Below are 55,507 nucleotides of genomic sequence, written 5' to 3'. Positions count from 1 at the left end.
GGTTACGGACTGCCGGACTTCGCAGAGGAACTCAACTACGGGGTCGATCTATCAACCATCTGAGGGTGGTATCAGGTTGGTGGGGTGAAGGTGCCCCATCAACCATTAAATCCGTATACCCAAAAAAACAATAAATTAATTATTGAGGAATAATCATCAAACTAGCGTGAAAATCAGGGGTTTTTCCATTGATCGAATGGCTATAGGGTTTATGCCTGACCGAAATGGTCATTTTCTTGAAACCATGGAGGATTACCGCATGAAGCCTTTGTTCGCCTTTTCCACCGCAGTGGTTTTAATCTCCGTAATGGCCATGCCTGCCATGGCAGAGCCGGTGACCTATGAAATTGATCCCACGCACACCTTTCCACGCTTCTCCTATAGCCATTTTGGTCTGTCCACCCAGACCAGCCAATTCAATCAGACGCGCGGGACGGTGACTCTGGATAAGAGCGCAAGTACAGGGCAGGTGGATATCATCATCGACATGACGTCAGTGGAAACCGGGTATGCCACTTTCAACGAACATATCCAGGGGGAGGACTTCTTCGATACCGCCAGCCATCCCGAAGCCAGATTTCAGTCCAGCCAGGTCAATTTTCAGGACGGCCGTCCGGTATCCGTCGAAGGCCATCTGACCCTGAAAGGGATCACTCAGCCGGTAACCCTGGAGGTGAATCACTTTGCCGCCATGGTCCATCCCATGCTGGAAAGACCGGCCATCGGTGCCCACGCCCATACCGTGGTCAAGCGTAGCGATTTCAATGCAGACAAGTTTGTGCCCTATGTGGGGGATGAAATCACCATCAGCATCTCCATGGAGGCTGTGGTGCCCGAATAAGCAGGGCAGGGCGCATAAGCCGATGGACCACGGCCGGACATCGCCCGGTCGTGGCCATCAAAACACATCGGTTCGACAATCAGCGCCGTGTGGCCGGTCACACGGCAACAGGTGTCTGACACTGTCAGACATTGAGATACCGATGGATCAGTTCGTCACTCAAGTCTTTCATCTCGCCCTGGGCCTGCACGCAACCCTTTTCCATCAGGAAGAACTCGTCGGCAAAGCGCCGGGCAAAGGGGAGTTTCTGTTCCACCAGTAGCACGGAGATCTCCATCTCGCTCTGCAGCTTGCGGATCACCTCGCCGATCTGGCGCACGATGTTGGGCTGGATACCCTCGCCGGGTTCATCCAGGATCAGCAACTTGGGGTCCAGAACCAGGGCTCGACCGATGGCCAATTGCTGCTGCTGACCACCGGACAGATCCCCGCCGCGGCGGTGGCGCATTTCCTTGAGCACCGGAAAAAGATCATAGATATAAGCCGGCACCTGGCGCAGTCGGTCCCTGCGGGAGGTGAGCGGAAGCCGAAGGTTTTCTTCCACTGTGAGCAAGGGGAAGATCTCCCGTCCCTGGGGGACGTAGCCGATCCCGGCGCGGGCCCGGGCCTCGACACTCAGGTGGTCGATCCTCTGGTCACCAAGATGTATTTCTCCCTCGCGTATCGGCAACAAACCCATGATGCATTTGAGCAGGGTGGTCTTTCCCACCCCGTTGCGCCCCATGATGCAGGCGACCCGCCCCGGGGTGGTGGACAGGGACAAATCCCACAGGATGTGGCTCTGGCCGTAATACTGATTCAGGCCCTGGATACGAATCATGTTTCTTCTCCCAGATAGACCTCGATGACCCTGGGGTCGCTGGATACCCGGTCCATGCTGCCTTCCGCCAGCACTGATCCCTGGTGCAGAACCGTTACCCGTCGGGCGATGGAACGGACAAAGGCCATGTCGTGTTCCACCACGATTACGGTATGTCGCCCCGCCAGGGATGTCAGCAACTCGGCCGTGCGCTCCGTTTCCTCGGCGGTCATGCCTGCCACCGGCTCATCCACCAGCAGCACCATGGGGTTTTGCATCAGCAGCATGCCGATTTCCAGCCACTGTTTCTGGCCATGGGAAAGCGTCCCGGCCTGTCGATCCCGCTGTGTGCCCAGACCGATGAGTTGAAGTACCTCATCCATCCGGTCCCTTTGATCCGGACGTAACCGAAATCCCAGGCTGGCCCAGGTGGATTTGTCCGAGGCCAGCGACAGTTCCAGGTTTTCGAATACGCCAAGGGCTTCAAAGACCGTGGGTTTCTGGAATTTTCGCCCGATGCCGCCCCGGGCAATCTGGTACTCGGACAGTTTTTGCAGATCGATGCGCTGACCGAAATAGATCTGTCCCTCGTCGGCCCGGGTCTTGCCGGTGATCGCATCCATCATGGTGGTCTTGCCGGCCCCGTTGGGCCCGATGATGCAGCGCAGTTCACCGGCATCCACCGCCAGGTTCAGGCGGTTGAGGGCACGAAAACCGTCAAAACTGACCGAAACATCTTCCAGGTAGAGAATGGGTCCGTGGGACAGATCCACCGGCTGCTCGAAATCCGGCGGTGGCAGCATGAAATCGAAGACCTGATCCCGGCGCATCAGCGCCCGCGTATCCTTGAGCAGGCTCATTGTTCATCCCCCTTGGGCTTGCGTGATGTCCATTGCCCCAGGGTGCGGAAAATGCCGGCAATCCCCCGGGGCAGAAACAAGGTGACCAGAACAAAAAGGGTACCCAACGCGAACAGCCAGACCTCCGGATACACCGTGGTGAACCAGGTCTTGGCACCGTTGACCGAAAAGGCGCCGATGATGGCACCAAACAGGGAGCCCCTCCCCCCGACGGCCACCCACAGTACCGCCTCGATGGAAGCGATGGGGGAGAACTCGCCGGGATTGATGATGCCCACCTGGGGCACATACAGGGCGCCGGCGATGCCCGCCAGCATGGCGGAAAAGACGAACAGCCACAGCTTGTAGGACTCCACCTGATAGCCGGCAAACCGGGTACGGCTCTCAGCATCCCGGATCGCCACCAGTACACGGCCGAAACGGGAGGTGATGATGAACCGGCACATCAGGTAGGCCCCGATCAGGCAGACTCCGCTGATGACGAACAGGGTGACCCGGGTCTGACGGGCGGTGATGTCAAAGCCAAGGATGTCCTTGAAATCCGTCAGTCCGTTATTGCCGCCAAAGCCCATCTCGTTGCGAAAGAAGGCCAGCATCAAGGCGAAGACCAGTGCCTGGGTGATGATGGCGAAGTACACCCCGGAAACCCGGGAACGAAACGCCATCCAGCCGAAAACCAGAGCCAGCAGGCCGGGAACCAGCATCACCATCAGCAGGGCAAACCAGAACTGATCGAACCCCTGCCAGTACCAGGGCAGGCTGTCGTAGTTCATGAAGACCATGAAGTCCGGCAGTTCCGGATGCCCGTATACGCCACGGTCGCCGATCTGGCGGGTCAGGTACATGCCCATGACGTAGCCCCCCAGCCCGAAGAAGGCCCCGTGCCCCAGGGACAGGATGCCCGCATACCCCCAGATCAGATCGATGGCCAGGGCCAGCAGGGCAAAGCACAGGAACTTGCCCAACAGGGTCACGGTGAAGGTGGACACGTGCAGGGGCGAGTCCGCAGGCAGCAGCAGGTTGCCGATGGGCACATAGATGATCAGGGCCGTCAGCAAGGCCAGGATGATAAGACCGCCGCGGTCACTCAGAAGAAGTCGGGTGAGCATGGGTCAGGCCTCCGCGCTGCGGCCTTTTTGGGGGAACAGACCCCGAGGCCGGTACTGGATGAACAGGATGATGAAGATGAGCACGAAGATCTTGGCCAGCACCGCACCGGCAAAAGGCTCCATGAACTTGGTCATGACCCCGAGCCCCAGCGCGCCCACGAAGGTGCCCCAGATGTTGCCCACGCCACCGAAGACCACCACCATGAAGGAATCCACAATGTAGGACTGCCCCATGTTGGGACCCACGTTGGTGAGCTGGGCCAGGGCCACTCCGGCCACGCCGGCAATCCCGGCCCCCAGGCCGAAGGTCATGGCGTCCACCCAGCTGGCCCGGACCCCCAGGGAGCGGGCCATGGCCCGGTTCTGGGACACCGCCCGCACCTTCAGCCCCAGGGTGGTGCGCTTGAGAATGAGCAGCAGGGCCAGGAACACCAGCAGGGCGAAAATGAGGATGTAGATGCGATTCCAGGTGAGTGACAACACCGGATTCACCGCCAGGGAACCGCTGATCCACTCCGGCGAGGCCACGGCCTGGTTCAGCGGAGAAAACAGGCTTCTTACCGCCTGTTGCAGGATCAGGCTCAGTCCGAAAGTGGCCAGCAGGGTCTCAAGGGGACGGCCGTAGAGGAACTGGATGATGCCCCGTTCCATGGCCACGCCCACCAGACCGGAAATGAGGAAGGCGGCGGGAATGGCCAGCAGCAGGGCAGTGGTCAGGTTGCCCGGCATCAGGGTCTGCAGGAACCAGGTGGTATAGGCGCCGATCATGATCAGCTCGCCATGGGCCATGTTGATCACCCCCATGACACCGAAGGTGATGGCCAGCCCCAGGGCGGCCAGCAACAGCACCGAGCCCAGGCTCAGGCCGAAAAACAGGTTTTCCGTAAAACGGTAAAAGGCGATCCGGGTCTGAATGGCTTCCAGGGTTTCCACCGCGTGCTGACGCACGATGGGGTCCGGGTCCTGCTCGGCCACGGCGCCGACCGTGGATCGGACCACCGCCAGCAGGGAGCCTCGCAGACGTTCCAGGGACTCCAGGCGTACCTGCGCGTCCTCGTGGCGCAGCAATCCCACTGCCTGGGTGATCTCCAGGGCATCGATGACCCGGGGATGCTCTTCCACCAGCAGGCGGGATTCGATCAGCGCCATCTGCTCCGGTCCCAGTGATCCGCGCATCAGGCGCTCGCTGGCCAGTATCCGTCGCTGGGGCAAGGCATGGTTCATGTCCGCCATGGCGGCGAGATCCCGCAGCAGGTTGCGCATGGGATTGTTGATGGGCACCGCCCGGGCACCGGACGGGACACCGTCGGCGAGGACTTCGCCGGTCACTGCCTGTTCCACCCGCCCCGGGGCATCCTCCCCCCGCTGCAGGATGATCAGGGCTGGTGTTTCAGGCGTGGACCAGGTGGTCAGCAGGCGACCCTCCAGCAGGGCATTGAGGATCATCCCGGCCCTGGGGTGTCCCCCTTCGACCAGTGCCTCCGCCATCTCCCGGCGTTCCCTGAGATTGCCGGTGGCCAGACGATCCACCTGTTCGGCAAACACGGCCTCCGGGTCCGGCGCAGGCGGCTCGATTTCCGCGGACATGTCCTGGATGTCCACCAACGGCAATGCCATGTCCGACGGCTCCTCCTCAACGGAGGATTCTGCCCAGAGTACCCCCGGGACGATGAACGCCCCGAGCATCACCCAGGCTGATAGCGATTCCAGTAGTCGTTTCATCATGACACTCAGACCCATGGAGAGAGGGAGTTCCGGCCCCGGACACGCAGCCACCCGCCCATGGCTTTCGGGCATGGATGGAACGGCTCAAGGGAACGTCCGGGGTTCCGGAGGAACCCCGCCGGAGATTCCGGCGGGGCAGGGTGTGGCCTTACTGCTGCGCCTGACTGCCCAGGCAGGTCTGGGTCTTCACATTGAAGTTTCCGCAGCGAACCGGATCGGTCCAGTCGGCAATCAGGTCACGGCTGCCTTCCAGATAGCGGGACCAGGCCTCGCCGGGCACCATCTCGGTTTCGCTCACCACCAGGAACTGGCCATCGGCCTGAATCTCGCCGATCAGCACCGGCTTGGTGATGTGGTGGTTGGGCAGCATGGTGGCGGTACCGCCGGTCAGATTGGGGACCTCAATCCCCACCAGGGTATCGATCACCGTGTCCACGTTGGTGGTTCCCGCCTGCTCCACTGCCTTGACCCACATGTTGAAACCGATGTAGTGGGCTTCCATGGGATCGTTGGTCACCCTGCGGGTATTCCCGATGTAGTCATGCCAGGACTGGATGAAGGCCTCGTTTTCCGGCGTTTCCACGCTCATGAAGTAGTTCCAGGCCGCCATGTGACCCACCAGTGGCCCGGTGTCCATGCCGGAGAGCTCTTCCTCCCCCACGGAGAAGGCAATCACCGGAATCTCGGTGGCGGAAACCCCCTGGTTGGCCAGTTCCCGATAGAAGGGCACGTTGGCATCCCCGTTGATGGTGGAGATCACGGCCGTCGCCTTACCGGCGGAACCGAAGCGCTTGATCTCCGCCACGATACTCTGCCAGTCGGAATGCCCGAAGGGGGTGTAGTTGATCATGATGTCGCTTTCCGCCACACCCTTTTCCTTCAGAAAGGCTTCAAGAATGCGGTTGGTGGTCCGGGGGTAGACGTAATCGGTCCCCGCCAGCACCCAGCGCTCGATGCCGTATTCATTCATCAAAAACTCCACCGCCGGAATGGCCTGCTGATTGGGAGCGGCGCCGGTATAGAAGATGTTGCGGGACGACTCCTCACCCTCGTACTGGACCGGGTAGAACAGGATACCGTTGAGTTCTTCCACCACCGGCAGGACTGCCTTGCGGGACACGGAGGTCCAGCAACCGAAGATCACATCCACCTTGTCCTGTTCCAGGAGTTGCCGGGTCCGCTCCGCGAACAGGGGCCAGTTGGAGGCTGGATCCACCACCACGGCTTCCAGAGGACGCCCCAGCAGGCCACCCTTGGCGTTTTGCTGCCTGACCAGCATCTCCACTGTGTCCTTGAGGGTGGTTTCGGAAATGGCCATGGTACCGGAGAGGGAATGCAGCACACCCACGCGGATGGGGTTTTCCGCCGCCAATGCAGACAGGCCGGTGCCGGATAGCGCCAGGGCGGCACCCAGCGCGGTCATGCCTTTGAGGAACGTTCTCTTTTTCATCATGGACTCCTTGGAGAGGATCAGTTCAGTGTTGCAAGGCGGCCGGGTCAGGCCATGGTTCCATCTTTTGAAATCGGGCCACGGCGTGCCTGCCGGGCCGTTTGCAGGGCACTCAGGGTGATCTTGTGCACCTCCTGCTGGCTGGTCTCGATATGGCACCTCAACAGACGCTGGGCTTCCTGGACATGGCCCGCCGTCAGGCTCTCAAGAATGGCGGCATGCTCCTGGTAGGTGGCCTCCACCCGGGAGGGCTGGGTGAAATCCAGACGCCGCACGATGCGCAGTCGCTCCGTGAGGTCCTGATGGATGCGACACAGTTCGCCGATCCCCGTGGCCGCCACCAGCCCCGCATGAAACGCCTCGTCCAGAGCGGCCACCACGGAGAATTCACGCTCCCGGGACTCCCTGGGGCAACACCAGGTGGCCATGAGGGTATTCAGAACGGGATGTTCCGGCTTGGTGCCCAGTCGGGCCAGGGCACCTTCCTCCAGCAGAATGCGCACTTGGTAGAGTTCATCGAACACATCAAAATCCAGGGGACACACCTGCCATCCGGCTCGGGGCAGCACGGCCACATACCCTTCCCGCTGAAGACGGAACAGGGCTTCGCGGACCGGTGTGCGACTGGCACCCATGCGGGCGGCGACCTCCTTCTCACTGAAGCGCTCGCCCGGCGGCAGGATGAAATCGAACAACTCAGCCTTGAGGCGGGCGTAAATGTCGTCCGCCCGGTTTGCCGCGGCGCCTCCCGCCGCTGACACGCCGTTCATGACCGCACTTCCAGATTCGTGTCGATCACCACCAGAGGATCCCCGGTACTCACCGGTCCTCCGATCTCGCAATGCAGACTGGCAATGACACCGGCCACCGGGGCATGGACGGTAAATTCCATCTTCATCGCCTCCAGGATCAGGATGGGCTGATCCGGCTCCACCCGCTGACCGGGCTCCACCAGATGCCGCCACAGGCTGCCGGTGATCTCCGCCACCACCAGTTCATGACTCTCGGCCAGTTGAAGCTCCTGACGCCCCGTACTGGCCGGGACCTCAGGCTCGGTAATGATGTCCTCCGCAGACCACAGGGCCACCTCATGGGCAAAGGCCTCGTCCTGACGGCTGCGGAAGGCCTCGATGCTGTCCCGGTTTTCCGCCAGGAACTGCTCGTACTCACCTAGATCGAACAGGGTTTCCTGGATATCGATCTGATGGCGACCGTAGCGGAAGTCTTCCCGCAGGCGTGTCAGTTCCGCCTCGCTCACCGGATAAAAACGGACCTGGTCAAAAAACCTCAGCAGCCAAGGCTTGCCTTCGGTGAACTGGCGATTCTTCAGGTGGGTGTTCCAGATGGGCAGGGTGCGCCCCACCAGCTGGTAGCCGCCGGGGGAGTCCATGCCGTAGATGCACATGTACACACCGCCGATGCCCACCGTGCCTTCCGCGGTAAAGGTGCGGGCCGGGTTGTACTTGGAGGTACGCAGACGATGGCGTGGGTCCACCGGCACGGCACAGGGTGCTCCCAGGTAGACATCGCCCAGCCCCAGCACCAGGTAGGACGCGTCATAGATGGCGTCCCGTACCTGGTCCACGGAATCCAGCCCGTTGATGCGGCGGATGAACTCGGCATTGCGGGGCAGCCAGGGGGCGGTATCGCGCACCGACTGACGGTACCGGTCCACCGCATCCAGGGTGGCACTGTCCTCGAAGGCCAGGGGCAGATGCACGATCCGGGTGGGAACCTGCATGGAACTGATGGGGGGCAGAGCATCCTCGGTGTCCTGCAGCACCCGCACCAGCCGGTCAGGATCGATCACCCGGCTGTCATAGCGGACCTGCAGGGACCTGACCCCGGGAGACAGTTCGTCGATGCCGGGCACTGCCTGGGTATGCAATGCCTCCATCAGGGCATGGATGCGGAAGCGCACTCGCAGATCCAGGACATTGGGGCCATATTCCAGCAGCACATAGCTGTCGCCGGCCTGTCGATAGACCACCCCGGGAAGTCCCGGCGCCTCGGGGCGGCGGGCCAGAATAGGGCTTCCCAGGGGGCAGTGGGGCGGGGTATTCAGGTCCAGTTCCGGTTGCGGGGCCAGGGTGTCCAGCAGTCGCAAGCGGACCTGGTCCAGGCGCTGGGCCGTGGCGGCATCCAGGGGGATGAAACGGACCTTGTCGCCGGGCTTGAGCTGCCCCATTTTCCACAACTCCGCCTTGACAATGGTGGCGGGGCAGACGAAACCGCCCAGGCTGGGGCCGTCCTTGCCCAGGATCACCGGCATGTCGCCGGTGAAATTGATGGCGCCGATGGCATATTCGGTATCGTGGATATTGGAAGGATGCAGGCCGGCTTCGCCGCCGTCCGAGCGGGTCCACTGGGGCTTGGGCCCGATCAGTCGGATGCCCAATCGGTTGGAGTTGTAATGGACTTCCCAGTCGGTGGCAAAAAACATCTCCACCGATTCGGGCGTGAAAAAGTCCGGGGCGCCATGGGGGCCGTAGAGAACCCCGATGGACCAATGATCCGTATAGTCGGGGATCAGGGCCTCCGGGATCATTCGATCCACTTCCGCATGGGCCTGTCGTCCCAGGGGCAGCATGTCGCCGGCGGCCAGAGTCCGCCCCCCATGTCCACCGAATTGGCCCAGGGCGAAGGTGGCCCGGCTACCCAGGTACACCGGCACATCGAAGCCGCCGGCCACCGCCAGGTAGGTGCGACAGCCGTTCAGGGTACGCCCCATGTCCAGACGCTGGCCGGCCCGCACCGCCACGCTCTGCCAACGGGGAAGGGGGGATCCGTCCAGGGTGGCCTGGCAGGGAGCGCCCGTGAGGGCGATGACCGTATCGGCATGAAAGCGCAACCGGGCACCCACCAGGGTACATTCCAGGGCGGCGGCATCGGCAGGATTACCCACCAGGCGGTTGGCCAGATCGAAGGCATAATCGTCCATGGGTCCGGAAGGGGGCACACCGATGTGCCAGTAGCCCATGCGGCCGGGATTATCCTGAATCGTGCTGTAGGTGCCCGGTGAAAGCACTTCCACGCAGCGGGCATCAAATCCAAACCCGTTCAATGCCCGGGTGGTGAGCCTGGCCTGGGTGAACATGTCCGAATCCACCACTTGGCGCAGGTAATCCAGATTACAGGCGATGCCACCCAGCCGTGTTTCCGCCAGGGCGGCGGCCATCCGGCCACGGGCCTCCTCCCGGTCACGGCCACGCACGATCAGCTTGGCGATCAAGGGGTCATAGTGACTGGAGATCTCGGACCCGGATTCCACATAGGTGTCCACCCGGGTGTCGGACGGGAAATGCACCTCGCTCAGGGTACCGGGGCAGGGGAGGAAATCCCGGGCGGGGTCTTCCGCATAGATGCGCACTTCCATGGCGGCCCCCTGGGGCTGCACGGTCTGCGTCAGGTCCGGAGGGTGTCCGGCGGCGGTCATCAGCATCCATTCCACAAGATCGATCCCGGTGACCATTTCGGTCACCGGATGCTCCACCTGCAGACGACTGTTCACCTCCAGGAAATAGAAGGCATCCCGGGCCGGTTCATAGAGGAATTCCACGGTGCCGGCGCTGCGATAATTCACCGACTCCCCCAGGTCCCGAGCCGCTTCCAGCAACCGCCGGCGGGTATCCTCCGGCAAATTCGGCGCGGGAGTTTCCTCGATCACCTTCTGATTGCGGCGCTGCAGGGAACAGTCCCGCTCCCCCAAGGCCATCACCGTGCCCCGGCCATCACCGAAGATCTGTACTTCCACATGTCTGGATTCGGCCACGAATCGTTCCAGGAACACGCCGCCGTCACTGAAAAAGCTCTCGCCCAGGCGCTGCACCGAGGCAAAGGCCTCCCGCAGTCGGGTCTCGTTCTCGCAATGACTCAGGCCGATGCCGCCGCCGCCCGCCGTGGTCTTGAGCATCACCGGATAACCGATCCGCTCTGCCTCGACGCAGGCCTCTTCCATATCCGACAACAGCCCGGTTCCCGGTGTCATGGGAACACCGGCGGCCACCGCCAGGGCCCGGGCGGTATGCTTGAGACCGAACTGATGGATCTGTTCAGGGGTTGGCCCCACGAAGGCGATGCCCGCCGCTTCACAGGCGGCCGCAAAGGCCGCGTTCTCGCTGAGAAAACCATAACCGGGGATGACTGCGTCGGCGCCGGTGCGTCGGGCGATATCAAGGATCCGGTCGGCCTGCAGATAGCTTTCCGCCGCCGTCTGCCCCCCCAGGGGGATGGCCTCGTCCGCCAGCAGCACATGCCGGGCATGACGATCCGGCTCCGAATAGATGGCGACACTGGCAATCCCCAGACGCCGCAGGGTGCGAAGAATGCGCACGGCGATCTCGCCGCGGTTGGCAATCAGGACCTTGTTGAACATGGAAGTCATCTCATGACACCTCGGATGGATTTGCCTGAGCGGCACGGAAGGCCCGCCAGCCGCCGAAATCGGTGATGTCCCGGGCGCTGCCGCCCAGGGCATGTCCCTCGCAGATGAAGCCCTTGACCAGGCGTCCATCCGCCAACTGCAGGGAACCGATCCCCAGCGGGGACGGTACCTCGCCCATGAGCCCTCCCAGGGCCGCCGAATCCAGCGCCCACAGTTCCACCTCGATGCCCTGGCCCACCGATTCCCCCGGGCATCGCATCAGCCCCGGCTTGGGCGGCGTGGTGTCCGCCAGGGCGAAGAGACGGTATTCGGACGAGGTCCGGGTGGTTTCCAGGTAACGTGCGCCCCGGCTGGTAAGCTGGTGATTGAGGGGCTGTCCACGCAGATGGGCGCCCACCACGGCCACGACATGGACACCCGGGGGCAGGGAGGCGGGTTGCGAAGATCGATCGGTCCCGGCCGGGAAATCGGAAATGCCCCGTGTCCAGGGCTGCAGGGCGTACCAGCGCTCGGCCATGGAGGCCAGTGAAGCCTCCATCCAGGCCGGGGCGAGGAGGGTGACGCCGAAGGGCAGACCGTCTTCACGCCGCCCCGCCGGAAGCGCCAGGGCGCACAGATCCGCCAGGTTGACGAAATTGGTGTACCTGCCAAGCTGGGCATTCTTTCCAACGGGATCCGCGGCCACCTCTTCAAGCCGGGGCAGGGTGGGTGCGGTGGGCACCAGCAGGGCATCCACACGGGAAAGGGTGTCGCGGATCCGGGCCAGCAGGGCCTGACGGCGATACTCGGCACGGAAACAGTCGGCTGCAGTGAAGTCCCGACCGGCGGAAATGATCCCTCTGACCACTGGATTGACCGCCTCGGGATGGGATTCCATGAATTCGCCCACCGCCACCCAGCGTTCAGCAATCCATGGGCCGTCATAAAGCAGGGCGGCCAGTTCATGGAACGGTGTCATGTCCAATGGTTCCAGCAGGAAACCGCCCTTGCGCAGCCGATCCAGAGTGCGCTCCCAGGCATCGGCCTGTCGGGCATCTCCATGCCATTCCGGCGCCATGGGGATGCCCAGACGCTCGCCAAGGGCGGAGGGCACGGCGGCGGGAATCGTGCGGGACCAGGGGTCCAGGGCGTCAGGGCCGGATGCCACCGCCAGGACCTGCATGGCGTCATCCACGTTCAGGGCGAAGATGGAGACGCAGTCCAGCGACGCGCAGGCTGGAACCACTCCCCGGGTGCTGATCACCCCACGGGTAGGCTTGAGTCCCACCACGTTGTTGAAACCGGCGGGGACACGTCCTGAACCGGCCGTATCGGTACCCAGACTGAAGGCCACCAGACCGCGGGCCACCACCACGGCGGAGCCTGAGCTGGAACCACCCGATATATGGTCAGGATCAAAGGCATTCGGCACGGCGCCATAAGGTGAGCGGGTTCCTACCAGGCCGGTGGCAAACTGATCCAGATTGGTCTTGCCGATGAGAACGGCCCCGGCAGCTCTTAGCCTGGCCACCACCGTGGCATCTTCGGATGGCACATAGGCGTACTCGGGACAGGCCGCCGTGGTTTCCCAGCCGGCGGCGTCGATGTTGTCCTTGACGGCGAACGGCACCCCGAACAACGGCAAGCCACGGGGCAGGGCACGGATACGTTCCAGCTCTGATTCCAGCGCTTCCATGGTGATCAGGCTGATCCACGCCGGATCTTCACCGTTGCAGGCCTGTCTGGCAGTGCGCAGGGCCTCGGCCGCCGATTCAAAATTCTCGGTAAAGTATTTCCGCCAGTCATCAAGGCATGGGAACGGCGGCATGGCATGGGTCATGGGCTGGTACTCCTGCTGGTATACATGGAGGAGTACAGCACGGAGCGTGCCAGTTATTTCAGGTCATCTCGACATGATCCCAGCCCTATGTTTTTGAAAAATTTTTCCGGTTTATCCAGACTTGTTCCAGTGCTGGTAAGCAGGCGTTGCATGCGCTACGGAAGTGCAATTCCGCAAGACCATGCACCGGATGCGTGCCCACGGCGGCAGTCGTCAATAACCTGGAGGCAACAATCTGATACCCTTTAGCCGATCCGGTTTTTCACCTCATATCAAGCTCAACATTACGGAGGCTCAGGGCGTGCAGCAGACTGAACGCAGTGACATCATCGTCCGTGGAAGCGGCGCTGCCATACTGACGGCAGCATTGCTGATGGCAGGCTGTGGCCAAAAGGCCTCGGATGAAGGGTTTTACGGGCTCTGGACAGTAACGGGTGTAACCACCACGGCGCAGTCAACGATGACCGATGACGAGGCGCAGTCCCTGGTGGGGCGCCATGGTGTTTATTCAAGGCATGCCGCCCACTTTGAGGCGGGGCAATGCCTCAAGCCGGGGTACCTGGTGGAACCGCTCACGGATGAGGCATTCATGGAGCGCTATGGGTTGTCCCCGCGGGAACTCGGGTTCCCGGAAGGGCCTGTCCCCCACGTGGAGATCACCTGTTTTGATACGCCGCTGGATGAACCCATGAGCCTCTTGCCCAAAGGCGATGAGACACTGTTCATTGTGTGGAACGGTGTCTTTTTCGAAACCCAGCGCAAGACGGGCGCTCCGCTGTCAGCACGCTGATGCCGGTTGATCAGCGCTGTCGGTACTTGGGAGCAAAAAAACGCCCACTGGAGAAATCTCCGGTGGGCGCAAGGGGATAGGATAGGAGAAGACAATAACTTGAGGGCGTCCTGCCCATGACACAGTCCTGGCACGAAGCAAATCAGGCGCTCTTGCGGGTCTTGGCAGGATCAATGCTGGTCACGGTGGCCAGGCCTTCTTCGCTGAGCTTCTGTACTTCCTCGGCATAGCCGCGCTGCAGTTCCACCAGTTCATTGGTGTCCTTGGCGACCTTCTCGCTCAGGGACTTGGTGGCTTCAGCCTGGGCGTTTACATAAGCCTGCAAGCTCTTGGGGTCGGTCACGGTCTGCAGGGCGCGCAGCTGCTCGATGGTGATTTCGGAATAGCTGCGGAACATGCTGATCTGGTATTCAACCAGTTTGGCCGCATGATCCAGGGTCGCGTTGTTGAACTTGCGTACGGGACCGGCCAGCTTTTCGAGCTGTTCCTGGGAGGTATTGAAGAATTCGTTGTACATGGCAAATCTCCTGTTGGGTTTGCCAAGGTGGGCGGATTCCCAGCCTTGTTGCGTTGCAGCATAACGCATCCTTTTGTGCAGCGCAACATTTCGTCCAGCGCGGACACCCGTGCGAAAACATTAAATCCGCATAAACTGGATGCATAATGGAAAAAGCCGAAGTATTTTTGTGATCAGTCAATATCGACAGGTCGGCCCGAGGCAGCGGAAAGGCAGGCCAGGTCATTCAGGAAGCCCATGATGAACAACAACATCACAGTCAGACGTACCCTGGTGGGGATTCTGGTCTTTGACCAGGTGGAGGCCCTGGACTTTGCCGGGCCTTTTGAAGTCTTTGCCACCACCCGGCTGGATGAATCCAGGCGTGCCGAAACGGAGTCTCCCTTCGACATACGGCTGATTGCCGAGCACAGGCGTCCCATCACCACCACGGGTGGCATGATGGTTTTGCCACACCATGATTTCAGCGATTGCCCGGAACTGGACATCCTGGTGGTACCGGGAGGAAAGGGAGCTCGCCGGGAAATCAAAAATCCTGTACTGATGAACTGGATCCGGGAGCGATCGGATGGTCTGTCGCTACTCGCGGGGGTCTGTACCGGTGCCATGCTCCTGGGCAAGGCCGGCCTGCTGGATGGGCTGCGGGCCACCACCCACTGGCGCTCCCTGGAATGGATGCGGGAGTCATTCCCGGAAGTGATGGTGGTGGAAGATGAGTTCGTGGTGGACGCTGGCTCCGTCATCACCTCGGCGGGTATTTCCGCCGGTATCGACATGGCGCTGCAACTGGTACTGCGTTATTACGGCCAGGAGGTGGCGAGGGCCGCGGCCCGGAATATGGAATATCCCTTTCCGGAAAACAGCCGCCGCCGCGTGCTGGAAGGCCTGAAGCCGCCTACACCCCAGGCGTCACAGGAAGAGCGGCAACATATCAACTAGATTTCAACGGGCTTCGGAAGGGGAGAGGGGAGGGAGAGCCGAACCCCTCTCCACCACGAACTTTCAGCGCTGCATCGGATCCCGCAGCTGCGCTTGGCGACTCTCCGCCTGATTGGCATCCACCACCGCCAATGCCGTCATATTGATCAGGCGCCGCACGGATGCGGTCTCATTAAGGATATGCGCAGGTCTGGCGGAGCCCAGCAGGATCGGCCCCACACTCACCCCTTCACCGCTGGCCGCCTTGAGCAGGTTGAACGAGATGTTGGCGGCATCAATGTTGGGCATCACCAGCAGATTGGCCTCGCCCTTGAGGCGGCATCCCTGGATGAGCTGATCCCGGATCTCTTCTTTAAGGGCGGCATCGGCATGCATTTCCCCATCTACTTCCAGGTTAGGGTCCATCTGCTCCAGCAAGGCCCGGGCACGACTCATCTTGCGGGCGCCTTCGGAGGGCACGCTGCCGAAATTGGAGTGGGAGACCAGTGCCACCTTGGGGGTCAGACCGAAGTTTCGCACTTCTTCCGCCGCCATCAGCGTGATCTCCGCGATGGTTTCCGCGTTCGGGTTTTCATTGACATAGGTATCACACAGAAAGATGGTGCGGTGGGGCAGCATCAGCAGGTTCATGGTGGCAAAGGTCCGCACCCCGGGGGCCAGGCCGATCACATCTTCGATAATCTTCAGGTGATAGGCGTGCTGACCCACCATACCGCAGACCATGGCATCGGCATCTCCCGTGCGCAGCAGCATGGCGCTGATCAGGGTGTTGTTGCTTCGGACGCGGTACTTGGCGACATCCGGGGTGATACCCTTGCGGCCCATGATCTGGTGATATTCACTCCACAGGGTGCGGAAACGAGCATCGGACGCGGGATTCACCAGCTCGAAATCCTCGCCCGGACGCAGATTCAGGCCGATGCGCTCTATGCGTGACTCTATCACTTCCGGCCGGCCCACCACGATGGGCTGGGCCAGGCCTTCTTCCAATACCGTCTGCACGGCACGCAGCACCCGTTCGTCTTCACCTTCGGCATAGATGACACGCCGTGGTGCCGCCTTGGCGGCGGCAAATACCGGTTTCATCACAAAGCCGGACTGGTAAACGAAGTTGTTCAAGTGGTCCCGATAGGTCCAGAGTTCCTCAATGGGGGCGGTAGCCACTCCGGAATCCATCGCGGCCTTGGCCACCATGGGGGCGATTTTGACGATCAGGCGCGGGTCGAAGGGTTTGGGAATCAGGTAGGATGGCCCAAAACGCAATCCTTCATCACCATACGCCTTGGCCACCACGTCGGATGGCTCCGCCCGGGCCAGTTCGGCCAGGGCCTTCACTGCGGCAATCTGCATCTCCTTGGTGATGGTAGTCGCGCCCACATCCAGGGCGCCCCGGAAGATGAAGGGGAAGCAAAGGACGTTATTGACCTGGTTCGGATAGTCGGAACGGCCGGTAGCCATCATGGCGTCATTCCGTATTTCCATAACTTCCTCTGGCAGAATCTCCGGGTCCGGGTTCGCCAGCGCCATGATCAGCGGATTGGGGGCCATGCGGGCCACCATGTCCTGCTTGAGGACACCGCCGGCGGATAATCCCAGAAAGACGTCGGCACCATCGATGATGTCGCCCAGGCTCCTGGCTTCGGTGTCCTGGGCATAGCGTTCCTTGAAACTGTCCATCTCTTCCGGCCGGCCCTTGTAGACTACGCCATGGATGTCCGTCACCCAGATGTTGTCCTCCGGCAGACCAATGGTGACCAGCAGATCCAGGCAGGCGAGGGCGGCGGCACCGGCACCGGAGGTCACCAGCTTGATGCTGCTCAATTCCTTGCGGGTGAGTTGCAGGGCGTTGAGCACGGTGGCAGCCACCACGATGGCCGTACCATGCTGGTCATCGTGAAAGACCGGGATCTTCATGCGTTCCCGCAGCTTGTTTTCGATGTAGAAACATTCCGGCGCCTTGATGTCCTCAAGGTTGATCCCACCGAAGGTGGGTTCCATGGCGGCAATGATCTCCACCAGCTTGTCCGGGTCACGCTCGTCCAATTCGATGTCGAACACATCAATGTCAGCAAATTTCTTGAATAATACGGCCTTTCCCTCCATCACCGGCTTGGCCGCCAGCGGTCCCACGGGACCCAGCCCCAGCACGGCCGTCCCATTGGTCACCACGCCCACCAGATTGGCCCGTGCAGTCAGGCGGCTCACCTGTCCAGGATCCTTGGCGATGAGTCGTGAGGCCGCGGCAACACCGGGCGAGTAGGCCAGGGCGAGGTCCCGCTGGTTGGTCAGCCCCTTGGTGGGCACCACCGAAATCTTTCCTGGGGTGGGGAAATAGTGATAATCCAGTGCGGCTTGGTCCAGCGAGGTTTTGTCCATGGGTACGATGGATCTCCGGGGTCGGGTCTTTCAGTCTTTCAGAAGGAAACAGAGGCCATGCGCCATATTGTGGATGGAGATTGGCGGTATGACTCCCTCGCCATGAAGCCTGGAAGTGAATCCTGCCAAAAATGAAAAATGACGCAATCGGCTATTATCTGATTTTATAGCTTTTCTCGCATCTCAAGCGACAGGAGGTTACTCAATGAAGGCCAGAAAGACAGGTTGGGCCATCGTCACCGGGGCCGGCAGTGGATTAGGGCGGGCGCTGGCATTGGATCTGGTGGAGCGCGGAATACAGGTACTTGCCGTGGGACGCCGGCAAGACGCATTGCAGGAAACCCAAAACAGGGCTCAGGCATTCATTGGCACGGTATCTGCCGACATTGCCACCGAAACAGGCCGGGCTGCCATCGTGGCCGCGGTGGAATCGTTACAACCCTTGCGCTACCTGATCCATAATGCCGCCGTCCTGGAGCCCATTGGACCGCTCAGCGACATCAAACTGGCGCAGTGGCGCTTGCAGCAAGCCACCAACGTGGAAGGACCACTGTTCCTTACACAGGCATTACTGCCGCACCTTGCCGCCGATGCCCGGATTCTTCACGTCTCATCAGGTGCGGCCCATCGCGGTTTACCGGGCTGGGGAGGGTACTGTACCTCCAAGGCAGGCTTGTTCATGCTGTATCAGTGTCTGCGCGAGGAATTGTCGCCCCTGGGCTTTCACGTGGGCAGTGTACGTCCAGGTGTCATGGATACCCCCATGCAGGCAAGGATCAGGGAGTCCGATGAAAGCCGTTTTCCCGGTGTGGAGCGTTTTCGTCGCCTGAAGGCAGAGGGGCAACTGCAGCCACCGGAACGCGTGGCCGATTTTCTGAGCTGGATTTTGCTGGAAACAGGCAATCGTCAGTTCTCGGAAGAAGAATGGGACATCGATAACGAAGCCCAGACAAGGCTGTGGCAGGATACCCGGGCGATGTAGCGGCGGGAGGTGGCATCTTCAAGTGCCATTCTCCGTGCGCCACATTATTTAACATAATATACATTATGCGAACTCATTGATACCGTCATTCCCGCGAACGCGGGAATCCAGTTACGGAACGCCCCTCTGGACTCCCGCTTTCGCGGGAGTGACGAACAGACGGACAAAGGACATCGGCGTAGAAACACCGCGTAAGGACAAAGGACAAACAAATCAATCCCGGCACGCCAGATCGATACCTTCCGTCATCACCTGCGCCAGGAACCGGATCTGCTCCTCGCTGATCACATACGGCGGCATCAGATAACTCACGTTGCCCAGCGGCCTGAGCAGCGCGCCGCGTTTGAGGCCGTGCCGATAGATCGTCAGGCCACGACGCTCCTGCCAGGGATACGGTTCGCGGGTGGCCTTGTTCCTGACCATTTCCACCGCCGCGATCATCCCGTGCTGACGCACATCCGCCACATGGGGATGATCCTTCAACGGCGCCAGGGATTCGGCCATCACCGCTGACAGCCGTCGGTTGCGCTGGATCACGTCATCCCGCTCGAACAGGTCCAGGGTGGCCAAAGCCGCCGTGCAGGCCAGCGGATTGGCGGTATAGGAATGGGAATGCAGAAATGCGGTCAGGCGCGTGTACTCATCATAAAAGGCGTCATAGACCTGGTCATGGGTCAACACCACGGACAGCGGCAGATAGCCCCCGGTCAGCCCCTTGGACAGACACATGAAATCCGGCGAGATACCCGCCTGTTCACAGGCAAACAGGGTCCCGGTCCGGCCGAACCCCACCGCGATCTCGTCGGCGATCAGATGCACGCCGTAACGGTCACAGGCCTCGCGCAACAATTGCAGATACCGGGGATGATACATGCGCATGCCGCCAGCGCATTGCACCATAGGTTCGACGATCACCGCGCAGGTTTCATGGGCGTGCCTTGCCAGCGTCGCCTCCATGACCTGGAACATGCGCTCGGCCACCTGTTCACAATCCTCGCCCGGTTCACGCTCGAAACAGTCCGGACCGGGCACGGTCATGACCTCCATCAGCAGCGGCCCGTAGGTGGACTTGTACAAAGGCACGTCACCCACCGCCAGTGCCCCCAGAGTTTCTCCGTGATAGCTGTTGGAAAGACAGATGAATCGAGTCTTCTCCTTTTGGCCCCGGTTAAGCCAGTAATGAAAACTCATCTTCAGCGCGACTTCGACGGCAGCGGACCCGTTGTCAGCGTAGAAGCACCGGCTCAGGCCTGGCGGCGTGACCGCCACCAGACGCTCGGACAACCGGACCACGGGTTCATGGGTGAAACCGGCCAGGATCACGTGTTCCAGGTCATCCAGCTGCCGGCGGATGGCGGCATTGATATAGGGGTTGGCGTGACCGAACAGGTTCACCCACCAGGAGCTGACGGCATCCAGATAGCGGTTGCCGTCGAAATCCTCCAGCCACACCCCCTCCCCTCGCCGGATCGGCGTCATGGGCAGGTGTTCGTGATCCTTCATCTGGGTACAGGGATGCCAGACAACGGCCAGGTCCCTGCGGGTCAGATCGTGATTGTTCATCATTTTGCTCTCCCTTCAAGATACAAGGAACCTTGCAAAAAAAAGGCTGATCCGGGAAATACCCGAACCAGCCTGAAAGACATGGGAACCGGCCCGCCGATTCTCGTGACTCGACAACCTGAAATTACGAACTACCGGGTCACCGCCCTCGCCTTCATGGCATTGTACTCATCCTCGAAGAAGAATTTCTCCTCCCCGAAGGCCGGCTTCAGGTGGTTCAACCAGGTGGCTTTTTCATCATATCGGGCGAAGAACGGGCGTTGCACCCAGTCCGGGTTACGGCCCTGGATGAAGCGCAGCACGAACACCTTCTCTCCCTGGATCTCGGTCACGCCCTGGATCTCCACCTTGCCGGGACCGGCACTCATGGAGGGACCGCGGGCGGTGCGGGCCAGACCGGATACCCGGGACATGGCATCGCGGTAGATCTCCCAGGCCCGGGCCAACGGGACCTCGAAGTAACAGCGGGCGCCGGTATCCCGTTCACCAAACATGTAGTAAGGCACGATTCCCAGACGCACCTGGTTGCGCCACATGCGGGCCCATACCTCGGCATCGTCATTGATGTGGGCCAGCAACGGACCCTGGCTGCGGATCTCGGCACCGGTGGCACGCAGCCGGCGGATGGCCTCCCGGGCCACCGGGGTTTCCATCTCCCGCCAGTGGTTGTAATGGGCCATCAGGGCCACGTGCTTGCCCGCCTTCACCAGACGTTCCAGCAGCATCAGCAACTCACCGGCATCGGCATCGCTCACGAAACGATGGGGCCAAAAAGTCAGCGCCTTGGTGCCGATGCGGATGGTCTGAACATGATCGAATTCCGGCGCCATCAGGGGCTCAAGATACTGGGCCAGATACTTGCTCTTCATGACCATGGGATCACCGCCGGTGACCAGCAGATCCGTCACTTCCGGGTGGGCGCGCAGGTAGCCCAGCAGATCATCGCTCTGACTGGAGGCGATACGCAGTTCCTTGTCACCCACGAACTGCGCCCAGCGGAAGCAGAAGGTGCAGTAGGCATGGCAGGTCTGGCCCTGGGTGGGAAAGAACAGCACCGTTTCCGTGTACTTGTGCTGCAACCCTTCCAGGGGACGGCCATCCAGCATGGGGCGGTTCATCTCCATCTGCCCTGCCGGGTGGGGATTGAGGTCCTGACGCAGCGTCTGCGCCAAGGCGGCAATCTCCGCCCGCTCGGCGCCGCGGCGGTGCAATTCGGCCATGCGTTCATAGGCCGTCGGCTCCAGCATCTCGCGCTGAGGGAAGGTCAGTTGATAGATCGGGTCATCGGGGACCTGATCCCAGTCGATCAATTCATCTATGATGTATTCATTGACCCGGAACGGCAGCACGCTGGCCACCACTTTCATCTCGAAACGCTGGGCTTCGGATAGCCGGGCTACCGCGGGGATCTGCTCCAGGGTCCGCTCGGTGTAGACCTTGAACGGACGGGCCTTGATCTCTTGCAGTGCTTCGTGTCGGTAAAAATTGAGGACAGAACTCATGACGCCTCCGATACTCTGTGATCAGATCAGACGGAAAATTAATCTGGATCCAGTGGGAAGAACGGGCGCCGCAGGCGTGCCAGCCCTGATCTCCGAAAACGACCGCGCACTATTATTCGGCGGTCACAAGATGGTTGTGGCCAAGATGGCCAAGGGACAAAGAGGATCAACCCTAACAAATCAGGCACGCTCATTGCAAACCCATCCCTGACCCGGCAAGGAGAACCATGCATCCTGAATTCCCCCTCTCTCCCGACCTGATTCACCTCAATCACGCCGTCGTCGGCCCCTGGCCGGTCCGCACGGCCCAGGCAGTGGCCGCCTTCGCCCAGGAAAACACCCTGCATGGGTCCCTGCACTACCCGCGCTGGCTGGCGGTGGAGCAGCGGCTGCGAGAACGACTGAAGCGATTGATCAATGTCCCGGAGACAGAGGACATTGCCCTGCTCAAGAACACCTCGGAAGGCCTCTCCGTGGTGGCTTTCGGGCTGCCCTGGCGTCGCGGGGATAACGTGGTCTGTCCCTTGCAGGAATTTCCGTCCAACCGGATCGTCTGGCAGGCCCTGGAGTCCCGCTTCGGCGTGGAAGTCCGCCTGGTGGATCTGTCGGTGGCGGATCCGGAGGCGGCGCTGCTGGGCGCCACGAACCGGCGCACCCGCCTGCTGAGCGTGAGCGCCGTGCAATATGCACGGGGCCTGAGACTGGATCTGGAGCGCCTGGGCGCGGCTTGCCGGCATCGGGGGATCTGGTTCTGCGTCGACGCCATCCAGCAACTGGGCGCCCTGCCCCTGGACGTGCAGGCCGCCCAGGTGGACTTTCTTGCCGCCGATGCCCACAAGTGGCTGCTCGGACCCGAGGGGATTGCGGTGTTCTACGCCGGCCCCGAGGCCCGGGACGCCCTGAGCCTGAACCAGTACGGATGGCACATGGTGGAACACTGCGGTGATTATGACCGAATGGACTGGCAACCCGCCGGTTCGGCCCGCCGGTTCGAATGCGGCAGCCCCAACATACTGGGGATCCATGCCCTGGACGCCAGTCTGTCCCTGTTCGAGGAACTGGGCATGGCCTTCATTGCCGATGCCCTGTCCAGAAACGTCGAATACCTGGTGGACCTGCTCAGATCCGCCAAGTTCGAGGTCCACTCACCCCAGGCGCCGGAACGGCGTTCGGGCATCGTCACCTTCGGACGCAGGGACATGGACGTCGCGCACTGTCATCGCCAACTGATGGATGCCGGAATCCTTTGCGCCCCGCGGGGTGGCGGCATCCGGTTCTCGCCGCATTTTCATACCCGGACCGGCGACCTGGAACGGGCCGTGGAGATGGCCGCGGCCTTCGCCGAGGGCGGATGACGGCCCCCCGCGGGGCCTATGGACCGGGATTGAACAGACGCCGGTAGTTCTGCGTGGTCACGGCGGCCAGGGTTTCCAGGCTCTCGCCCCTGACCCCGGCCACACATTCAGCCACATGCCGAACCAGCGCCGGATGGTTCATCTTGCCCCGGAACGGCGCCGGGGCAAGATAGGGGGCGTCCGTCTCTATCAACAGACGGTCTGCCGGCACCCGCCGCGCCACTTCCCGAAGGGGGTCCGCATTGCGGAAGGTGACGATCCCGGAAAAGGAGACGTGAAACCCAAGGTCCAGACCGGCCCTGGCCGTGTCCCAGTCCTCGGTAAAACAGTGCAGGACCCCGCCCACATCCCGGGCGCCCTCCTCTCTCAGGATCGCCAAGGTATCCGCACGGGCGTCACGGGTGTGAATGATCAGCGGCTTGCCCACCGCCCGGGCGGCCCGCACATGGACCCGGAATCGCTCCCGTTGCCAGGCCAGGTCGCCTTCGTTGTAGTGGTAATCCAGCCCGGTTTCTCCGATGGCCACCACATCCGGATCAGCGGCCATGGCCACCAGTTCTTCCTCACTGGGCTCGTGGCCTTCCCGCGCGCTGGGATGCACGCCCACGGAACAGGAAACCTGGTCATGGCGTTCAGCCAGATCCTTGACGGCCTGAAAGTTGTTCATGTCGATGCACACGCACAGCATGTGCTCGACACCGGCCTCGGCGGCCTCGGCCATGAGTTGATCCATGTCGCCGTCGAATCCGCTCAGGTCGATGCGATCCAGATGGCAATGGGAGTCAATCAGCATGGGGATAATGCCCGAAAATCATCAAACACCTGCATTCGCCTACATGGTATTGGTCAAACGATCAGACTGCAGCATGCCGGCCAGCAGACCTTCGATCTTGTTGCGGGTGGCACCCTTGTCCTGGGTATTGAACTGAACCCCAATTCCCGGCGTCCGATTGCCCTGGGCCCTGGGCGGGGTGATCCAGATGATGTTTCCGGCCACCGGGATGCGCTCCCGCTCCTCCATCAGATTGAGAAGCATGAAGACTTCATGACCCAGCCTGTATGGCTTTTGAGTCGGAATGAACAGGCCGCCGTTTTTCACGAAAGGCATGTAGGCCGCATAGAGAGAGTTCTTGTCCTTGATCGCCAGCGAAAGAATGCCTTGCCCAGGTGCCGCCATGGCTCATCTCCTCAGTTTTGAGACAGACCGCGCAGGGTCACCAGTACGTCTTCCAGCAGTACCTGCGGGTTAATGGGGGTGTCCGAGAGCCGACGCCACTCGGGAAATCGATCCTGGAATATAAAACAGGCCTCCAGGTCTAGCCGTCTGGTCAAGGCCTGCAAATCCTTCCCGGAAGCAATCCCGGATAACGCCGTACCTGCCCCGGATGCCATATGCCAGCGTATTGCGTCGGCCACAAGAACCTGCAGACGATCCAGGAGCACGTCCAGTGGATCCTTGTACCATTGATCAGACAGTTCCACTACCCCCTTGCGGCCTTGCAGGAAAGCCAATAGCGTTTCGAGCTGGTTACGCCACTGGGCCAAGGCTTTTTGTTCCGCCAATTCGAGTGCGCGTAGCGGAGCCCCATGTCCCAGGGCCAACAGCCCATCCAGATCCTCCACGGAATGATCCGGAATGGCCCCTGCAAGCCAGCTCACGCACTGATGCCGGGATGGCGGTCCTGACTTGATCTGCTGACAACGACTTCGAATGGTTGCCGGCAACCGCGAAGGTGTGGCGGAAACCAGAATCAAAAGCGCCGCTCCCGGGGGTTCCTCCAGGGTCTTCAAAAGACTGTTGGCGGCATTCTCGGTCATGGCATCGGCCGGCCATACAATGGCCATGCGGCATGGCCCATGACTGCTGCTCAGGGACATGAAGTCCCTGAGCTCACGGACCTGCTCCACCGAGATACGGGTCTTGTCTTCGGAAATGGTCAATTCGGTCAGATCAGGATGGGCGCCGGCCCGCCACATTCGACATCCATGACACTGACCACAGGCAGCCCCATGCTCCAGGGGCGATTCACACTGGATAGCCTGGCAGAAAGCCCGGGCCAGCGCCCGCTTGCCTATCCCGGCGGGCCCTGTGAACAACCAGCCATGGGGCAGACGGCCGGATGCCTGGCGCGCCATCAGCAAGCGCCAGGCATCCTCCAGCCAGGGATAGGGGGCCGCCGCCGTCATGGGAGCGAATCTGCCTGTCGCAGCAGCAAATCGTCAATCCGTGCCAGCAAGGCGGATTTTACCTGGCTCAGATCCGCTTCGGCGTCCACCACCGCATAGCGATGTGGCGCCTTGTACGCCCGATCGAGATACACCGCCCTCACCCGTTCGAAAAAGCTGACGGTTTCCTGTTCGAAACGGTCTGCCGTTCCCCGTTTTCCGGCCCGTGCCAATCCTGTGGAGACACTGGCATCCAGCAGGATGGTCAGATCCGGCCTGACGGCCCCCTGCACCCATTCTTCAAGAATGGCAATCCGCTCCACCGGAATGCAGCGCCCTCCTCCCTGGTAAGCGTACGTTGCGTCGGTAAAGCGGTCACTGACCACCCAGGTGCCGGCCTCCAGGGCCGGCAGAATGAAATGGCGCAAATGTTCCGCCCGGGCAGCGAACATGAGCAAAAGCTCGGTATCACCATGCATGGGCGGAAAGTTGCTTGAGAGCAAAAGATCCCGCAAGGCCTCCCCCAAGGGGGTGCCGCCCGGCTCCCGCGTACTTACCACGGGAATGCCACGATCACGCAAATGGGATACCACCGCACCCAGGTGGGTGGACTTTCCCACGCCTTCGATACCTTCAAGACAAATGAAACGCCCGCGCTTTTCGGCGGTGTCGGATGAACTGGTCAAGATGCGATGATTCCTGCTGTCAGCGCCCGTAGCGGCTTGCATCGCCGCCGAGCTGATACTTGATGACGGCCCGTCGGTGCTCCTGATAGGTCTCGGAGAAATGATGCGTTCCATCCCCCCGTGAAACGAAGAACAGGGCCCTGGCATCGGCGGGATTCACGGCCGCCCGCAGGGAGGCCACGCCCGGCAGGGCGATGGGGGTGGGAGGCAGTCCGTCACGGGTATAGGTATTGTAGGGATGGTCGGCCCGCAGATCCCGGCGACGGATGCGGCCATCAAAATGCTCGATACCGTAGATGACCGTGGGATCGGTCTGCAGGCGCATGCCTCGTCGCAGGCGCTCATTGAATACCGCGGATACCTGGGTCCGTTCTTCGGGGTGTCCGGTCTCCTTCTCCACGATGGATGCCATGATCAGGGCTTCGTAGGCGTTACTCAGCGGCAGATCTTCCTGGCGATTTTCCCAGGCCAGATCCAGTTCCCTCTGCATGCGCTGGTGGGCGATACGAAGGATGTCCATGTCCGTGGTGTGCCGGGGAAACAGATAGGTATCCGGAAAGAACCACCCTTCGGGATGTTCCCCTGGCCGTCCCAGGTGCGACATCACGTTCATGTAGTCGTCCGGGTCAAGGGTATTTCTGATCTTCTCGTGAGCGGCGATGGCCCGCATCATCTGCAGGAAGGTCCAGCCTTCCGGAATGGTCAGGCTGTACTGGATGGTGCGGCCACGAATGAACAGGGCCAGCAGATCCGCCGGTGTCTGTCCGGGGTGAATCAGGTATTCCCCGGCCCGGATACCCTGGTCCTGTTCGGACAGGCGCCCCTGGATCTCCCAGTAATGGGGCTTGCTGATGATTCCGGCCGCCGCCAGCTCCTGCCCCACCCGGCGCAGGGATGCCCCGGCGGGCACCTGAAATTCCGTGGCATCGGCAAGATTGACCGGTGTCTGCAGGAAACGGTGATAGTCCCATATCAGCCAACCGGCGATGACCAGCGGCAGCAGAAGGACAACAAGTAGAAGACGACGCATCACGGGAATCGGTAGTTGATCATGTTCAGTCCAGGGTCAGAACAGGATTGTCGTTCCCCTGCCCCTCATGGGCAAGCCCCGATTGTCTTCCGGCATCATGGAGCCGGTGTATCCAGTCGCTGTTGGAGCCGTCTCACCAGATCCGGTACCGGCAAGGATCTTCCCTCCAGGCACCGCACCGGCCAGATCCCGATCAGGGTATTGCAGAGGAACAAACCCTCTGCCCGGAACAGTTCATCCGTGTCGATTCTGGTCCGGCGGCACGCAACTCCCATCCCGGCGGCGATCTCCATGAGCCGTGCCCGGGTGATGCCGGCGACGCCGCAGCGATCCAGAGACGGCGTCAGCAGCATGCCGTCACGGATCAGGAACAGGTTGCTCATGGTGCCCTCGACCACCTGCCCCTCACCGTCCAGCATCAGCCCTTCCTGGTATTCATCCTCCCATTCCGAGCGGGCCAGTACCTGTTCCAGACGATTAAGATGCTTGATCCCGGCCAGGGCCGGGTTGGAGGACAGACGCATCCGGCAGATTCGTGCCTGTACACCATCCTGCCGCCAGGCAGAAGGCATCTCCGGCAGCGGGCTCCCCACCAGGATACGGGTCGGGGAAGGCGATGCGGGGGGACGGTATCCCCGGGGGCCGGAGCCCCGGGTGACCATCAGCTTGAGCACACCTTCGGGGTGGCTGGCCGCGATACGGCCCGCCTCCGCTTCCAGCACGTCGGCATCCGGCGCGGCAAATCCCAGCCGATGACAGCCATCCCGCAGGCGCTCAAGATGTCGCTGCCAGTGGCACGGACGGCCCTGCCGGATGCGCAGGGTCTCGAACAGACCATCACCGTACTGCAGACCCCGGTCATTGAGCGGCAACACGGAGGCCGGACGGCCGTTCACAAGCATCGTCTAGGATCCCCGATTCAATCGATGTCACTGGGTCCGGAAACACAGAAGGCCGCCGGGCAATCACGCACCCGGCGGCCTTCCGGCAGTCCTGGGACTGAAAGGCTCAGATCTTGCTGAACACCAGTGTCCCGTTGGTCCCACCAAACCCGAAGGAGTTGGACATGGCCACGCTGCCATTGAACTCACGGGCCGTATTGGGCACGTAGTCCAGGTCGCATTCCGGTTCCGGGTTGTCCAGGTTGATGGTGGGCGGCAACACGCCTTCAGCCAGGGCCAGGGCGGAAAACACCGCTTCAATGCCACCGGCGGCACCCAGCAGGTGGCCGGTCATGGACTTGGTGGAACTCACCGCCACCTTGTAGGCGTGATCCCCCAGAGCGCGCTTGACGGCCATGGTTTCGGCCTTGTCACCGGCCGGGGTGGAAGTACCGTGGGCATTGATGTAGTCCACCTGATCCGGGTTGAGGCCCGCGTCCTTGAGCGCCTGCAGCATGCAGGCTGCCGCGCCTTCACCACCGGTGGAAGGCTGGGTCATGTGGAAGGCATCGGAGTTCCAGCCGAAGCCGGACAGCTCGCAATAGATGCGAGCGCCGCGGGCCTTGGCGTGCTCGTATTCTTCCAGTACCAGAACGCCGGCACCGTCGCCCAGGACGAAGCCGTCGCGATCCTTGTCCCAGGGGCGGCTGGCCCGTTCCGGATCATCATTGCGGGTGGACAGGGCGCGGGCTGCCGCAAAGCCGCCGATGCCCAGGGGGGTGGTGGCCATTTCGGCGCCACCGGCGACCATGACGTCCACTTCGCCGTACTTGATCATGCGTGCCGCGTCACCGATGTTGTGGGTACCGGTGGCACAGGCGGACACGATGGAGATGTTGGGGCCCTTGAGGCCATACATGATGGACAGATTGCCCGCGACCATGTTGATGATCGCACTGGGCACGAAAAAGGGAGAGATCTTGCGGGCACCGCCCTTGAGGAAGGCTTCGTAGCTCTTCTCGATGTACGGCAGACCGCCAATACCGGAACCGATGGCCACGCCGATGCGCTCGGCATTGTCCTCGGTGACTTCAAGACCCGCGTCGCGGATGGCCTGAATGCCGGCGGCCATGCCGTAATGGACGAAAGTGTCCATCTTGCGCTGTTCCTTGGGCGAGATGTAATCGTCCGCGTTGAAATCCCGGACGGCACCGGAGATGCGTACGGGCATCTGGGAAGCGTCAAAGACATCAATGGGAGTGATGCCGCTACGACCCGCAGTGACATTGTCCCATGCGGTTTTGATGGTGGACCCGACCGGCGAGACGATGCCAAGACCGGTGATGACTACGCGCCGTTTAGACAATGCTACTGCCCCTTTTTCACGCTCTGACGTGAAACCGTTGGTTCGACTCTATGCCTGTTGGAGACACCCGCGACAGGGATCAGGGGACTGGTCTCGGTCGCGGGTGTTGAGCATGATCCTCTGTATCTAGAAGATCATGCGCTCGGCAGGTGCTCGTTGATGTAGTCGATGGCCTGCTGAACGGTGGTGATCTTCTCGGCTTCCTCGTCAGGAATTTCGGTTTCGAATTCCTCTTCGAGGGCCATCACCAGCTCGACGGTGTCCAGAGAATCCGCGCCGAGGTCGTCGACGAAGGAAGCGGCGTTGGTCACCTCTTCTTCCTTCACTCCGAGTTGTTCGACGACGATTTTCTTGACGCGTTCTTCAATGTTGCTCATGGTTAGCCTATCCCCTTGATTTGAAAAGCAGCCGAAGCTGGGCCGCTATTGTAGTGAAATCCCTTCGGTCGATCCACTGTGCTGACGCACACGAGGCGTAAAAACCCGCCCTGCATTGACCCTTTCTCGTCCATCCAGTTTAGGAAACACTGAACTCCCGCGAAAGCGGGAGTCCGGAATTCCAGGTATCGTGGCGCGATTCCCGATTGTCTGGGAATGACTTGTTCAGCACATGCCCTGCAGTCCAAAGCCTTCCTGCCCCACAACATTGGGAGAAAGAGAGCGTTTTTCAACCCATGAACATCCCACCGTTCACATGCAGGGTCTCTCCGGTGACGTAGGCCGCCCCGGGAGAGGCCAGAAAGGCAACCGCCTGGGCGATCTCTTCCGGTGCCCCCAGACGCCCCAGCGGGATCTGGGTCAACAGGGCCTCGCGCTGGGCTTCCGGCAGGTCCTTGGTCATGTCGGTGTCGATGAAGCCCGGAGCCACGGTATTGACCGTGATGCCGCGGGAACCGACTTCACGGGCCAGGGAGCGGGTAAAACCCAGCAGACCGGCCTTGGCCGCGGCGTAATTGGTCTGGCCGGCGTTGCCGGAAGAACCCACCACGGAGCCGACATTGATGATACGCCCCTTGCGGGCCTTCATCATGCCACGCAGCACGGCCTTGCTCACCCGGTACACCGACGTCAGATTGGTCTGGATGATGGCATCCCACTCATCGTCCTTCATGCGCATGAGGAGATTGTCACGGGTAATGCCGGCATTGTTCACCAGAATGGTAACCCCGCCGAACTCATCGCCGACGGCCTTGATCACCGCGTCCACATCGTCGGGCCAGGTCACGTCTAGCATCATGCCCCGCCCCCGGGCGCCGGCCTCGGTCAGGTATGCGGAGATGGCCTGGGCACCACCCTCGCTGGTGGCGGTACCCACCACGGTGGCGCCCTGGCGAGCCAGGGTGAGGGCAATGGCCTTGCCTATACCACGGCTGGCACCGGTGACGAGTGCGATTTCACCTTCAAGAGTCATGCGGGGTCCTCGTTATGATGGGGTACTGACGGCGGATCAGGATGCGCCCAGGGCCAGTGCCTGAGCCAGGCTGTCCGGGTCCTGCACACAGGCCACGGTCAGTGACTTGTCGATACGCTTGTTCAGGCCGGTGAGCACCTTGCCGGGGCCCAACTCCAACACGGTGTCGACGCCATCTGAAACCATGGCCTGCACCGTCTCCACCCACCGCACCGGACGATGGATCTGGGCCGCCAGGGCCGCCCGGATCACGTCCGGCTCGGCATGGGAAGCCACATCCACATTATGGATCACACGAATGGCAGGGGTGCCCACGCGCACGGACTCCAGGCGCGCATGCATGTTGGTGGCCGCGGCCTTGAGCAGGGAGCAATGGGAGGGCACGCTCACCGGCAACTTCACGCTGCGCTTGGCGCCGGCTTCGCTGGCCAGGGCAATGGCACGCTCCACGGCCGCCGTCTGGCCGGCGATGACCACCTGCCCCGGGGCATTGTAGTTAACGGCCTCCACCACGCCGACGTCCGCCGCCTCGCGGCAAACGGTCCTGACCTGCTCGTCGTCCAGCCCGAGAATGGCCGCCATGGCACCCTCGCCCGCCGGCACCGCGTTTTGCATCAGTCGACCACGTTCGGCCACCAGACGCACGGCGGTGTCAAAGTCCAGGGCATCGGCACAGACCAGCGCGGTATATTCTCCCAGGCTGTGACCGGCCATGAGCATCGGCTCGGAGCCGCCCTGGGCCGTCCACACCCGCCAAACGGCCACACCCGCCGCCAGCATGGCGGGCTGGGTATTCTCGGTCCGGTTCAGATCGTCGATCGGTCCATCCTGTGTCAGGGTCCACAGGTCAAGACCCAGAACTTCCGAAGCCTCCTGAAAGGTCTCACGGACCTGGGGAAAGGCATCAGCCAGAGCGGCGAGCATGCCCAGCGACTGAGAGCCCTGGCCTGGAAACACACATGCGAGTTTCATTGGCACAAATTCCTTGAAAGCGTCAGGGTTAGGGCGGCTAGTTTAGGCAAAGCCGATACCTTGGGGCAATCATCTGCAAATTTCGCCAAAGAATACCCCTTCCGGTGCTTGTTTTATGCGCCCGGTTGTTGATAATGACGCCTTCGCTGCTCAAACCCTGAAACAGGCGTATGCCGAAAGAAGATCACATTGAAATGGAAGGTACGGTGCTGGACAACCTGCCCAACACCATGTTTCGCGTCGAACTGGACAATGGCCACGTGGTGACCGCCCATATTTCCGGGCGAATGCGCAAGCACTACATCCGCATCCTGCGCGGTGACCGGGTGACGGTACAGATGACCCCCTACGATCTGACCAAGGGCCGGATCGTCTACCGCAACAAGTAAAGGTTCGAGCGCAGCTACCTCACGCCTTGCCGGTATCACGACCAGGCCGCATCCCTATGGAATGCGGCCTTTTTCCGTTGCATGTCATATCGAAGTGAAACCGACGTGTTGCCTTGATCAGTGTACCGCTTCCTCGGCATAGTCCAGGGCCAGCTCACCGTCCCTCACACACACGTTCACTTCTCCACCAGCAGCCAGCCGCCCGAAGAGAATTTCCTCGGCCAGAGGCTTCTTGATCCGGTCCTGAATCACACGCCCCATGGGGCGGGCACCCATCTTCGGATCGTAGCCGTGCTCGGCCAGCCAGGCGCGGGCATCATCGTCCACCAACAGCGCCACCTTTTTCTCATCCAGCTGGGCCTGGAGCTGGGTCAGGAACTTGTCCACCACGCTGGCGATGGTCACCGGATCCAGCGGCTTGAACTGGATGATGGCATCCAGACGGTTGCGGAATTCCGGGGTAAAGGTACGTTTGAGTACCTCCATGGCATCGCTGGAATGGTCCTGCTGGGTGAAGCCCATGGACGGCCGACTGGAAACCTCAGCACCCACGTTGCTGGTCATCACCAGGATCACATTACGGAAATCCACCTTGCGGCCGTTGGTGTCCGTCAGGGTGCCGTGGTCCATCACCTGCAACAGCAGGTTAAAGACATCCGGATGGGCTTTTTCCACCTCGTCCAGCAGCAGCACCGCATGGGGTTGCTTGAGAATGGCCCCGGTCAGCAGACCACCTTCGTCGTAGCCCACATAGCCGGGCGGCGCCCCGATCAGCCGGGATACCGTATGCCGCTCCATGTACTCGGACATGTCGAAGCGAACCAGCTCGATCCCCAGAATCTGGGCCAGCTGGCGTGTGACTTCCGTCTTGCCCACCCCGGTGGGGCCGGCGAACAGGAAGGAACCGATGGGCTTGTCCCGATCTCCCAGCCCTGAACGGGCCATCTTGATGGCGGCCGCCAGGGTCTCGATGGGCTCGTCCTGGCCGAACACCACCATCTTGAGGTTGCGCTCCAGATTCTTGAGGGTCTCCATGTCGGAAGCGGACACACTCTTGGGGGGGATGCGGGCAATCTTGGCGACGATGTTCTCCACATCCTGTACCGAGATGGTCTTCTTGCGCTGACTGGCCGGCAGCAGGCGCCGGTTGGCCCCCGCTTCGTCGATGACATCAATGGCCTTATCCGGCAGATGACGGTCGGTGATGTAACGGCTGGACAACTCCGCCGCCGCCCGCAGGGCCTTGGTGGTATAGCGCACGTCGTGGTGGGACTCGAAGCGGGACTTGAGTCCCTTGAGGATCTCGTAGGTCTCGTCCACCGAGGGTTCGTTGACGTCGATCTTCTGGAATCGCCGGGCCAGAGCCCGGTCCTTCTCGAAAATGCCCCGGTATTCCTGATAGGTGGTGGAACCGATGCACTTGAGTTCCCCGGAGGCCAGCATGGGCTTGATCAGGTTGGAAGCATCCATGACCCCGCCGGAGGCGGCGCCAGCGCCGATGATGGTGTGGATCTCGTCGATGAAGAGCACCGCCCCCTTCTGCCGCCGCAACTGGGACAACACCCCCTTGAGACGCTTTTCAAAATCCCCACGATACTTGGTACCGGCCACCAGGGCCCCAAGATCCAGGGAATAGATCACCGCATCCTGCAGCACCTCGGGGACCTCGCCATCCACAATCTTCTTGGCCAGGCCCTCGGCGATGGCGGTCTTGCCCACCCCCGCCTCCCCCACGTACAGGGGATTGTTCTTGCGGCGACGGCACAGGATCTGCACCGTACGCTCCAGTTCATGGGCGCGGCCGATCAGGGGATCGATCTTGCCCTTGCGGGCCTGCTCGTTGAGGTTGGTGGCAAAACTCTCCAGGGGATTCTTGCGGGCAGCCTCGTCGGCGTCCTGAGATTCTCCCGCGGCACCGGAAACGCCTTCATCTTCTTGCTGCTCGTCAGGAACCTTGGAAATCCCATGGGAGATATAATTCACCACGTCCAGTCTGGCCAGATCGTGCTGGCTGAGCAGATAGACGGCATGGGACTCCTGCTCCCCGAAGATGGCCACCAGCACATTGGCGCCGGTGACCTCCTTGCGGCCGGATGACTGCACATGGAACACCGCCCGTTGCAGCACCCGCTGGAATCCCAGTGTAGGCTGGGTATCCCTCGGATCCTTCATGGGTAGCCGGGGGGTGTTGGCATCCACGAATTCCTCGAGATCCTTGCGCAGGGATTCGATGTTGACCCCACAGGCCCTCAGCACCGTGGCGGCCGTCGGGTTGTCCGTGAGGGCGAGCAACAGATGCTCCACCGTCATGAACTCGTGACGTTTCTCGCGCGCGGCCTTGAAGGCCATGTTCAGTGAAAACTCGAGTTCTTTGTTCAGCATGGTCGCGTACCCGCTAGGCCTCTTCCATCGCACAAAGCAATGGATGCTGGTGTTCCCGTGAATAGTCGTTGACCTGAGCCACCTTCGATTCGGCGATATCCCGAGTATAGATGCCACACACCCCTTTGCCTCGGGTATGCACATGGAGCATGACCCGGGTGGCCTTCTCGCGATCCATCGCGAAGAAGACCTCCAGGACCTGCACCACGAACTCCATCGGAGTGTAGTCGTCGTTAAGCAACACCACCTTGTACCGGGGCGGCTGCTTGAGCTTGGGCTTTGCCGGCTCGACGACCAGCCCATGGTCGGATTGATGCGTGTGTTCGTCTCCCATAATCTCAGATCAATCTATGGCTGATTCAGTTCCTGACGGACTACATATGTGCCACGATGTTCTCGCCGAACTCCGAGCAGGAAAGCTCGGTGGCGCTGTCGATGGCGCGGGCGAAGTCGTAGGTCACACGGCCGGAGCTGATGGCGCCGGAGAGGCCCTTGACGATGAGGTCCGCAGCTTCCACCCAGCCCAGATGACGCAGCATCATCTCCGCGGACAGGACCAGGGAACCGGGGTTCACCTTATCCAGACCGGCATATTTGGGCGCGGTTCCGTGAGTGGCCTCGAACATGGCCACGGTATCGGACAGGTTGGCCCCCGGGGCGATACCGATACCACCCACCTGAGCCGCCAGGGCGTCGGAGATGTAGTCGCCGTTGAGGTTCATGGTGGCGATCACGCTATAGTCTTCCGGCCGCAACAGGATCTGCTGCAGGAAGTTGTCCGCAATGACGTCCTTGATGATGATTTCCTTGCCGTTCCTGGGATTGGTCAGACGGCACCAGGGACCACCGTCGATCTCGGTGGCACCGAATTCCTGCATCGCCAGCTCATAGCCCCAGTTCTTGAAGGCCCCTTCTGTGAACTTCATGATGTTGCCCTTGTGAACCAGGGTCACGGAGCTGCGGTCGTTCTCGATGGCATACTGGATGGCCTTGCGGACCAGACGCTTGGTGCCGTCCTCGGACACGGGCTTGACGCCGATGCCGCTGGTTTCCGGGAAGCGGATCTTGGTGACGCCCATGGTGTTGACCAGGAAATCCACCATCTTTTTCGCCTCGGGGCTGCCCGCGGCCCATTCGATACCGGCGTAGATGTCCTCGGAGTTTTCCCGGAAGATCACCATGTCGGTCTTTTCCGGGTTCTTCAGGGGGCTGGGGGTGCCGTTGTAGTAGCGTACCGGACGCTGACAGACGTACAGGTCCATCTCCTGACGCAGAGCCACGTTCAGGGAACGGATGCCGCCGCCCACGGGGGTGGTCAGGGGGCCCTTGATGGACACCACGAAGTCACGCACGGCCTCCATGCTTTCCCGTGGCAGCCAGTTGTCGCCACCGTAGACCCGGGTGGCCTTCTCGCCCGCAAAGACCTCCATCCAGGCAATCTTGCGTTCACCGCCATAGGCCTTTTCCACCGCCGCGTCCACCACCCGCTGCATGACCGGGGTGATGTCCACGCCGATGCCGTCACCCTCAATGAAAGGGATGATCGGATTGTTGGGGACATTCAGGGAAAAGTCTTCATTGGCGGTGATCTTTACGCCTTCGGCGGGAATCTTGATGTGTTGGTATGCCATGGGCACTCCCTTGTGGTATTGAAGTTGTTGTAAAGGGTTTTGGTGGGATTATACACGGCCTCGGGATGTCCCACAGAACAGGAGTCGGACCGGCGGATGGCTGCCCCGTCCACCTTGCTTCATCATGTACACTGTTGCGGCCAGAGCCCCCCAGCCTGGATTCCCGCGTTCGCGGGAATGACGGAGTTTGGCATTATCACCACCGAGGACCCCCTTGAACATGGTATGGACCCCACGCGTTACCGTTGCCGCCGTCGTCGAAAGGGACGGCCGATTCCTGCTGGTGGAAGAACGGGAACAGGGCCGCAGCGTCTACAACCAGCCCGCCGGGCACCTGGAGGAAGACGAGGACCTGATCGCCGCCGCTGTCCGGGAGACCCTGGAAGAAACCGGCCGCCGCCTCACTCCCCGGGCCCTGGTGGGCGTCTACCGCTGGAAACATGCACCCACGGGGCTGACGTTCATCCGCGTGGCCGTCACCGGAGACATCTCCGAACCGGTGCCCGGTCAGGTGCGGGATCCGGACATCCTTGACACCCACTGGATCGACCGCGAACACCTGGCGGCCCATCCAGACAGCCTGCGCACCCCGCTGGTGCTGCGCTGCATCGATGATTATCTGGCCGGCCGACGTTACCCCCTCGACCTGCTGGTGGACATGCCGTCATGAACCCCTCCCGTGCCAAACGCGTCATCGTCGGCATGTCCGGCGGCGTGGACTCCTCCGTTTCCGCCCTCCTGCTGATGGAACAGGGCTACCGGGTGGAAGGCCTGTTCATGAAGAACTGGGAAGACGACGACGAACCCGGCTACTGTTCCGCCGCCACCGACCTGGCGGATGCCAAATCCGTGTGCGCCGAACTGGAAATCCCCCTGCACAAGGTCAACTTCGCCAAGGAATACTGGGACCGGGTGTTCGCCCACTTCCTGCAGGAATACCGTCTGGGCCGCACCCCCAACCCGGACATCCTGTGCAATCGGGAAATCAAGTTCCGCGCCTTCCTGGACTATGCCCTGGACAAGGGAGCCGACCTCATCGCCACGGGCCATTACGCCCGGGTGGATGCACTGGACGGGCGCTTCCGGCTGCTGCAGGGGCTGGATGCCGGCAAGGACCAGTCCTACTTCCTCCATGCCCTGGGCCAGCCGGCCCTGTCCCGCACCCTCTTCCCCCTGGGCGAACTGGAAAAGACCCGGGTCCGGGAGATTGCCGCCCGGGCAGGATTCGAGAACCACGCCAAGAAGGACAGCACCGGCATCTGTTTCATCGGAGAACGGCGTTTCCGGGACTTTCTCATGCGCTACCTCCCGGCCCAACCCGGCCCCATCGTCAGCACCGACGGACAGGAACTGGGCGAACATCAGGGACTGATGTACTACACCCCCGGCCAACGCCAGGGCCTGGGCATCGGCGGCGTCCATGGCGCGGAGGAAAACCCCTGGTATGTGGTGGACAAGGACATGACCCGCAACCGCCTGATCGTGGCCCAGGGTCATGACCACCCTGCCCTGCATGCCGGCGGCCTGGTGGCCACCGAGGTGAACTGGATCGCGGGCAAGGCCCCGGAAATGCCCCTGCACTGTCAGGCCAAGATCCGCTACCGGCAGGCCCATCAGGATTGCCGGGTGGAACCGATGCCGGATGAACCCGGCGCCCTTCACGTGCGCTTCCATCACCGGCAGCGGGCGGTGGCACCGGGGCAGTCGGTGGTGTTCTACCACGGGGCGGAGTGCCTGGGAGGCGGCATCATCGCCCGCAAGGACACGGACGCCCGGGCGCAGCCAATCGGGTTATAGTTAGCGCCCGAATCAATCAAGCCACACAGACGGAAAAAGACCCGTGGAAGCTTCACACCGTAACCGAGCCCTGGCCCTGGCCGCCCTTTTCCAGTCCGCCGCACTGGTCAAGGACGTGGCCTGGCGCGGCCAGTGCGACGCCGATCAACTGCAGACCATGATCGGCAGCCTGTTTGCCTTCGAAGCAAGCTCCATCGACGATGTCTACGGCGGCATCGTCCATCTGCGCCGCGGGCTACGCACGATGGTGGAACAGGTTCAGGCCAATTCCCCCCAGGTGGACGGCGAGATCTCCCGGTATGTGATCAACATGCTCTATCTGGAGCGCAAGCTGATGAAGCAGCCGGGCATGATCAAGACCCTGCGGGACGGGATCGAGGTGGCGGCCCACCAGAGCGAATCCTTCGGCATCCTGCACGAGAACATCATGTCCCGTCTGGGCCAGACCTACCAGAACACCATCAGTGAACTGGGGCCACGCATCATCGTGCAGGGAGAACAGAACCACCTGGGCAATCCGCACAACGCGGCGCGCATCCGCGCCCTGCTGCTGGCGGGCATCCGCGGGGCGGTCCTGTGGCGTCAGGCGGGGGGATCGAGATGGAAGCTGATCTTCGGGCGCAACGCCATGCTGGCGGAAGCGCGTTTCATGCTTGAGGAGACCGCCGAGGCCTCCTGAGCTGATCGTTCTTAAAAAACCCCTCTCCCCTTGCGGGAGAGGGGTTGGGGTGAGGGGTGTATACCCCCTACGCCGCCACCACCGGAATCACCTTCCGGGCCGCTTCCTCATACTCCGGCAACTGATCGAAGTTCAGGTAACGGTAGACCTCGGCGGCCATGGTGTTCAGGCCGGCGGCCTGCTCCATGTACTCCTCCACCGTGGGCAGGCGTCCCAGCACGGCGGCCACCGCCGCCAGCTCCGCGGAGGCCAGGTAGACATCGGCCCCATCCCCCAGACGGTTAGGGAAGTTGCGGGTGGAGGTGGATACCACCTTGGCACCGGGGGCCACACGGGCCTGATTGCCCATGCACAGGGAGCAGCCGGGCATCTCGGTACGGGCGCCGGCACGACCATAGATGCCGTAGTAGCCCTCTTCCGTCAGCTGACGCTGATCCATGCGGGTGGGCGGAGACAGCCACAGACGGGTGGGCATCTGGCCCTTGAACTTCTCCAGCAGCTTGCCGGCGGCGCGGAAGTGACCGATGTTGGTCATGCAGGAACCGATGAACACCTCGTCGATCTTGCCGCCGGCCACTTCCGACAGCAGACGGGCGTCGTCAGGATCGTTCGGGGCGCAGAGGATGGGCTCCCTGATCTGGTTCAGATCGATCTCGATCACCGCCGCATACTCGGCATCCCCGTCGGCACGCATCAGGCTGGGATTGGCCAGCCACTCTTCCATGGCCTTGGCGCGACGCTCCAGGGTCCGGACATCGCCGTAACCGTTGGCGATCATCCAGCGCAGCATGGTGACGTTGGAGCGCAGGTATTCGGCCACCCGTTCTTCGGACAGGGCGATGGTGCAGCCGCCGGCGGAACGCTCGGCGGAGGCGTCGGACAGTTCGAACGCCTGCTCTACCGTCAGGTCGTCCAACCCCTCGATCTCCAGGATGCGGCCGGAGAAGATGTTCTTCTTGCCCTTCTTCTCCACCGTCAGCAAACCCTGCTGGATGGCCGCATGGGGAATGGCGTGGACCAGGTCGCGCAGGGTGATACCGGGCTGGCGCTCGCCCTTGAAACGCACCAGGACCGACTCAGGCATGTCCAGGGGCATCACGCCGGTGGCGGCGGCAAAGGCCACCAGACCGGAGCCGGCCGGGAAGGAGATGCCGATGGGGAAACGGGTGTGGGAGTCACCGCCGGTACCCACGGTATCGGGCAGCAGCATGCGGTTCAGCCAGGAGTGGATGATGCCGTCGCCCGGACGCAGGGAGACACCGCCCCGGTTCATGATGAAGTCCGGCAGGGTATGGTGGGTCTGCACGTCCACCGGCTTGGGATAGGCGGCAGTGTGGCAGAAGGACTGCATCACCAGATCGGCCTGGAAGCCCAGGCAGGCCAGGTCCTTGAGCTCGTCCCGGGTCATGGGGCCGGTGGTGTCCTGGGAACCCACGGTGGTCATGCGGGGCTCGCAGTAGGTGCCGGGACGGATACCGGCCACGCCGCAGGCCTTGCCCACCATCTTCTGGGCCAGGGTGAAGCCCTTGCCGCTGTCCACCGGGGCCTGGGGCCGCTTGAACACATCGGAGGCCGGCAGGTTCAAGGCCTCGCGGGCACGGTCGGTCAGGCCGCGACCGATGATCAGGGGAATACGGCCACCGGCGCGGACCTCGTCCAGCATCACCGGAGAGCGCAGTTCGAAGGTGGTGATCACCTCGTCGCTGCCGTGGCGGCAGACCTTGCCGTCGTGGGGATAGATGTCCACCACATCCCCCATGTTCAGATGGTTCACATCCAACTCGATGGGCAGGGCGCCGGCATCTTCCATGGTGTTGAAGAAGATGGGGGCGATCTTGCCACCCAGACAGACGCCGCCGAAGCGCTTGTTGGGCACATAGGGGATGTCGTCGCCGATGTACCACAGTACCGAGTTGGTGGCGGACTTGCGGGAGGAGCCGGTACCCATCACGTCGCCCACCAGGGCGACCGGGTGGCCCTTCTGCTTGAGTGCCTCGATCTGGGCCTGGGCGTTGGTGATGCCTTCACGGGGCATCTTGTACATGGCCTTGGCATGCAGGGGAATGTCCGGGCGGCTCCAGGCGTCCGGGGCCGGGGACAGATCGTCGGTATTGGTCTCGCCCGGGACCTTGAAGAGGGTCACGGTCATCTTCTGGGGCACGGCGGGACGGCTCAGGAACCACTCGGCATCGGCCCAGGACTGCATCAAGGCCTGAGCATGACTGTTGCCGGCCTTGGCCCGCTCTTCCACGTCGTGGAAGGCATCGAACATGAGCAGGGTGTGCTTGAGTTCCTTGGCGGCGGCAGGGGCGAGTTCGGCGTCATCCAGCAGTTCCACCAGGGTGGCGATGTTATAGCCGCCCTGCATGGTACCCAGCAGTTCCACGGCTCTGGCGCGGTCGATCAGGGGGGAGTTGGCCTCGCCCTTGGCCACGGCGGACAGGAAGCCGGCCTTCACATAGGCGGCCTCGTCGACGCCCGGGGGCACGCGATGGGTGATGAGGTCCAGCAGGAAGGCTTCCTCACCGGCGGGCGGGTTCTTCAACAGCTCCACCAGCTGGGCGGTCATCTCCGCATCCAGGGGTTTGGGCACCACCCCTTCCGCTGCGCGTTCCTGAACATGTTGGCGATAGGCTTCAAGCACGTGTGTGATCCTCTTTGACGCCCCGGCTGTCCGGGGAGGGAGAAATATCCCTTATGATCAATCTGTTATTTTGACAGACAGGGTTATTGCGCGGCAGCATTCTAAACCACCTGACGGGTGACAGACCAGAAATGCCTGATGCGAGGGTGTGCCATACTCACGAGGGGACTTTTGCAGAACTCACGACTCTCAACAATGCCAGGCCCCGTCATTCCCGCGAACGCGGGAATCCACTCAGGAGGACTCGAAACCCCTGGACTCCCGCTTTCGCGGGAGTGACGGCTTTACCGCCATCTTTCCCCGGTGCTGAATCCGGGGTCTTTCGCGGAGAAACCGATGAGCAACAGCTTCAACACCGAAGACACCCTGGACGTTCAGGGCCGGACCTATCACATCCACAGCCTCGCCCCGCTCCGGAAAACCCACGATCTGGACCGTCTGCCCTTCTCCCTCAAGATCCTGCTGGAAAACCTCCTGCGCTGCGAGGACGGGAACAACATCACCCGGGCACACATCCAGGCCCTGCTGGACTGGGACCCCAAGGCCGAACCCAGCGCGGAAATCGGCTTTACCCCGGCCCGGGTGGTGCTGCAGGACTTTACCGGCGTCCCCGCCGTGGTCGACCTGGCCGCCATGCGCGATGCCATGCACGCCCTGGGCAAGGATCCGAACCGGATCAACCCCCTGGCCCCGGTGGACCTGGTGATCGACCACTCGGTGATGGTGGACCACTTCGGCCAAAAAAACGCCCTGGACCTGAACATCAAGCTGGAATACCACCGCAACAAGGAACGCTACCAGTTCCTGCGCTGGGGCCAGCAGGCCTTCGAAAACTTCCGCGTGGTGCCCCCGGGCACCGGCATCGTCCATCAGGTGAACCTGGAATACCTGGCCCAGACCGTCTTCGTGCGCGACGATAACGGCAGCCTCCACGCCTACCCCGATACCCTGGTGGGCACCGACTCCCACACCACCATGGTCAATGGCTTGGGCGTGCTGGGCTGGGGCGTGGGCGGCATCGAGGCCGAGGCCGCCATGCTCGGCCAGCCCATCTCCATGCTCATTCCCCAGGTGGTGGGTTTCAGGCTCAGCGGCCGGCTGCCGGAAGGCGCCACCGCCACCGACCTGGTACTCACCGTCACTCAGATGCTCAGAAAGCACGGCGTGGTGGGCAAGTTCGTGGAGTTCTTCGGCGACGGCCTGGACCACCTGCCCCTGGCGGACCGGGCCACCATCGCCAACATGGCCCCGGAATACGGCGCCACCTGCGGCATCTTCCCCATTGACAGGGAAACCCTGGAATACCTGCGTCTCTCGGGCCGGGATGAATCCCGCATCGCCCTGGTGGAGGCCTATGCCCGTCATCAGGGTCTGTGGCGCGACACCGGCGCCCGGCAGGCCGACTATTCCGACATCCTGGAACTGGATCTGACCGGAGTGGTACCCAGCCTGGCGGGGCCGCGTCGACCCCAGGACCGCATCCCCCTGGATCAGGCCCGCCGCAACTTCAGCGATACCCTCGACCGATTCCTCAAGGAACATCACGCCACCCCGACGGATCGGGAAGAGGCCCGCTTTGCCGATGAAGGCGGCCATGCCGCCCCCGGGGTAGACGACAGCCATGAAAAGGGCGCGGTGGAATACCAGATGGACGGCGAGCGACATCTGCTCAAGCACGGCGCCGTGGTGATCGCCGCCATCACCTCCTGTACCAACACCTCCAACCCGGCAGTGCTGCTGGCCGCCGGCCTGCTGGCGAAAAAAGCGCTGGAAAAGGGCCTCAAGCCCAAGCCCTGGGTCAAGACCTCCCTGGCACCCGGTTCCCAGGTGGTCCCGGCCTATCTGCAACAGGCCGGACTCCTGCAACCCCTGGAAGCCCTGGGCTTCTCGGTGGTGGGCTTCGGCTGCACCACCTGCATCGGCAACGCCGGCCCCCTGCCAGAGCCCATCGGCAATGCCATCCGCGAGGGCGACCTGATGGTGGCCGCGGTGCTCTCGGGCAACCGCAACTTCGAAGGCCGCATCCATGCCGATGTGCGCACCAACTATCTGGCCTCTCCGCCCCTGGTGGTGGCCTACGCCCTGGCGGGGACCATGGCCGTGGACCTCTATCAGGACCCGCTGGGAACGGACAACCAGGGCCGGCCGGTTCATCTCAAGGATATCTGGCCCAGTCAGGCAGAGATCAACCAACTCATGGGGACCAGCATCCACTCGACCATGTTCCGGGAGAAGTACGCCGATGTCTTCAAGGGCGATGCCAACTGGCAGCAGATCCAGGTGAGCGGATCAGAACGCTACGACTGGGTCGAGTCCACTTATGTAAAGAACCCGCCCTACTTCGAGGGCATGACCCTGGACCCGGAGCCGCCCGAAACCATCCGGGATGCCCGCTGCCTGGTCATGGTGGGCGATTCCATCACCACCGACCACATCTCTCCCGCCGGCGGCATTCACCCCGAGAGTCCGGCCGGGCAGTACCTTCAGGCCCATGGTATCGAGCCCAGGGAATTCAACTCCTATGGCTCCCGGCGCGGCAATCATGAGGTGATGATGCGGGGCACCTTCGCCAACGTGCGCCTGCGCAACCGTCTGGCCCCGGGTACCGAGGGGGGCTGGACCCGTCACCTGCCCGACGGCGAGTCAATGAGCATCTACGACGCCGCCATGGCCTACCGTGAGGAAGGCACCCCCCTGGTGGTCCTGGCCGGCAAGGAATACGGTACCGGCTCCTCCCGGGACTGGGCGGCCAAGGGGACACGGCTACTGGGCATTCGCGCAGTGATCGCCGAAAGTTTCGAGCGCATCCACCGCTCCAACCTTGTGGGATTCGGGGTCCTGCCCCTGCAGTTCCTGTCTGGTGAAAATGCGGAAATTCTGGGACTGTCCGGACATGAGCGCTACAGCATCGGTGCAGTGGATGATGAACCGGGTGAAGTGACCGTCACGGCGTCAGACGATGAGGGAAAACCACTTGAATTCAAGGTCAGGGTGCGCATTGACACCCCGAAAGAATGGGAATATTACCGGCATGGAGGGATTCTGCACTACGTCATTCGGCAACTGACACGGTAGCCCATCACGGGCTGAAGGCCGGCCAGGAACTGGACCTGGACTTGATTGAATTTTTGCTGATCGACCCGGGCCGGCCATCAGACTTTTTCTCTTGCCATGTTCTGAATCACACTGTAGCTTGGGAAAAACCTCGATCCGTGGTGTGAGTGAATGGATGGAAAAATCAGTATCCGTGCTGATCAGGCGCGCCCTGGCTCTGTTCTGGCGAATGATGTTCGCGACCGCAGTGGCAGGCTTCTGCTTTCAGCGGGATTACCCCTGAGAGAAAAACACGTTCGCGTCCTCAAGACCTGGGGCGTCACCGAAATTTTCATATGGATAGAAAAGGAGAGCTTTCTGTATCAAAACGATCTCATCGGTGTTAGCGCATCCAACGAAAGCAAAACAGCAATCACAAAGTCGGCGCTGAACCAGGCAAAAGTGATCATGGAAATAGCCTTCACTCACGCAGAAAAACAAAATCCCGTCATGAATATACTGTTCGAAATTGCAACAGAACGTCTCGCAAGAAAGCTGGTTACAAAAGGAAGTCCATGACTGCATCCTTCATAAAGGAAATTCTGGAAAGCAATCCCGATTTAGGCACATTACCGAATGTCTATCATCAAGTCGAGGCGGCAGTCAACGATCCCAGCAGCTCTTTCGATGCCATGAGCCGTGCCATTGAGAGTGACACTGCCCTTACCGCAAAGCTTCTGCGCATTGCCAACAGCAGTCTCTACAATTTTCCCGGCCAGATCGCCAACATTGATCGCGCCATCAGTATCATCGGCACTCAGCAATTGCGTGATCTGGTTCTGGCTGCAACCATCATCCGGTATTTCAACCACCTTCCGGTAGCCGGCGTCGACATGGACAGTTTCTGGAGGCACAGCATTGTCACGGCACTACTGGCCCGAAACCTGGCAAGTGCCCGCCGTGAAACCAATGTGGAAAGATTCTATGTGGCCGCCCTTCTTCATGACATCGGTCGCCTGCTCATGTACATCCACCTGACCGATCAATCGGCCAAAATACTGTCACTAAGGGACCAACGGCAATGCCTTCTGTTCCAGGCAGAACAGGAAATCCTGGGAGTGGATCATGCTCAGCTCGGAGGGGATCTGCTCGCGGCCTGGCGTCTGCCTCGTGCCTTCGAAGAACCCGTACGCCATCATCATGATCCATCCATGGCAACCCATTACCCCATTGAAACCGCTGTGGTTCATGTAGCAGACAGCATTGCCAATGCGCTGCGACTGGGAACCAGCGGTGAGCGTTATGTTCCCCCGATTGACGATGAGGCCTGGATCCGTATTTCCCTGCCGGAAAGCATGCTGAAACAGATCATCGACCATACTGATAAACACTACCATCAGGTAGTGGATGTATTCATGGCATGAAGATGACGAAAAAAGACTCACCTCACCCGGCAGAAATCGACTATCTTCGTGAGCGTGTGAATTATCTTGAAGCCGCCAATCAATGGCATCACTATGCAATGGATGTATTGGCTTCGATGACCTCCATTTTCGGTGATCATCGTCATAACCGCGATGTGGAAACCATACTCAAGAATGCCCATGACTGCATCATCCGCATTCTCCCCTTTGATGATGCGGGCTATTACACCGTCGACGACGATTCCAACTTCAATATCAACTACCGTCAGCCAGGTTGCACCGACCCAAGCCTGGAAACCGTTGTAGAGCAACTCATCGACCAAGGTACGTTTGCCTGGGCAATCAATCAAAATCATCCGATTTGCGTATCCGCAGGGATTGATCAACCTCCCGATACTCACCTGATCATGCATGTCATTTCCACCCGTACCCGCGTTCGCGGGATGTTCGTAGGGCGGATTCAGGGGATTACGCTGAAAGCTGGAGAAGCAGGCCTGAAGATTCTCTCCATCGTGCTTTTCAACACGGCTTATGCACTGGAAAGTGCCGCGCTCTACACCCTCAGGGAACAGCAGCATCAGACTCTTCGCAAGATCACTCAGCGCCAGTCCAGAGAACTGGTTCACCAGCATAGTCACGATACCCTCACCGGCCTGCCCAACAGGATCCTCTTTAATGACCGGCTCAGTCAGCTCATGCAGCGCCGTGGCACACCGGAGTCCCATGTCGCCGTGATTCTCATGGATCTTGATCACTTCAAGCGTGTGAACGATTCCCTCGGGCATCGCGCAGGTGACCTGTTGATACGTCGCCTCGCCAATGAAATGAAAAGTACATTTCTTTCCCCCGAAGTCATCAGGCGTCATCATCTTGAAATCACCAATGTGACCCTTTCCCGGCTGGGAGGCGATGAATTCGGCATTATCCTGGATAACGTGGCATCACTGGACCTGGTGGCCCGCTTCGTCCAGCAACTGATTGAAAGCATCAGCCGTGAACATGAGGTCATGGATCATCAGGTATTCATCACCTGCAGTGCGGGCATCAGCATCCACCCCTTTGACGGCAATGATGCCGATACCCTGATCAAGAATGCCGACGCGGCCATGTATGAAGCCAAGCAGCGAGGCCGCAATCTTTATCAGTTCTACACCCAGGATCTCAATTCCCAGACCTACCGCCATCTGGTGCTGGAAAATCAGCTGGTCAAGGCCTTGGCCCGGGATGAGTTTGACGTGTATTACCAACCCCAAATCTCGCTGCGAACCGGCAAGATTGAGGCCCTGGAGGCGCTGGTGCGCTGGCATCACCCGGAAAAAGGCCTGCAGAACCCAGCCCGGTTCATTCCCATCGCCGAAGATACAGGCATCATTGAAGGACTGGGTCTGTGGGTGCTTAAAAGGGTATGCGAGGATTTGCACCAACTGCGGAATGCCGGGATTGAGCCGCCCAGAATGGCCATCAATCTGTCCGCCCGCCAGTTCAGGCAAGCCAATCTTGTGGAAAAGTACACCGCCATTCTCAAGGAATACGATGTATCACCTTGCTGCATTGAACTGGAACTGACGGAAAGCACCATCATGCAGGACATCCACGTGGCCGTGGACATGTTCCGGCAACTGCATCAGCTGGGTTTCCGGCTGGCAGTGGATGATTTCGGCACGGGCTACTCATCCCTCAACAACTTGAAGCACTTTCCGATCCATACCCTCAAAATCGACCGCTCATTTGTCAGCGACACCCCCCATGATCGTGACGACACCGCCATCGTCACCGCCATCGTCGCCATGGCCAAGGGGCTTGATCTGGAGGTGGTCGCAGAAGGGGTGGAAAATGAAGAGCAACTGGCATTCCTGAAACAGCTCGGCTGTGAGCTCATCCAGGGCTATTACTTCAGCGAACCCCTGCCATTCAATACGCTATGCGACTATTTTGAAACCTTTTCCTATCCCTGATTCATACCTCATCAGACTCCCCACTGCCGGCTGACGGCCCGGTCAGTGCCAGCGGATCCAGCAAGCGACGCAGCTCGGCCTCATCCAGGTCCGTCATCTCCAGCGCCACCTCCAGCACGGGCCTGCCCTCCGCATAGGCCCGCTTGGCAATTGCCGCCCCTTGCTCATACCCGATTACCGGATTGAGCGCCGTCACCAGGATGGGATTGCGTTCCAGCATGGCCTTGAGCCGTGACTCATCCACCGTCAGACCTTCCACGGCCTTTTCCCGCAGCAGCACGATACCTCTGGCCAGCAGTTCGATACTTTCAAGCAGATCGTGAGCCATCAACGGTAACATCACGTTAAGCTGAAAGTTTCCGGACTGACCGGCAATACCGATCGTGACATCGTTTCCCATCACCCGGGCACAGATCATCGCCACCGCCTCCGGGACCACCGGATTCACCTTGCCGGGCATGATGCTGCTTCCGGGTTGCAGGGCCGGCAGCCGGATCTCGCCCAGCCCGGCCAGCGGCCCCGAGTTCATCCAGCGCAGATCGTTGCAGATCTTCATCAGGCTCACGGCCAGGGTCTTGAGCTGCCCGCTCATCTCCACCGCCGCATCCTGAGCCGCCATCCCTTCGAACCGACTCGGCTTGATGACGAACATCACTCCGGTGCGACGGGAGAGTATCCGGGCGACGCGATCTCCCAGCTCGGGATGGGCGTTCACCCCCGTCCCCACGGCGGTTCCGCCGACGGCCAACTCCACCAAACGGGGAAATCCGTCTTCCAGGCGCTCCGCCCCGTAACGCAGCTGCTGGGCCCAGGCCCCCAGTTCCTGGTCCAGCCGCACGGGCATGGCGTCCATGAGATGGGTACGCCCGGTCTTCACCAGACCGGCAAGGGACAGGGCGCGCTCGTCGATGCAATCCGCCAGCTCCAGCACCGCCGGGATCAGCTGCCGGCGCAACGCCTCGGCGGCAGCCACATGCAACGTGGTCGGGATCACATCGTTGGAACTCTGCCCGAGATTGACGTGATCATTGGGATGTACCGGCGCCCCCAGGTGCCGGGATGCCAGCGTGGCGATCACCTCGTTGGCATTCATGTTCGAGCTGGTGCCGCTGCCGGTCTGGAACACATCCACCGGGAAGTGCTCCACGTGTTCTCCCCGTGAGACGGCATCCGCTGCCGCGATGATGGCCTCGGCCATTTTTTCGGGCAACAAGCCCAGATCCCGGTTGGCCTGGGCACAGGCCGCCTTCACATGGCCCAGGGCGCGGATGAAGGCTGCCGGCATGGGCTTGCCGCTGATCCGGAAATGATTCACGGCACGCTGGGTCTGGGCACCGTACAAAGCGGCGTCCGGGACCTCCACCGGGCCCATGCTGTCATGCTCGATGCGTGTCCTGGCAGGGCCCATGTCTCTGTCCTCCTCTGCTTGAGCTGCGCCACGGCGCCCCAACGGGGCGAATCATCTATCCTGTAGTATAATCCCGCCTTTTTCAGTCAGCCCGGAGACCCCGCCCCATGGAGCTATCCTCCCTCACCGCCATCTCCCCCGTGGACGGCCGCTACGGCAGCAAGACCGAGATGCTGCGCCCGATCTTCAGCGAATTCGGCCTGATTCGTCACCGGGTCCAGGTCGAAGTGGAATGGCTCAAGGCGCTGGCCACCCATCAGGGCATCCCGGAAGTGCCACCCCTGGGTGAGCATGCCCGTCACATTCTGGACGGCATCGTGGAAAACTTCTCCGAGGAAGACGCCCGCCGGGTCAAGAACATCGAACGGACCACCAACCACGACGTCAAGGCGGTGGAGTACTTCCTCAAGGAAAAGGTCATCGGCAACGAAGAACTGGCCACCATCAGTGAATTTTTCCACTTCGCCTGCACCTCCGAGGACATCAACAACCTGGCCTATGCGCTCATGCTCAAGGAGGCCCGGAGCCAGGCCATGCTGCCGCTGATGGACGAGGTCATTCACGCCATTCGTGATCTGGCCCACAAGCACGCCGATCAGCCCATGCTCTCCCGCACCCACGGCCAGCCCGCCTCCCCCACCACCCTGGGCAAGGAAATGGCCAATGTGGTGCATCGCCTCAAGACCACCCGCAACCAGGTGGCCAACGTGATCATGCTGGGCAAGATCAACGGTGCCGTGGGCAACTACAACGCCCACCTGAGCGCCTACCCGGACGTGGACTGGGAAACCCTGGCGCGGGAATTCATCGACAGCCTGGGCCTGGAGATGAACCCCTACACCATCCAGATCGAACCCCATGACTACATGGCCGAACTGTTCCACGGCCTGTGCCGCTTCAACACCATCCTCACCGACTTCTCCCGCGACGTCTGGGGCTACATTTCCCTGGGCTACTTCCGGCAGAAGGTGATCGCCGGCGAAGTGGGCTCCTCCACCATGCCCCACAAGGTCAATCCCATTGATTTTGAAAACGCCGAAGGCAACCTGGGCCTGGCCAATGCGGTCTTTGAACACCTGGCCGGCAAGCTGCCCGTCTCCCGCTGGCAACGGGACCTGACCGACTCCACCGTGCTGCGCAACATCGGCATGGGCTTCGCCTGGTCCGTGATTGCCTATCAGGCCGTCAGCAAGGGCATCAGCAAGCTGGAGGTGGACACCGTCCGTCTGGATGCCGACCTGGAAGCCAACTGGGAAGTCCTGGCCGAGCCCATCCAGACCGTCATGCGCCGCTACGGGGTGGAAAAGCCCTACGAGAAGCTCAAGGAACTCACCCGCGGCCAACGGGTGGACGGCCCCCGCCTGCGGGCCTTCATCGACACCCTGGAGATTCCCCAGGCGGCCAGGGACCAGCTCAAGGCCCTCACCCCCGGCGGCTACACCGGCAACGCCGCCCAGCAGGCGCGAAGGATCTAAAGGATTTTCGCGAGGCCAACATGCAGCAGGAAAGGATCATGAACTACTCCCGCCAAGCCTATCAGGCTATGGCGTGAGTTTCGCGCTTCACGGGGCGTGCCGGATCATCCGGGGATGATTCGGTCTTACCGCCCTCCACGCATCGGCCAGGTTCCCGACCGGATAACTGCTGCTTGGCCCAGTTCATCAAGACCCGAGCGGCGTTTTCGTCCCGCGAGCAGGACGCGCCACAGGGGCACTCATGACGCCGCTGGCCGAGCGACTTCTTCTCCTGCCGCCCGCAGGCGTGGCAGGTCTGCGAGGGCTTGAGATGCCGCGTCGGAGCCTCCATCGCCCAGGTCCCAGCCTCTTCCGCTTTGTACCCGAGCAATTGATGAAAGGCCCCGCCAGCGGCATCGAGGATGCTGCGGTTCAAGCCCTTTTTGTACTGACCGCCCGAAGCGGTCATGGTGCGGATGTTCAGTGCCTCCAGGCCCAGGACAGCGAATTGCCCAACAAGCCGCGCTGTCGTCTGATGCTGAAAATCGTGGCGCTGGTTCGCCACCTTGCGGTGGAGGCGACGCAAATGCTCGTATGCCCTCTGGAGACGGTTGGAAACGGGAAAACGGCGCGTCTTCCCGGACGCTTTCCTGGCCGCCTCCTCCTTGCGGGAAATATCGCGCTGGACCCGGCGGATTTCGTCCAGTGTCCTGGCCAGGTAGCGCGGGTTATCGATGGTCTCGGTCCCTGCTGGCGTGGCCACGGTGGCGAAGGTTTCCAGCCCCCAATCCAGACCGCCCAGTGTGTCGCCGCGTTGACGCGCAGGCTCGCAGTTCAGCGTCACCGATGCGTACCAGCGCCCGTTGCGACAAAACAGCTCGCAGGTCTTCGGCGTGCCTGGGGTGCGGGGTTTACCCCGGATGGCAACCTTGCCGATTCCACTGAGCCTCAGTGTCCCGTGTTTCATCCGCTCGTTGGTCACCAGACGCCAGCCGTCACCGTGGGTCTTATAGCCCCAACCCTTGAAACGGTGCAGCGGCTTGAAGCGGGGAAAACCGGGCGTTTCGCCGTTTTTGATACGGCGAAAGAAGTGCTGGAACGCCAGATCCAGACGCTTGAGGGTGACCTGTTCGGACTGGGCGTTGATATCGCGCAGGAGCTTCGATTGGGTGCGCCACTCGGTCAGCCGCTTGCACTGGGCCGAGAAGCCCAACGACTCCTGCCGCTCGCTCCAAGCCTGGCGTCGTTCGGCCAGACCCTCGTTCCACAACAGGCAGTGGACCCAGCGTTGGTGCTCCAAGGCGGCAAGCTGGGCCGCCGTGGGGTAAAGCCGATATGTGACCTTGCGCTGGACCATGCTGAAAGTATACTTGGTTATTATGGACTCACAACCGCTAAAACGGCTCTACCATTGCACATATCGGCTCCAGTATCATTTGGTTATTGTCACCAAGTACCGGCGCAAGTGCATCACGAGAGCAATGCTTTCTCGCCTGGAAGAAATCGTCCGTGCCACCACCAAAAGGTGGGAAGGCGAGGTTCTGGAGTTCAACGGCGAATCGGATCATGTGCATCTGCTCCTGGAGCTGACGCCGCGCACCGCGCCATCTGCGTTCGTGAATAATCTCAAGACCGTCACCTCGCGACTGATCCGCAAGGAGTACGGGGAACACATACGGCGCTACTACTGGCACAAGCCGGTGTTCTGGTCTCGCAGCTACTGCATCATCAGCGTCGGCGGTGCGCCGCTCTCGGTCCTGAAGCAATACATCGAACAGCAGGAAGCACCGGAGTGATGGCGCTACGCGCCATGCGCCGCTTCACCACCCCCTAAGCCGCTAAGCGGCTATAGGCGGAGCACTGCGGCGCTATTTGGTAGAAAAGTCAGCGGAATCAGCGGTAAGCCATCGACCAGAAAGGAAAAACGGGCTTCACCGCTTCTGCGTGGCGCCGATGATGGACTGGACGCGTTTGCGGTCACTGGTCCGCTTCACCACCCCCTAAGCCGCTGCGCGGCCATAGGCGGAGCACTGCGGCGCAATTTGGCAGACCGCCATCCGCTCCCCCGACTAGCCCAGGCGCTCAGGGGAGTGATCCCGCAGCCAGTCCTTCAACGCGGCATCCATGCGTGTCTGCCAACCGGGGCCGGTGGCGCGAAAGCGTGCCACCACATCGGGGGACAAGCGAATGGTGATGCGTTCCTTGGTCGGCGCCACCCTTCGCATGGCGGCAAACTCGGCATCGGTCGGCTCAAAGGTATCCGGGTCCTGAGCCACGCCGGCGGCAATGGCCGCGTCTTCGGCCTCGGTCGGCACGTACACCTTTCGACCGGATTTAGCTGCTCGCAACATAGCGCTTCACCTCTCTGGTGTTGGCTTTTCTCAGGCTGATGATCCGGCGCGCCTCACCGCGATCGACAAACACCACGCAGAACAGCCGAGCACCCATCAGGGCATAGCCGATCATGCGGCGCTCGCCGTAGTCCCGGCGACGATCCTCCATCGCCAGCAACGTATCCCACTCCAGCGCCTTGGCCTCGGCCAGTGACACGCCGTGCTTGGCGCGGTTGGCGGCATCCTTGTCGGCATCGTACTCAATCATCATGCCGCGATTGTATGTACAGACCAGCTTGGCGGCAATTTGTTGCGGCCTGCCGCCAGTGCAGAGGCGTCACGCCCCCTCGGCGTGCCCGCAGGGTGGAGCCGCCCCATGGTAGTCACAATCCCGGTGGGGGTCGCACTCAGGGCAGCGTTTGGTTGCGTAAACGTAGCTGTTCAGGCTGTCGCAGCCACTCGCAGGACTTCGAAGGGGTTCTGCCCGTGTAATTTGCTGGTTTCCCACACCGAGCGGATGATAGCGTGCGAGACTCCGTGTGCGACACGCCGCCCCGCTTGATGCGGATCTGCGCCATGTAGCGCGTTCCGCCTTTCCCCCTGCGTGCTACGATAGTGGCCACTCCCCACCCCGAGTCCAGTTGCTACAAGGCGGATTTTGTAGCACCGGTTGTAGCACTGAACCAACGCCCCCCCCCGAAAACAGGCAAAAATGACGCAGGAACAGGCAGCGAAAAACAGCGAAGAATCAGACCTAAGCATTTGCGGAGCAAGGAAAAACGGGCTTCACCGCTTCTGCGTGGCGCCGATGATGGACTGGACTGACCGGCATTGCCGCTACTTCCTGCGTCTTATCTCCCGCCGTGCATTCCTCTACACGGAGATGGTCACCACCGGCGCCCTGCTCCACGGCGATCGGGACTACCTGCTGGGCTTTGATCCGGCGGAGCACCCGATCGCCCTGCAACTGGGGGGCTCGGACCCCCAGGCCCTGGCCTCCTGCGCCCGCATGGGGGCCGAGGCGGGTTACGACGAGATCAACCTCAACGTGGGCTGCCCCTCTGACCGGGTGAGTTCCGGGCGCTTCGGTGCCTGCCTCATGGCCGAGCCGGCGCTCGTGGCCGACTGCGTGGCCACCATGCAGGCCGCGGTGGACATCCCCGTCACCGTCAAGCACCGCATCGGTATCGACCACCTGGACAGCGAAACCCATCTTCACCAGTTTGTGGAGACGGTCGCGGGTGCCGGCTGTACCCGCTTCATCGTCCACGCCCGCAAGGCCTGGCTGCAGGGTCTGAGCCCCAAACAGAACCGGGAAATCCCGCCCCTGTGCTACGACCGGGTTCACCGCCTCAAACAGGCCTTTCCCCATCTGGAGATCATCATCAACGGCGGCCTCGCCCGTCTGGAAGACTGCCGGACGCAGCTGGCGCATGTGGACGGGGTCATGCTGGGCCGCGAGGCCTACCACAATCCCTGGCTCTTGGCCGGAGTGGACCCGGAGCTGTACGGTGAACCGGCCCCGGCGCAATCCCCCCATGAAGTCATCGAACAGTTTTTGCCCTATGTGGAGACACGTCTGTCGGAAGGTGTCCCCCTGCAGGCCATGACCCGTCACATTCTCGGCCTGTTCCAGGCCCGCCCCGGTGCCCGCGCCTGGCGCCGTCACCTGAGCGAAAACGCCCACCGCCCCGACGCCGGCCCGGACATCATCCGGCAGGCGGCGGCCAAGGTTCCCGCCCAGGGCTGATCCCCTGCCGGGCCTTTCTCCTCCCCCCGCTGAGCAAACTCCCCCACCATCACCTATCCTCCCCAAAGGGCCTGCAGCCGCCACCCGGGAGGCGACATGAAAAACATCATCATCTGCTTCGACGGCACCTGGAACACCCCCAACGACAGCGGCGACATCGAACAGGGCGCCAACACCAACGTCTACAAACTCTACGAAGCCATCCCCGCCACCCACCAGGGCATCCCTCAGCGCAAACACTACGTCCCAGGCGTCGGCACCCGCTGGTACAACCGCATCAGCGGCGGCGCCTTCGGCGTGGGCCTGGACCGACTCATCAAGCAAGGCTATCGAGCGCTGGTGGACCACTACGAAGACGGCGATCAGATCTTCGTCATCGGCTTCAGCCGGGGCGCCTACTCCGCCCGCAGCCTGGTCGGCATGATCCGCAACGCCGGCCTTGTCCACCGCAATCGCCGCCGGGAAATCAATGCCGCCTACGAACTCTACCGCACCCGCGACGAAGGCCCGGACACCCCCGGCGCCATCGCCTTTCGCGAACGATTTTCATGGGAACCGGACATCCACGCCCTGGGCGTCTGGGACACCGTCGGCGCCCTGGGCGTCCCTCTGCGTTCATTCGACTGGTTCAACGCCCGCCGCTACCAGTTTCATGACACCGAACTGAGCGGCATCGTCCGCAACGCCTTCCATGCCATCGCCGTGGACGAGCACCGGAGCAACTACGAAGCCACCCTCTGGGACCCCAAACACAAACCCAGTCAGCGCATCGAACAGGCCTGGTTCAGCGGCGCCCACGCCGACATCGGCGGCGGCTACCAGGATGCCCGTCTTGCCGACGTGGCCCTGCACTGGATGGCCGAGCGCATGATGGAATGCGGCCTGGGCATCGACAAGAACCAACTCGCCCCCGTCACCGACGACAACCTGCTGGCCCCCGCCCACGACTCCTTCGCCCTGTTCATGAAAGGCATGTACCAGCGCGTCTCGTCCCGTTACTACCGGCCGCTGGGGACCACCCTCCACGGCCACGAAGCCCTGCAGGAGATGGTTCTCAAGCGCCTCAAGGAAAAGGATGATTACCGCCCCAGGACCCCCCTGCGCCC

47 protein-coding genes are annotated in these 55,507 nt (G+C 61.6%); 17 read left to right on the top strand and 30 right to left on the bottom strand.

Features of this window, described 5'->3' with window-relative positions; all coding sequences use genetic code 11:
* The first annotated feature begins 259 nt into the window (after positions 1 to 259).
* Positions 260 to 841, top strand: a complete 582-nt coding sequence (locus tag CKO35_RS13115) for a YceI family protein (protein ID WP_200176594.1) — start codon at positions 260 to 262, stop codon at positions 839 to 841.
* 124 nt (positions 842 to 965) lie between these two features.
* Here the strand turns inward: CKO35_RS13115 and urtE are convergent, their stop codons facing one another.
* From urtE to atzF, 8 genes are all read right to left on the bottom strand, one after another.
* Positions 966 to 1,661 (bottom strand): urea ABC transporter ATP-binding subunit UrtE, encoded by a 696-nt coding sequence (gene urtE / locus CKO35_RS13110; protein ID WP_200176593.1) that lies wholly within the window; start codon positions 1,659 to 1,661, stop codon positions 966 to 968.
* Positions 1,658 to 2,500 carry an urea ABC transporter ATP-binding protein UrtD gene (urtD, locus tag CKO35_RS13105; protein ID WP_200176592.1) on the bottom strand — a complete coding sequence of 281 codons (843 nt, stop codon included), beginning with the start codon at positions 2,498 to 2,500 and terminating at the stop codon, positions 1,658 to 1,660. The genes urtE and urtD overlap by 4 nt, the downstream gene beginning before the upstream one ends.
* The gene (gene urtC / locus CKO35_RS13100) at positions 2,497 to 3,609 is read right to left on the bottom strand and encodes an urea ABC transporter permease subunit UrtC (protein WP_200176591.1); all 1,113 of its coding nucleotides are present in this window, start codon (positions 3,607 to 3,609) and stop codon (positions 2,497 to 2,499) included. Before urtC ends, urtD begins: the two co-directional genes overlap by 4 nt.
* Before the next feature lie 3 nt (positions 3,610 to 3,612).
* Positions 3,613 to 5,406: an urea ABC transporter permease subunit UrtB gene (gene urtB, locus CKO35_RS13095; RefSeq protein WP_242467191.1), complete on the bottom strand. Its 1,794-nt coding sequence runs from the start codon at positions 5,404 to 5,406 to the stop codon at positions 3,613 to 3,615.
* A gap of 76 nt (positions 5,407 to 5,482) precedes the next feature.
* Positions 5,483 to 6,784, bottom strand: a complete 1,302-nt coding sequence (gene urtA / locus CKO35_RS13090; RefSeq protein ID WP_200176590.1) for an urea ABC transporter substrate-binding protein — start codon at positions 6,782 to 6,784, stop codon at positions 5,483 to 5,485.
* Positions 6,785 to 6,831: 47 nt separating this feature from the next.
* Positions 6,832 to 7,554: a GntR family transcriptional regulator gene (locus CKO35_RS13085; protein WP_200176589.1), complete on the bottom strand. Its 723-nt coding sequence runs from the start codon at positions 7,552 to 7,554 to the stop codon at positions 6,832 to 6,834.
* Complete coding sequence (gene uca, locus CKO35_RS13080) at positions 7,551 to 11,159, bottom strand: urea carboxylase (protein WP_200176588.1); 3,609 nt, start codon at positions 11,157 to 11,159, stop codon at positions 7,551 to 7,553. Before uca ends, CKO35_RS13085 begins: the two co-directional genes overlap by 4 nt.
* A 10-nt stretch (positions 11,160 to 11,169) precedes the next feature.
* On the bottom strand, positions 11,170 to 12,987 hold the full coding sequence (atzF, locus tag CKO35_RS13075; RefSeq protein ID WP_200176587.1) for an allophanate hydrolase: 1,818 nt from the start codon (positions 12,985 to 12,987) through the stop codon (positions 11,170 to 11,172).
* 301 nt (positions 12,988 to 13,288) lie between these two features.
* On the opposite strand from atzF, the gene CKO35_RS13070 reads away from it, so the two are divergent.
* Positions 13,289 to 13,777, top strand: coding sequence for a hypothetical protein (locus CKO35_RS13070; RefSeq protein WP_200176586.1), 489 nt, complete (start codon positions 13,289 to 13,291; stop codon positions 13,775 to 13,777).
* A gap of 142 nt (positions 13,778 to 13,919) precedes the next feature.
* Here the strand turns inward: CKO35_RS13070 and CKO35_RS13065 are convergent, their stop codons facing one another.
* Entirely contained in the window at positions 13,920 to 14,294 is a 375-nt protein-coding gene (locus CKO35_RS13065) for a phasin family protein (protein ID WP_200176585.1), read from the bottom strand.
* A gap of 240 nt (positions 14,295 to 14,534) precedes the next feature.
* Between CKO35_RS13065 and CKO35_RS13060 the strand changes: the two genes are divergently transcribed.
* Positions 14,535 to 15,233 (top strand): DJ-1/PfpI family protein, encoded by a 699-nt coding sequence (locus tag CKO35_RS13060; protein WP_200176584.1) that lies wholly within the window; start codon positions 14,535 to 14,537, stop codon positions 15,231 to 15,233.
* 63 nt (positions 15,234 to 15,296) lie between these two features.
* On the opposite strand, the gene CKO35_RS13055 is transcribed toward CKO35_RS13060, so the two are convergent.
* Positions 15,297 to 17,609 (bottom strand): NADP-dependent malic enzyme, encoded by a 2,313-nt coding sequence (locus CKO35_RS13055; RefSeq protein WP_200176583.1) that lies wholly within the window; start codon positions 17,607 to 17,609, stop codon positions 15,297 to 15,299.
* A gap of 205 nt (positions 17,610 to 17,814) precedes the next feature.
* Between CKO35_RS13055 and CKO35_RS13050 the strand changes: the two genes are divergently transcribed.
* On the top strand, positions 17,815 to 18,591 hold the full coding sequence (locus CKO35_RS13050; RefSeq protein ID WP_200176582.1) for an SDR family NAD(P)-dependent oxidoreductase: 777 nt from the start codon (positions 17,815 to 17,817) through the stop codon (positions 18,589 to 18,591).
* A gap of 213 nt (positions 18,592 to 18,804) precedes the next feature.
* Here the strand turns inward: CKO35_RS13050 and CKO35_RS13045 are convergent, their stop codons facing one another.
* Positions 18,805 to 20,154 (bottom strand): adenosylmethionine--8-amino-7-oxononanoate transaminase, encoded by a 1,350-nt coding sequence (locus CKO35_RS13045; protein ID WP_200176597.1) that lies wholly within the window; start codon positions 20,152 to 20,154, stop codon positions 18,805 to 18,807.
* Between the two features lie 131 nt (positions 20,155 to 20,285).
* Positions 20,286 to 21,656, bottom strand: coding sequence for a KamA family radical SAM protein (locus CKO35_RS13040; RefSeq protein WP_200176581.1), 1,371 nt, complete (start codon positions 21,654 to 21,656; stop codon positions 20,286 to 20,288).
* 227 nt (positions 21,657 to 21,883) lie between these two features.
* Between CKO35_RS13040 and CKO35_RS13035 the strand changes: the two genes are divergently transcribed.
* Positions 21,884 to 23,011, top strand: coding sequence for an aminotransferase class V-fold PLP-dependent enzyme (locus CKO35_RS13035; protein ID WP_200176580.1), 1,128 nt, complete (start codon positions 21,884 to 21,886; stop codon positions 23,009 to 23,011).
* A 16-nt stretch (positions 23,012 to 23,027) separates the two neighbouring features.
* Here the strand turns inward: CKO35_RS13035 and CKO35_RS13030 are convergent, their stop codons facing one another.
* The 10 genes from CKO35_RS13030 to fabD all read right to left on the bottom strand — a co-directional run bounded on the left by CKO35_RS13030 (position 23,028) and on the right by fabD (position 31,522).
* The gene (locus tag CKO35_RS13030) at positions 23,028 to 23,804 is read right to left on the bottom strand and encodes a TatD family hydrolase (protein WP_200176579.1); all 777 of its coding nucleotides are present in this window, start codon (positions 23,802 to 23,804) and stop codon (positions 23,028 to 23,030) included.
* A 39-nt stretch (positions 23,805 to 23,843) separates the two neighbouring features.
* Positions 23,844 to 24,188 carry a PilZ domain-containing protein gene (locus CKO35_RS13025; RefSeq protein ID WP_200176578.1) on the bottom strand — a complete coding sequence of 115 codons (345 nt, stop codon included), beginning with the start codon at positions 24,186 to 24,188 and terminating at the stop codon, positions 23,844 to 23,846.
* 11 nt (positions 24,189 to 24,199) lie between these two features.
* On the bottom strand, positions 24,200 to 25,198 hold the full coding sequence (locus tag CKO35_RS13020) for a DNA polymerase III subunit delta' (protein WP_200176577.1): 999 nt from the start codon (positions 25,196 to 25,198) through the stop codon (positions 24,200 to 24,202).
* Positions 25,195 to 25,866, bottom strand: coding sequence for a dTMP kinase (gene tmk, locus CKO35_RS13015; RefSeq protein ID WP_420870762.1), 672 nt, complete (start codon positions 25,864 to 25,866; stop codon positions 25,195 to 25,197). The genes CKO35_RS13020 and tmk overlap by 4 nt, the downstream gene beginning before the upstream one ends.
* 16 nt (positions 25,867 to 25,882) lie before the next feature.
* Positions 25,883 to 26,893, bottom strand: coding sequence for an endolytic transglycosylase MltG (gene mltG / locus CKO35_RS13010; RefSeq protein ID WP_200176575.1), 1,011 nt, complete (start codon positions 26,891 to 26,893; stop codon positions 25,883 to 25,885).
* 95 nt (positions 26,894 to 26,988) lie between these two features.
* Entirely contained in the window at positions 26,989 to 27,795 is an 807-nt protein-coding gene (gene pabC / locus CKO35_RS13005) for an aminodeoxychorismate lyase (protein WP_200176574.1), read from the bottom strand.
* 106 nt (positions 27,796 to 27,901) lie between these two features.
* The gene (fabF, locus tag CKO35_RS13000; RefSeq protein ID WP_200176573.1) at positions 27,902 to 29,140 is read right to left on the bottom strand and encodes a beta-ketoacyl-ACP synthase II; all 1,239 of its coding nucleotides are present in this window, start codon (positions 29,138 to 29,140) and stop codon (positions 27,902 to 27,904) included.
* A 134-nt stretch (positions 29,141 to 29,274) separates the two neighbouring features.
* Positions 29,275 to 29,517, bottom strand: coding sequence for an acyl carrier protein (acpP, locus tag CKO35_RS12995; protein ID WP_090203651.1), 243 nt, complete (start codon positions 29,515 to 29,517; stop codon positions 29,275 to 29,277).
* A gap of 289 nt (positions 29,518 to 29,806) precedes the next feature.
* Positions 29,807 to 30,550 (bottom strand): 3-oxoacyl-ACP reductase FabG, encoded by a 744-nt coding sequence (gene fabG / locus CKO35_RS12990; RefSeq protein WP_200176572.1) that lies wholly within the window; start codon positions 30,548 to 30,550, stop codon positions 29,807 to 29,809.
* A 36-nt stretch (positions 30,551 to 30,586) separates the two neighbouring features.
* Positions 30,587 to 31,522 (bottom strand): ACP S-malonyltransferase, encoded by a 936-nt coding sequence (gene fabD / locus CKO35_RS12985; RefSeq protein WP_200176571.1) that lies wholly within the window; start codon positions 31,520 to 31,522, stop codon positions 30,587 to 30,589.
* 170 nt (positions 31,523 to 31,692) lie between these two features.
* On the opposite strand from fabD, the gene infA reads away from it, so the two are divergent.
* A complete protein-coding gene (infA, locus tag CKO35_RS12980; RefSeq protein WP_008931238.1) occupies positions 31,693 to 31,911 on the top strand; it encodes a translation initiation factor IF-1 in 219 nt (72 codons plus the stop codon).
* A 117-nt stretch (positions 31,912 to 32,028) separates the two neighbouring features.
* Here infA and clpA read toward each other — a convergent pair whose 3' ends face one another.
* From clpA to icd, 3 genes are read right to left on the bottom strand one after another with little or no spacing between them, the layout of a single operon-like run.
* Positions 32,029 to 34,293 carry an ATP-dependent Clp protease ATP-binding subunit ClpA gene (gene clpA, locus CKO35_RS12975; protein WP_200176570.1) on the bottom strand — a complete coding sequence of 755 codons (2,265 nt, stop codon included), beginning with the start codon at positions 34,291 to 34,293 and terminating at the stop codon, positions 32,029 to 32,031.
* Between the two features lie 13 nt (positions 34,294 to 34,306).
* Positions 34,307 to 34,627 carry an ATP-dependent Clp protease adapter ClpS gene (gene clpS, locus CKO35_RS12970; protein ID WP_200176569.1) on the bottom strand — a complete coding sequence of 107 codons (321 nt, stop codon included), beginning with the start codon at positions 34,625 to 34,627 and terminating at the stop codon, positions 34,307 to 34,309.
* 40 nt (positions 34,628 to 34,667) lie between these two features.
* Positions 34,668 to 35,924, bottom strand: coding sequence for an NADP-dependent isocitrate dehydrogenase (gene icd / locus CKO35_RS12965; RefSeq protein WP_200176568.1), 1,257 nt, complete (start codon positions 35,922 to 35,924; stop codon positions 34,668 to 34,670).
* Positions 35,925 to 36,144: 220 nt separating this feature from the next.
* On the opposite strand from icd, the gene CKO35_RS12960 reads away from it, so the two are divergent.
* The 3 genes from CKO35_RS12960 to hflD are packed head-to-tail and all read left to right on the top strand — an operon-like array spanning position 36,145 to position 38,400.
* The gene (locus CKO35_RS12960; RefSeq protein WP_200176567.1) at positions 36,145 to 36,594 is read left to right on the top strand and encodes an NUDIX hydrolase; all 450 of its coding nucleotides are present in this window, start codon (positions 36,145 to 36,147) and stop codon (positions 36,592 to 36,594) included.
* Positions 36,591 to 37,721, top strand: coding sequence for a tRNA 2-thiouridine(34) synthase MnmA (gene mnmA / locus CKO35_RS12955; protein WP_200176566.1), 1,131 nt, complete (start codon positions 36,591 to 36,593; stop codon positions 37,719 to 37,721). Before CKO35_RS12960 ends, mnmA begins: the two co-directional genes overlap by 4 nt.
* 43 nt (positions 37,722 to 37,764) lie before the next feature.
* Positions 37,765 to 38,400, top strand: coding sequence for a high frequency lysogenization protein HflD (gene hflD / locus CKO35_RS12950; protein WP_200176565.1), 636 nt, complete (start codon positions 37,765 to 37,767; stop codon positions 38,398 to 38,400).
* Positions 38,401 to 38,467: 67 nt separating this feature from the next.
* Here hflD and acnB read toward each other — a convergent pair whose 3' ends face one another.
* A complete protein-coding gene (acnB, locus tag CKO35_RS12945) occupies positions 38,468 to 41,044 on the bottom strand; it encodes a bifunctional aconitate hydratase 2/2-methylisocitrate dehydratase (RefSeq protein ID WP_200176564.1) in 2,577 nt (858 codons plus the stop codon).
* A gap of 336 nt (positions 41,045 to 41,380) precedes the next feature.
* Here acnB and acnA point away from each other — a divergent pair, with 336 nt between their 5' ends.
* The 4 genes from acnA (at position 41,381) to CKO35_RS12925 (ending at position 47,456) form a co-directional block, all read left to right on the top strand.
* Positions 41,381 to 44,119 (top strand): aconitate hydratase AcnA, encoded by a 2,739-nt coding sequence (gene acnA / locus CKO35_RS12940; protein WP_200176563.1) that lies wholly within the window; start codon positions 41,381 to 41,383, stop codon positions 44,117 to 44,119.
* Positions 44,120 to 44,269: 150 nt separating this feature from the next.
* Positions 44,270 to 44,656 carry a hypothetical protein gene (locus CKO35_RS12935; protein WP_200176562.1) on the top strand — a complete coding sequence of 129 codons (387 nt, stop codon included), beginning with the start codon at positions 44,270 to 44,272 and terminating at the stop codon, positions 44,654 to 44,656.
* The gene (locus tag CKO35_RS12930) at positions 44,653 to 45,501 is read left to right on the top strand and encodes an HDOD domain-containing protein (RefSeq protein WP_200176561.1); all 849 of its coding nucleotides are present in this window, start codon (positions 44,653 to 44,655) and stop codon (positions 45,499 to 45,501) included. Before CKO35_RS12935 ends, CKO35_RS12930 begins: the two co-directional genes overlap by 4 nt.
* 2 nt (positions 45,502 to 45,503) lie before the next feature.
* The gene (locus CKO35_RS12925) at positions 45,504 to 47,456 is read left to right on the top strand and encodes a putative bifunctional diguanylate cyclase/phosphodiesterase (RefSeq protein ID WP_200176560.1); all 1,953 of its coding nucleotides are present in this window, start codon (positions 45,504 to 45,506) and stop codon (positions 47,454 to 47,456) included.
* 1 nt (position 47,457) lies between these two features.
* On the opposite strand, the gene CKO35_RS12920 is transcribed toward CKO35_RS12925, so the two are convergent.
* Complete coding sequence (locus tag CKO35_RS12920; RefSeq protein ID WP_200176559.1) at positions 47,458 to 48,864, bottom strand: class II fumarate hydratase; 1,407 nt, start codon at positions 48,862 to 48,864, stop codon at positions 47,458 to 47,460.
* Between the two features lie 107 nt (positions 48,865 to 48,971).
* Here CKO35_RS12920 and purB point away from each other — a divergent pair, with 107 nt between their 5' ends.
* The gene (gene purB, locus CKO35_RS12915) at positions 48,972 to 50,339 is read left to right on the top strand and encodes an adenylosuccinate lyase (RefSeq protein ID WP_200176558.1); all 1,368 of its coding nucleotides are present in this window, start codon (positions 48,972 to 48,974) and stop codon (positions 50,337 to 50,339) included.
* A 61-nt stretch (positions 50,340 to 50,400) separates the two neighbouring features.
* On the opposite strand, the gene CKO35_RS12910 is transcribed toward purB, so the two are convergent.
* Positions 50,401 to 51,675, bottom strand: coding sequence for an RNA-guided endonuclease InsQ/TnpB family protein (locus CKO35_RS12910; protein ID WP_200176557.1), 1,275 nt, complete (start codon positions 51,673 to 51,675; stop codon positions 50,401 to 50,403).
* Between CKO35_RS12910 and tnpA the strand changes: the two genes are divergently transcribed.
* Positions 51,674 to 52,114 carry an IS200/IS605 family transposase gene (tnpA, locus tag CKO35_RS12905; RefSeq protein WP_338031799.1) on the top strand — a complete coding sequence of 147 codons (441 nt, stop codon included), beginning with the start codon at positions 51,674 to 51,676 and terminating at the stop codon, positions 52,112 to 52,114. The two genes, CKO35_RS12910 and tnpA, sit on opposite strands and share 2 nt — an antisense overlap.
* 273 nt (positions 52,115 to 52,387) lie before the next feature.
* On the opposite strand, the gene CKO35_RS12900 is transcribed toward tnpA, so the two are convergent.
* Both CKO35_RS12900 and CKO35_RS12895 read right to left on the bottom strand, forming a co-directional pair.
* Positions 52,388 to 52,669 carry a BrnA antitoxin family protein gene (locus CKO35_RS12900; RefSeq protein WP_200176556.1) on the bottom strand — a complete coding sequence of 94 codons (282 nt, stop codon included), beginning with the start codon at positions 52,667 to 52,669 and terminating at the stop codon, positions 52,388 to 52,390.
* On the bottom strand, positions 52,653 to 52,922 hold the full coding sequence (locus tag CKO35_RS12895; RefSeq protein WP_200176555.1) for a BrnT family toxin: 270 nt from the start codon (positions 52,920 to 52,922) through the stop codon (positions 52,653 to 52,655). The genes CKO35_RS12900 and CKO35_RS12895 overlap by 17 nt, the downstream gene beginning before the upstream one ends.
* A gap of 441 nt (positions 52,923 to 53,363) precedes the next feature.
* Between CKO35_RS12895 and dusA the strand changes: the two genes are divergently transcribed.
* Positions 53,364 to 54,401: a tRNA dihydrouridine(20/20a) synthase DusA gene (dusA, locus tag CKO35_RS12890; protein ID WP_420870761.1), complete on the top strand. Its 1,038-nt coding sequence runs from the start codon at positions 53,364 to 53,366 to the stop codon at positions 54,399 to 54,401.
* A gap of 96 nt (positions 54,402 to 54,497) precedes the next feature.
* Positions 54,498 to 55,507: DUF2235 domain-containing protein (locus tag CKO35_RS12885; RefSeq protein WP_200176554.1), on the top strand; the 1,010-nt coding region annotated here is incomplete at its 3' end.

The organism is Ectothiorhodospira shaposhnikovii, from assembly GCF_016584105.1.
Classification (GTDB): Bacteria; Pseudomonadota; Gammaproteobacteria; order Ectothiorhodospirales; family Ectothiorhodospiraceae; genus Ectothiorhodospira; species Ectothiorhodospira shaposhnikovii.
The sequence above is the reverse complement of the archived record's forward strand: the minus strand, read 5'-3'. Positions and strand labels throughout refer to the sequence as shown.

What these genes read in the sequence shown, in the direction of transcription:
- CKO35_RS13115 (WP_200176594.1), top strand. Translation starts at nt 260, where the DNA reads ATGAAGCCTTTGTTCGCCTTTTCCACCGCAGTGGTTTTAATCTCCGTA.
- urtE (WP_200176593.1), bottom strand. Translation starts at nt 1,661, where the DNA reads ATGATTCGTATCCAGGGCCTGAATCAGTATTACGGCCAGAGCCACATC.
- urtD (WP_200176592.1), bottom strand. Translation starts at nt 2,500, where the DNA reads ATGAGCCTGCTCAAGGATACGCGGGCGCTGATGCGCCGGGATCAGGTC.
- urtC (WP_200176591.1), bottom strand. Translation starts at nt 3,609, where the DNA reads ATGCTCACCCGACTTCTTCTGAGTGACCGCGGCGGTCTTATCATCCTG.
- urtB (WP_242467191.1), bottom strand. Translation starts at nt 5,406, where the DNA reads ATGCCCGAAAGCCATGGGCGGGTGGCTGCGTGTCCGGGGCCGGAACTC.
- urtA (WP_200176590.1), bottom strand. Translation starts at nt 6,784, where the DNA reads ATGAAAAAGAGAACGTTCCTCAAAGGCATGACCGCGCTGGGTGCCGCC.
- CKO35_RS13085 (WP_200176589.1), bottom strand. Translation starts at nt 7,554, where the DNA reads ATGAACGGCGTGTCAGCGGCGGGAGGCGCCGCGGCAAACCGGGCGGAC.
- uca (WP_200176588.1), bottom strand. Translation starts at nt 11,159, where the DNA reads ATGTTCAACAAGGTCCTGATTGCCAACCGCGGCGAGATCGCCGTGCGC.
- atzF (WP_200176587.1), bottom strand. Translation starts at nt 12,987, where the DNA reads ATGACCCATGCCATGCCGCCGTTCCCATGCCTTGATGACTGGCGGAAA.
- CKO35_RS13065 (WP_200176585.1), bottom strand. Translation starts at nt 14,294, where the DNA reads ATGTACAACGAATTCTTCAATACCTCCCAGGAACAGCTCGAAAAGCTG.
- CKO35_RS13060 (WP_200176584.1), top strand. Translation starts at nt 14,535, where the DNA reads ATGAACAACAACATCACAGTCAGACGTACCCTGGTGGGGATTCTGGTC.
- CKO35_RS13055 (WP_200176583.1), bottom strand. Translation starts at nt 17,609, where the DNA reads ATGGACAAAACCTCGCTGGACCAAGCCGCACTGGATTATCACTATTTC.
- CKO35_RS13050 (WP_200176582.1), top strand. Translation starts at nt 17,815, where the DNA reads ATGAAGGCCAGAAAGACAGGTTGGGCCATCGTCACCGGGGCCGGCAGT.
- CKO35_RS13045 (WP_200176597.1), bottom strand. Translation starts at nt 20,154, where the DNA reads ATGAACAATCACGATCTGACCCGCAGGGACCTGGCCGTTGTCTGGCAT.
- CKO35_RS13040 (WP_200176581.1), bottom strand. Translation starts at nt 21,656, where the DNA reads ATGAGTTCTGTCCTCAATTTTTACCGACACGAAGCACTGCAAGAGATC.
- CKO35_RS13035 (WP_200176580.1), top strand. Translation starts at nt 21,884, where the DNA reads ATGCATCCTGAATTCCCCCTCTCTCCCGACCTGATTCACCTCAATCAC.
- CKO35_RS13030 (WP_200176579.1), bottom strand. Translation starts at nt 23,804, where the DNA reads ATGCTGATTGACTCCCATTGCCATCTGGATCGCATCGACCTGAGCGGA.
- CKO35_RS13025 (WP_200176578.1), bottom strand. Translation starts at nt 24,188, where the DNA reads ATGGCGGCACCTGGGCAAGGCATTCTTTCGCTGGCGATCAAGGACAAG.
- CKO35_RS13020 (WP_200176577.1), bottom strand. Translation starts at nt 25,198, where the DNA reads ATGACGGCGGCGGCCCCCTATCCCTGGCTGGAGGATGCCTGGCGCTTG.
- mltG (WP_200176575.1), bottom strand. Translation starts at nt 26,893, where the DNA reads ATGCGTCGTCTTCTACTTGTTGTCCTTCTGCTGCCGCTGGTCATCGCC.
- pabC (WP_200176574.1), bottom strand. Translation starts at nt 27,795, where the DNA reads ATGCTTGTGAACGGCCGTCCGGCCTCCGTGTTGCCGCTCAATGACCGG.
- acpP (WP_090203651.1), bottom strand. Translation starts at nt 29,517, where the DNA reads ATGAGCAACATTGAAGAACGCGTCAAGAAAATCGTCGTCGAACAACTC.
- fabG (WP_200176572.1), bottom strand. Translation starts at nt 30,550, where the DNA reads ATGACTCTTGAAGGTGAAATCGCACTCGTCACCGGTGCCAGCCGTGGT.
- fabD (WP_200176571.1), bottom strand. Translation starts at nt 31,522, where the DNA reads ATGAAACTCGCATGTGTGTTTCCAGGCCAGGGCTCTCAGTCGCTGGGC.
- infA (WP_008931238.1), top strand. Translation starts at nt 31,693, where the DNA reads ATGCCGAAAGAAGATCACATTGAAATGGAAGGTACGGTGCTGGACAAC.
- clpA (WP_200176570.1), bottom strand. Translation starts at nt 34,293, where the DNA reads ATGCTGAACAAAGAACTCGAGTTTTCACTGAACATGGCCTTCAAGGCC.
- clpS (WP_200176569.1), bottom strand. Translation starts at nt 34,627, where the DNA reads ATGGGAGACGAACACACGCATCAATCCGACCATGGGCTGGTCGTCGAG.
- icd (WP_200176568.1), bottom strand. Translation starts at nt 35,924, where the DNA reads ATGGCATACCAACACATCAAGATTCCCGCCGAAGGCGTAAAGATCACC.
- CKO35_RS12960 (WP_200176567.1), top strand. Translation starts at nt 36,145, where the DNA reads ATGGTATGGACCCCACGCGTTACCGTTGCCGCCGTCGTCGAAAGGGAC.
- mnmA (WP_200176566.1), top strand. Translation starts at nt 36,591, where the DNA reads ATGAACCCCTCCCGTGCCAAACGCGTCATCGTCGGCATGTCCGGCGGC.
- acnA (WP_200176563.1), top strand. Translation starts at nt 41,381, where the DNA reads ATGAGCAACAGCTTCAACACCGAAGACACCCTGGACGTTCAGGGCCGG.
- CKO35_RS12935 (WP_200176562.1), top strand. Translation starts at nt 44,270, where the DNA reads ATGGATGGAAAAATCAGTATCCGTGCTGATCAGGCGCGCCCTGGCTCT.
- CKO35_RS12930 (WP_200176561.1), top strand. Translation starts at nt 44,653, where the DNA reads ATGACTGCATCCTTCATAAAGGAAATTCTGGAAAGCAATCCCGATTTA.
- CKO35_RS12925 (WP_200176560.1), top strand. Translation starts at nt 45,504, where the DNA reads ATGACGAAAAAAGACTCACCTCACCCGGCAGAAATCGACTATCTTCGT.
- CKO35_RS12920 (WP_200176559.1), bottom strand. Translation starts at nt 48,864, where the DNA reads ATGGGCCCTGCCAGGACACGCATCGAGCATGACAGCATGGGCCCGGTG.
- purB (WP_200176558.1), top strand. Translation starts at nt 48,972, where the DNA reads ATGGAGCTATCCTCCCTCACCGCCATCTCCCCCGTGGACGGCCGCTAC.
- tnpA (WP_338031799.1), top strand. Translation starts at nt 51,674, where the DNA reads ATGCTGAAAGTATACTTGGTTATTATGGACTCACAACCGCTAAAACGG.
- CKO35_RS12910 (WP_200176557.1), bottom strand. Translation starts at nt 51,675, where the DNA reads ATGGTCCAGCGCAAGGTCACATATCGGCTTTACCCCACGGCGGCCCAG.
- CKO35_RS12900 (WP_200176556.1), bottom strand. Translation starts at nt 52,669, where the DNA reads ATGTTGCGAGCAGCTAAATCCGGTCGAAAGGTGTACGTGCCGACCGAG.
- CKO35_RS12895 (WP_200176555.1), bottom strand. Translation starts at nt 52,922, where the DNA reads ATGATGATTGAGTACGATGCCGACAAGGATGCCGCCAACCGCGCCAAG.
- dusA (WP_420870761.1), top strand. Translation starts at nt 53,364, where the DNA reads ATGACGCAGGAACAGGCAGCGAAAAACAGCGAAGAATCAGACCTAAGC.